Source organism: Nocardia sp. NPDC003693 (assembly GCF_053981095.1).
In genome coordinates this window covers 1-57,671 of sequence record NZ_JBSFNO010000027.1, presented here as the reverse complement: position 1 = coordinate 57,671, position 57,671 = coordinate 1, and the positions used below count along the sequence as shown (strand labels likewise).

At 68.9% G+C, this 57,671-nt stretch carries 48 protein-coding genes and 3 tRNA genes; 23 read left to right on the top strand and 28 right to left on the bottom strand.

Annotated features, from left to right (window positions below; all coding sequences use genetic code 11):
* Positions 1-146 precede the first annotated feature (146 nt).
* Positions 147-944, bottom strand: a complete 798-nt coding sequence (locus tag ACWDOP_RS26320; RefSeq protein ID WP_456347173.1) for an RDD family protein — start codon at positions 942-944, stop codon at positions 147-149.
* 123 nt (positions 945-1,067) lie between these two features.
* On the opposite strand from ACWDOP_RS26320, the gene ACWDOP_RS26315 reads away from it, so the two are divergent.
* Positions 1,068-2,168 carry a stage II sporulation protein M gene (locus tag ACWDOP_RS26315; RefSeq protein WP_456347172.1) on the top strand — a complete coding sequence of 367 codons (1,101 nt, stop codon included), beginning with the start codon at positions 1,068-1,070 and terminating at the stop codon, positions 2,166-2,168.
* 788 nt (positions 2,169-2,956) lie between these two features.
* Here ACWDOP_RS26315 and ACWDOP_RS26310 read toward each other — a convergent pair.
* Positions 2,957-3,042 (bottom strand) — tRNA-Leu (locus ACWDOP_RS26310).
* A 282-nt stretch (positions 3,043-3,324) separates the two neighbouring features.
* Here ACWDOP_RS26310 and ACWDOP_RS26305 point away from each other — a divergent pair.
* The 7 genes from ACWDOP_RS26305 (at position 3,325) to pknB (ending at position 13,336) form a co-directional block, all read left to right on the top strand.
* Positions 3,325-4,728 (top strand): FhaA domain-containing protein, encoded by a 1,404-nt coding sequence (locus ACWDOP_RS26305; protein ID WP_456347171.1) that lies wholly within the window; start codon positions 3,325-3,327, stop codon positions 4,726-4,728.
* A gap of 220 nt (positions 4,729-4,948) precedes the next feature.
* A complete protein-coding gene (locus tag ACWDOP_RS26300) occupies positions 4,949-5,416 on the top strand; it encodes an FHA domain-containing protein FhaB/FipA (RefSeq protein WP_354988195.1) in 468 nt (155 codons plus the stop codon).
* Positions 5,413-6,888 (top strand): PP2C family protein-serine/threonine phosphatase, encoded by a 1,476-nt coding sequence (locus tag ACWDOP_RS26295; RefSeq protein WP_454200786.1) that lies wholly within the window; start codon positions 5,413-5,415, stop codon positions 6,886-6,888. The genes ACWDOP_RS26300 and ACWDOP_RS26295 overlap by 4 nt, the downstream gene beginning before the upstream one ends.
* Positions 6,888-8,360 (top strand): FtsW/RodA/SpoVE family cell cycle protein, encoded by a 1,473-nt coding sequence (locus tag ACWDOP_RS26290; RefSeq protein WP_454200787.1) that lies wholly within the window; start codon positions 6,888-6,890, stop codon positions 8,358-8,360. Before ACWDOP_RS26295 ends, ACWDOP_RS26290 begins: the two co-directional genes overlap by 1 nt.
* On the top strand, positions 8,357-9,826 hold the full coding sequence (locus tag ACWDOP_RS26285; RefSeq protein ID WP_454200788.1) for a peptidoglycan D,D-transpeptidase FtsI family protein: 1,470 nt from the start codon (positions 8,357-8,359) through the stop codon (positions 9,824-9,826). Before ACWDOP_RS26290 ends, ACWDOP_RS26285 begins: the two co-directional genes overlap by 4 nt.
* 34 nt (positions 9,827-9,860) lie before the next feature.
* Entirely contained in the window at positions 9,861-11,432 is a 1,572-nt protein-coding gene (locus tag ACWDOP_RS26280; RefSeq protein ID WP_456347170.1) for a serine/threonine-protein kinase, read from the top strand.
* Entirely contained in the window at positions 11,429-13,336 is a 1,908-nt protein-coding gene (gene pknB / locus ACWDOP_RS26275) for a Stk1 family PASTA domain-containing Ser/Thr kinase (protein ID WP_454200790.1), read from the top strand. Before ACWDOP_RS26280 ends, pknB begins: the two co-directional genes overlap by 4 nt.
* Before the next feature lie 106 nt (positions 13,337-13,442).
* Here pknB and ACWDOP_RS26270 read toward each other — a convergent pair whose 3' ends face one another.
* Genes ACWDOP_RS26270 through ACWDOP_RS26260 form a run of 3 tightly spaced genes read right to left on the bottom strand, consistent with a single transcriptional unit; the run spans position 13,443 to position 15,242 of the window.
* Entirely contained in the window at positions 13,443-13,919 is a 477-nt protein-coding gene (locus tag ACWDOP_RS26270; protein ID WP_454200791.1) for a deaminase, read from the bottom strand.
* A complete protein-coding gene (locus ACWDOP_RS26265) occupies positions 13,894-14,607 on the bottom strand; it encodes a RibD family protein (RefSeq protein ID WP_456347169.1) in 714 nt (237 codons plus the stop codon). The genes ACWDOP_RS26270 and ACWDOP_RS26265 overlap by 26 nt, the downstream gene beginning before the upstream one ends.
* Positions 14,604-15,242 carry an aminodeoxychorismate/anthranilate synthase component II gene (locus ACWDOP_RS26260; protein ID WP_454200793.1) on the bottom strand — a complete coding sequence of 213 codons (639 nt, stop codon included), beginning with the start codon at positions 15,240-15,242 and terminating at the stop codon, positions 14,604-14,606. The genes ACWDOP_RS26265 and ACWDOP_RS26260 overlap by 4 nt, the downstream gene beginning before the upstream one ends.
* Before the next feature lie 276 nt (positions 15,243-15,518).
* Here ACWDOP_RS26260 and crgA point away from each other — a divergent pair, with 276 nt between their 5' ends.
* Entirely contained in the window at positions 15,519-15,785 is a 267-nt protein-coding gene (gene crgA / locus ACWDOP_RS26255) for a cell division protein CrgA (RefSeq protein ID WP_454200794.1), read from the top strand.
* A gap of 73 nt (positions 15,786-15,858) precedes the next feature.
* Positions 15,859-16,299: a PH domain-containing protein gene (locus ACWDOP_RS26250; RefSeq protein WP_456347168.1), complete on the top strand. Its 441-nt coding sequence runs from the start codon at positions 15,859-15,861 to the stop codon at positions 16,297-16,299.
* 15 nt (positions 16,300-16,314) lie between these two features.
* Here ACWDOP_RS26250 and ACWDOP_RS26245 read toward each other — a convergent pair whose 3' ends face one another.
* Positions 16,315-17,196, bottom strand: coding sequence for a rhomboid family intramembrane serine protease (locus ACWDOP_RS26245; RefSeq protein WP_456347167.1), 882 nt, complete (start codon positions 17,194-17,196; stop codon positions 16,315-16,317).
* A gap of 28 nt (positions 17,197-17,224) precedes the next feature.
* Entirely contained in the window at positions 17,225-17,752 is a 528-nt protein-coding gene (locus ACWDOP_RS26240) for a peptidylprolyl isomerase (protein ID WP_456347166.1), read from the bottom strand.
* Positions 17,753-17,927: 175 nt separating this feature from the next.
* Here ACWDOP_RS26240 and ACWDOP_RS26235 point away from each other — a divergent pair, with 175 nt between their 5' ends.
* The 3 genes from ACWDOP_RS26235 (at position 17,928) to ACWDOP_RS26225 (ending at position 20,341) form a co-directional block, all read left to right on the top strand.
* Positions 17,928-18,197: a hypothetical protein gene (locus tag ACWDOP_RS26235; RefSeq protein WP_454200798.1), complete on the top strand. Its 270-nt coding sequence runs from the start codon at positions 17,928-17,930 to the stop codon at positions 18,195-18,197.
* Between the two features lie 17 nt (positions 18,198-18,214).
* Positions 18,215-20,053, top strand: coding sequence for a glutamine--fructose-6-phosphate transaminase (isomerizing) (gene glmS / locus ACWDOP_RS26230; RefSeq protein ID WP_454200799.1), 1,839 nt, complete (start codon positions 18,215-18,217; stop codon positions 20,051-20,053).
* 105 nt (positions 20,054-20,158) lie between these two features.
* A complete protein-coding gene (locus ACWDOP_RS26225) occupies positions 20,159-20,341 on the top strand; it encodes a hypothetical protein (RefSeq protein ID WP_354991561.1) in 183 nt (60 codons plus the stop codon).
* 6 nt (positions 20,342-20,347) lie between these two features.
* Here ACWDOP_RS26225 and ACWDOP_RS26220 read toward each other — a convergent pair whose 3' ends face one another.
* The 13 genes from ACWDOP_RS26220 to dnaA all read right to left on the bottom strand — a co-directional run bounded on the left by ACWDOP_RS26220 (position 20,348) and on the right by dnaA (position 36,824).
* Positions 20,348-21,190 carry an ABC transporter permease gene (locus ACWDOP_RS26220; protein ID WP_456347165.1) on the bottom strand — a complete coding sequence of 281 codons (843 nt, stop codon included), beginning with the start codon at positions 21,188-21,190 and terminating at the stop codon, positions 20,348-20,350.
* Entirely contained in the window at positions 21,190-22,176 is a 987-nt protein-coding gene (locus ACWDOP_RS26215) for an ATP-binding cassette domain-containing protein (protein ID WP_456347164.1), read from the bottom strand. The genes ACWDOP_RS26220 and ACWDOP_RS26215 overlap by 1 nt, the downstream gene beginning before the upstream one ends.
* Positions 22,177-22,546: 370 nt before the next feature.
* A complete protein-coding gene (locus ACWDOP_RS26210) occupies positions 22,547-23,572 on the bottom strand; it encodes an adenylate/guanylate cyclase domain-containing protein (protein ID WP_454200802.1) in 1,026 nt (341 codons plus the stop codon).
* Positions 23,573-23,767: 195 nt separating this feature from the next.
* Positions 23,768-23,840, bottom strand: a tRNA-Ala gene (locus ACWDOP_RS26205).
* A 29-nt stretch (positions 23,841-23,869) separates the two neighbouring features.
* Positions 23,870-23,977 (bottom strand): DLW-39 family protein, encoded by a 108-nt coding sequence (locus ACWDOP_RS26200; RefSeq protein ID WP_454200803.1) that lies wholly within the window; start codon positions 23,975-23,977, stop codon positions 23,870-23,872.
* A 29-nt stretch (positions 23,978-24,006) separates the two neighbouring features.
* A tRNA-Ile gene (locus ACWDOP_RS26195) sits at positions 24,007-24,080 on the bottom strand.
* Positions 24,081-24,213: 133 nt separating this feature from the next.
* Entirely contained in the window at positions 24,214-25,104 is an 891-nt protein-coding gene (locus ACWDOP_RS26190; protein ID WP_454200804.1) for a DUF3566 domain-containing protein, read from the bottom strand.
* 157 nt (positions 25,105-25,261) lie between these two features.
* Positions 25,262-27,775 (bottom strand): DNA gyrase subunit A, encoded by a 2,514-nt coding sequence (gyrA, locus tag ACWDOP_RS26185; protein ID WP_456347163.1) that lies wholly within the window; start codon positions 27,773-27,775, stop codon positions 25,262-25,264.
* An 83-nt stretch (positions 27,776-27,858) separates the two neighbouring features.
* Positions 27,859-29,898 (bottom strand): DNA topoisomerase (ATP-hydrolyzing) subunit B, encoded by a 2,040-nt coding sequence (gene gyrB / locus ACWDOP_RS26180; protein ID WP_454200806.1) that lies wholly within the window; start codon positions 29,896-29,898, stop codon positions 27,859-27,861.
* A gap of 515 nt (positions 29,899-30,413) precedes the next feature.
* A complete protein-coding gene (locus ACWDOP_RS26175) occupies positions 30,414-31,004 on the bottom strand; it encodes a DUF721 family protein (protein WP_454200807.1) in 591 nt (196 codons plus the stop codon).
* A gap of 454 nt (positions 31,005-31,458) precedes the next feature.
* Positions 31,459-32,631 carry a DNA replication/repair protein RecF gene (recF, locus tag ACWDOP_RS26170; RefSeq protein WP_456347162.1) on the bottom strand — a complete coding sequence of 391 codons (1,173 nt, stop codon included), beginning with the start codon at positions 32,629-32,631 and terminating at the stop codon, positions 31,459-31,461.
* Positions 32,632-32,887: 256 nt separating this feature from the next.
* Positions 32,888-34,057: a DNA polymerase III subunit beta gene (dnaN, locus tag ACWDOP_RS26165; protein WP_454200809.1), complete on the bottom strand. Its 1,170-nt coding sequence runs from the start codon at positions 34,055-34,057 to the stop codon at positions 32,888-32,890.
* A gap of 922 nt (positions 34,058-34,979) precedes the next feature.
* The gene (gene dnaA, locus ACWDOP_RS26160) at positions 34,980-36,824 is read right to left on the bottom strand and encodes a chromosomal replication initiator protein DnaA (RefSeq protein WP_456347161.1); all 1,845 of its coding nucleotides are present in this window, start codon (positions 36,822-36,824) and stop codon (positions 34,980-34,982) included.
* Positions 36,825-37,409: 585 nt separating this feature from the next.
* On the opposite strand from dnaA, the gene rpmH reads away from it, so the two are divergent.
* The 10 genes from rpmH (at position 37,410) to ACWDOP_RS26110 (ending at position 45,093) form a co-directional block, all read left to right on the top strand.
* Positions 37,410-37,553, top strand: coding sequence for a 50S ribosomal protein L34 (gene rpmH / locus ACWDOP_RS26155; RefSeq protein WP_454200811.1), 144 nt, complete (start codon positions 37,410-37,412; stop codon positions 37,551-37,553).
* Between the two features lie 109 nt (positions 37,554-37,662).
* Complete coding sequence (gene rnpA, locus ACWDOP_RS26150; protein ID WP_454200812.1) at positions 37,663-38,076, top strand: ribonuclease P protein component; 414 nt, start codon at positions 37,663-37,665, stop codon at positions 38,074-38,076.
* Entirely contained in the window at positions 38,073-38,417 is a 345-nt protein-coding gene (gene yidD / locus ACWDOP_RS26145; protein ID WP_454200813.1) for a membrane protein insertion efficiency factor YidD, read from the top strand. Before rnpA ends, yidD begins: the two co-directional genes overlap by 4 nt.
* A 4-nt stretch (positions 38,418-38,421) precedes the next feature.
* Positions 38,422-39,492 carry a membrane protein insertase YidC gene (gene yidC, locus ACWDOP_RS26140; protein ID WP_454200814.1) on the top strand — a complete coding sequence of 357 codons (1,071 nt, stop codon included), beginning with the start codon at positions 38,422-38,424 and terminating at the stop codon, positions 39,490-39,492.
* A gap of 58 nt (positions 39,493-39,550) precedes the next feature.
* The gene (locus ACWDOP_RS26135) at positions 39,551-40,111 is read left to right on the top strand and encodes a Jag family protein (RefSeq protein WP_454200815.1); all 561 of its coding nucleotides are present in this window, start codon (positions 39,551-39,553) and stop codon (positions 40,109-40,111) included.
* Positions 40,112-40,205: 94 nt separating this feature from the next.
* The gene (rsmG, locus tag ACWDOP_RS26130) at positions 40,206-40,907 is read left to right on the top strand and encodes a 16S rRNA (guanine(527)-N(7))-methyltransferase RsmG (protein WP_456347160.1); all 702 of its coding nucleotides are present in this window, start codon (positions 40,206-40,208) and stop codon (positions 40,905-40,907) included.
* A 227-nt stretch (positions 40,908-41,134) separates the two neighbouring features.
* Entirely contained in the window at positions 41,135-41,560 is a 426-nt protein-coding gene (locus ACWDOP_RS26125; protein ID WP_454200817.1) for an Ig-like domain-containing protein, read from the top strand.
* A 528-nt stretch (positions 41,561-42,088) separates the two neighbouring features.
* On the top strand, positions 42,089-43,054 hold the full coding sequence (locus tag ACWDOP_RS26120; protein ID WP_454201018.1) for a ParA family protein: 966 nt from the start codon (positions 42,089-42,091) through the stop codon (positions 43,052-43,054).
* A 49-nt stretch (positions 43,055-43,103) separates the two neighbouring features.
* Positions 43,104-44,138 (top strand): ParB/RepB/Spo0J family partition protein, encoded by a 1,035-nt coding sequence (locus tag ACWDOP_RS26115; RefSeq protein ID WP_454200819.1) that lies wholly within the window; start codon positions 43,104-43,106, stop codon positions 44,136-44,138.
* A gap of 226 nt (positions 44,139-44,364) precedes the next feature.
* Positions 44,365-45,093, top strand: coding sequence for a GNAT family N-acetyltransferase (locus tag ACWDOP_RS26110; protein ID WP_454200820.1), 729 nt, complete (start codon positions 44,365-44,367; stop codon positions 45,091-45,093).
* Between the two features lie 77 nt (positions 45,094-45,170).
* On the opposite strand, the gene ACWDOP_RS26105 is transcribed toward ACWDOP_RS26110, so the two are convergent.
* The 8 genes from ACWDOP_RS26105 to ACWDOP_RS26070 form a co-directional block, all read right to left on the bottom strand.
* Positions 45,171-46,367, bottom strand: a complete 1,197-nt coding sequence (locus ACWDOP_RS26105; protein WP_456347159.1) for an N-acetylmuramoyl-L-alanine amidase — start codon at positions 46,365-46,367, stop codon at positions 45,171-45,173.
* A 229-nt stretch (positions 46,368-46,596) separates the two neighbouring features.
* Positions 46,597-46,935, bottom strand: a complete 339-nt coding sequence (gene trxA / locus ACWDOP_RS26100; RefSeq protein WP_454200822.1) for a thioredoxin — start codon at positions 46,933-46,935, stop codon at positions 46,597-46,599.
* A gap of 10 nt (positions 46,936-46,945) precedes the next feature.
* A complete protein-coding gene (gene trxB, locus ACWDOP_RS26095) occupies positions 46,946-47,929 on the bottom strand; it encodes a thioredoxin-disulfide reductase (protein WP_456347158.1) in 984 nt (327 codons plus the stop codon).
* 153 nt (positions 47,930-48,082) lie between these two features.
* A complete protein-coding gene (locus ACWDOP_RS26090; protein ID WP_456347157.1) occupies positions 48,083-49,018 on the bottom strand; it encodes a hypothetical protein in 936 nt (311 codons plus the stop codon).
* 42 nt (positions 49,019-49,060) lie between these two features.
* On the bottom strand, positions 49,061-49,603 hold the full coding sequence (gene sigM / locus ACWDOP_RS26085) for an RNA polymerase sigma factor SigM (RefSeq protein WP_456347156.1): 543 nt from the start codon (positions 49,601-49,603) through the stop codon (positions 49,061-49,063).
* Positions 49,604-49,944: 341 nt separating this feature from the next.
* A complete protein-coding gene (murJ, locus tag ACWDOP_RS26080) occupies positions 49,945-53,805 on the bottom strand; it encodes a murein biosynthesis integral membrane protein MurJ (protein WP_456347206.1) in 3,861 nt (1,286 codons plus the stop codon).
* 565 nt (positions 53,806-54,370) lie between these two features.
* Complete coding sequence (locus ACWDOP_RS26075; RefSeq protein ID WP_456347155.1) at positions 54,371-56,911, bottom strand: DUF6049 family protein; 2,541 nt, start codon at positions 56,909-56,911, stop codon at positions 54,371-54,373.
* Entirely contained in the window at positions 56,908-57,444 is a 537-nt protein-coding gene (locus tag ACWDOP_RS26070) for an NUDIX hydrolase (protein ID WP_354988339.1), read from the bottom strand. Before ACWDOP_RS26070 ends, ACWDOP_RS26075 begins: the two co-directional genes overlap by 4 nt.
* Positions 57,445-57,671: the final 227 nt, after the last annotated feature.

Genomic DNA, 57,671 nt, shown 5'->3' with positions numbered 1-57,671 from the left:
ATCACCGCGCCGTCCGGGCCACGGCGGCGACGATGTGCCCCGCACCGGCATCGGCGGCGGTCGTCAGCGGCACTCCTGTTCTCCCGACCCTGTTTTCAGCAGGCGTTGCCCGGCGGAGTGCCGGCTGCTCACCGAATCCGCCGGAGCTAGCCCGCCATGGGCAGGGGCCGGGCGGCGTGCCCCGCGGGGATGGGCGGCTGGATCGCCATGATGGCGCGGCGCTGGCGTTCGGCCAGGACCGCGCCCAGAATCTGCAGGGGCGGATAGCCGTTGGGCGGGGGCACCGAGAGCTGGGTGCACACCGCGAGCACCAGGGTGCGGCCCAGCTGCTCCTGCGCCATCGGGGTGAGGGTGCGCGAGCGGGTCAGGTAGGTGCGGACCGCGAGCGCCAGTTCATAGGTGAGACCGGACAGATCCAGCGGCCGGGACCATGCCAGCAGCCACGGCGGCGGCGCGGCCAGGGCGGCGAAGGGCAGCGGGCTGCGGTCGTGCACCACCACGGTGCCCGCCAGCGCGTCACCGATCCGGCGGCCGTCGGCCGAGCACAGCGAACTCACCACCGCCACCAGTCCGGTGCCGAGCAACCAGAAGTCGACCGTGCCGGCCAGCCCGCGGGTGACCGCGTGCCGGAAGTCCACCGGGCCGCCGTCCGCGCGCACCACGCGCAGTCCCAGCGCCAGCTTGCCGATCGAGCGCCCGCGCGTGAACGTCTCGCTCAGCGTCGGGTAGCCGATGAGCACCCCGACGATGACGACGATCATGGCGGCGTCGTGCCACGCGGGGTCCGCGCCCCATTCGGCGAGGGTGAGCTGGGTGATGAGCACGAGCACCAGGCCGAGGAACAGCTGCAGCATCAGATCGAGCAGAAACGCCGCCGCCCGCGTGGGGATGCGCGCGATCGGCAGTTCGACCGCGACGGCCTCGCCCGTCGTGAACAGAGCCATGTTGTCCGCCTCCCCTCCGCGATCGACCAGAGCCATGTCGGCGTTCACCGCGGTTCGGGTGCGACCGATCGGGTGGACGCGCTGGATAGCATTCTGTCGAGTGGTAGCACAGGAAGGCAACCGATGGATCTGGACGCGTACACCTTCGTGCACAGGCGCTCGTGGGACCGGCTGGACCAGCTGGCGTCGCGGCGGGGGCGGCTCACCGGGGCGGAGGCGGACGAGCTGGTGCGGCTGTACCGGATCGGCTCACAGCAGCTGGCCCGGTTGCAGACGCGTTCCGCGGATCCCGAACTCGTCGCAGGGCTCTCGGCGGTCCTGACCCGGGCGCGCGGCCGCGCGCTCGGCGCGCGCGTGGACACGATGCGCGAGATCGGTCTCTTCTTCACCCGGCGCTTCCCGGCGGCGGCGTACCGCGCGTGGCCGTGGTGGGTGTCGGTGGCCGCGCTGTTCCTGGCGGTGTCCACGGCGCTGGGGGCGTGGGTGGCCGAATCCGATTCGGCGCGCACGCATCTGGGCCTGGAGTCGGACACCAGCGAGCTGACGAAGCCGGGCGGGGCCTTCGAGACCTACTACTCCGAGCATTCGCACGACGCCTTCGCCGCGAAGGTGTGGACCAACAACGCCTCGGTGGCCGCGGCCGCGCTGTTCACCGGCGTGCTGATCCTGCCCGCGGTCTACGTGATGTTCATGAACGCGCTGAATCTGGGCATCAGCGCCGGTCTCATGGCCGAGGCGGGCCGGCTGGAATCGTTCTTCGGGTTCATCCTCCCGCACGGAATGCTGGAGCTGACGGCCATTTTCGTGGCGGGCGGCGCGGGCCTGAAACTGGGCTGGACGCTGATCGACCCGGGGCACGAGACGCGGGCGCGGGCCCTGGCCCGGCAGGGCCGCGCGACCGCGGTGATCGCGCTGGGCCTGGTCGTGGTGCTGTTCGTGTCCGGACTGCTGGAGGGCTTCGTCACCCCGAGCGGCTGGCCCACCGCGGTGCGGGTCGGGATCGGCGCGCTCGCCGAAATCGGTTTCCTGCTCTACGTCTTCGGGCTGGGGCGGCGCGCCGTGCTGGACGAGGAGGCGGCGGCGGAAGCGGCCGCACACACCGTCGGTGATCCGGCGCACACCTTCGGCAATCGAACGGCGACACCCGCTGTTCATGTGGGCGAAGGCCCGGAATTCCCTGCGGCACCGGCTACTCGGACGCCAGCGACAACGACCAGGAATTGATTTGCACTGGCCGCAGCGAGTCCGGCTCAGCTGCGGCCAGCGTTGCCGATGACTCTACACAATCGTTATGGCTACGCAACCTCCGACTCGCTGAGTGGACGCACGACGCGACCAGGCGAAATATGGTTGCCCCGAACACAACCCGAGGCAATCGCTAATTCCTGGCTTCCCCTTTGCGGGGTGGCTGCCGAGCCGTCCGAAACCGGGCATTCGGCGCCTTTTTCCGGACCCTTCCGGTCCCGCCGCGGGCACCCGATGGACGCGCCCCGGCGGTGTTTGCCGATCGGTCCGGCCAATACCGATCTCCGGCGGTTCAACCCGCGTTAAGCTGGTGTTTCGCACCGAATCGGCCGCATTGCCCGGTGGTCACCGAAAGTGAAACAGACCCCAAGTCTGTTTAACCTCATTTTGGCCAACCTGGCATCCGGCAATGGCGGAAGAAAATCGGGCGCATACCCGATTCGAAACCTTCCGGCAATCGATTTCCACCCCCGCGCGGACCGTCGGAGGCCCTCCGGCAACGCCCCGGCCGAGGAGTTCACGCGCGTGTCTGCGATCTTCGTCACACCCCGTTTGACCTGGTCGTTCCGGGGCATGGAAACCGGACTTCCGGCAACGGCGCGCAAGACCCGAGAAACGGGGTATCGCCAAGGAGTGCGACCCGGCACACGATGGCAGTCGAGCCGGCGGGAGCGGCGACCCGCCGAGCTGGGCCCGCACGGGCACGGCCACCGGAACGGACCACGAAACGCAGTAGGCCCCATCCGGATTCGGATGGGGCCTACTGGTGGTGGGCGAAGGGGGACTTGAACCCCCACGTCCTTACGGACACTGGCACCTGAAGCCAGCGCGTCTGCCATTCCGCCACTCGCCCGAGCGACGGGAAGAAACGTATCACGGAGTATGCGCCAAAACGAAATCCGCTGGTTATCGGCCATGCGGATGGGTGGTGGCACGCTGGGAACCCAGGGGTGCCGCCAAGAGTTACAGGTGTGGGTGATCGCGGATATCATGCAAGCACCGTGTCCCCACAGCGACACGCCATGCTCGCGTGCCGCTGTATCGGACGAACGCGCAGGTCAACGGCATCACACCGGCAGACCCGACACGACGAACGCTTCACTCGAGGGAGCGTCCTGACCCGAGAGGAGGGGCGATGGGAATTGTTTCGCGATTCGAACGTCGCCTCCAGGGGGCAGTAGGTGACGCCTTCGCGCGTGCGTTCGGCGGCAGCGTTGTCCCGCAGGAGGTGGAGGCCGCGCTGCAGCGCGAGGCCTCGGACAACGTGCAGGACATCGGCGGCGGACACCGGCTCGCACCGAACAGCTACGTCATCACCGTCAACGAGTCGGACCTGGGGCAGCTCGTCCAGGGCGAAGGACAGGCCGATCACGACCTCACCGTGCGCGCATTCGCCAAACATCTGCAGGACTACATCCGCGAACAAGGGTGGCAGACCTACGGCGAAGTACACGTCGAGTTCGAGGCATCCCCTACGCTGCACACCGGACAGTTCAGGACACGCGGCCGAGTGGACCCGGACGCTGTCGGCGGCAGCGTCGACCGCCGGGCCGGCCCGGCGGCGGGACCTGAACGCAGACCACGACCCAACCCGCAACCAGGAGCTGGCCCCATGACGCAGAACTCAGGCTACGACCCCAGCCGTGAGCCCGCGGAGTCCGATCCACGCCGTGGATACGGCGCTCCGCCTGCGGGCCGCCCCGCACCGCAGGGAGGCTATGGCGACCAGGCCGGCTACGGCCAGCAGGGTGGCTACGGCGCCGAGCAGGGCTACGGCGAGTACCAGAACGGGTACGACTACCAGCAGGGCCAGCCGGGCCAGCAGGGCTACGGCGGCCAGCAGGGCGGCTACGGCGACCAGGGTTACGGCCAGCAGGGCGGTTACGACCAGCAGGCGTACGGACAGCAGCCCGCGTACCCGGCGGACCAGGCGTACGGCCAGCAGGGCTACGACCAGGGTTACGACCAGGGCTACGGGCAGCAGGGCGGCCAGCAGGGCTACGCCGACCAGGGCGGCTACGGCGATCAGGGCCAGGGCGGCTACGGACAGCAGGGCGGCTACGGACAGCAGCCCGCGTACCCGGCCGATCAGGCGTACGGCCAGCAGGGCTACGACCAGGGTTACGACCAGGGCTACGGGCAGCAGGGCTACGCCGACCAGGGCCAGGCCGGCTACGGCGGCGACCAGGGGTACGGCCAGCAGGGCGGCTACGGCCAGCAGGGCGGCGGCTACGCGCCCGCGGCGGCGTCCGGCTACTCGGCGACCCTGCAGCTCGACGACGGCAGCGGCCGCACGTACCAGTTGCGTGAGGGCAGCAACATCATCGGCCGCGGGCAGGACGCGCACTTCCGTCTGCCCGACACCGGGGTCTCCCGGCGGCACATCGAGGTGCGCTGGGACGGCCAGACGGCCATGCTCTCGGACCTCGGTTCGACCAATGGAACGCTGGTCAACGGGTCTCCGGTGCAGGATTGGCAGCTCGCCGACGGTGATGTCATCCGCGCCGGGCATTCCGAGATCCTGATCCGGATCGTCTGATCCCGTAAGCTCGCGGTGCAGGTCACGATATGACCCGAGAATCCTCGGTCGTATCGTGATCGCAACCGGTCTACGGCCCTATGATGCTGCCAGCACGCGTGGCGTCTGCTACCACTTGTCGAGAGACGGACATGCGTAGCGATAGGGCCGATTCGACCAGCACACCGGTTGGGGGTCGAAAGCCGTACCTACGACACGGTCGAACAGGAGGTGGAGCACCGTGCAGGGATTGATCCTGCAATTGACCCGTGCGGGGTTCCTGCTGTTGTTGTGGCTGTTCGTATGGGCGGTGCTCCGGACCTTGCGCAGCGATATCTACGCGGCCTCCGGCATCCGGGTCGCACCACGGGCCCCAGGTGGTTCAGCGGTGCTCCCATCCTTGCGCCGAGGCCAGAAGGGCGCCAAATATCTCGTGGTGACTCAGGGTTCACTCGCCGGCACTCGAATCTCGCTCGGCGCGCAGCCGGTGCTGATCGGGCGCGCGGACGATTCCACACTGGTCCTCACCGACGACTACGCCTCCACCCGGCATGCGCGACTCTCGCCGCGCGGGGAGGACTGGTACGTCGAGGATCTCGGTTCCACCAATGGGACCTACCTCGACCGGTCGAAGGTCACCACCCCGGTGCGAGTTCCACTCGGCACCCCTGTCCGTGTCGGTAAGACAGTGATCGAGCTGCGATCGTGACTCTTGTTCTCCGCTACGCCGCACGTAGCGACCGCGGTCTCGTCCGAGCCAACAACGAGGACTCCGTCTACGCCGGCGCGCGACTGCTCGCGCTCGCGGACGGCATGGGCGGCCACGCCGCCGGTGAAGTCGCCTCGCAGTTGATGATCGCCGCGCTGGCGCATCTCGACGACGACGAGCCCGGCGACGATCTCCTCGGCAAGCTCGATCGCGCTGTGCGCGAGGGCAATGCCGCCATCGCCGATCAGGTCGAGGAGGAACCGGAACTCGATGGCATGGGCACCACGCTCACCACCATCCTGTTCGCGGGCCGCAAACTCGGCCTGGCCCACATCGGCGACTCCCGCGCCTACATGCTCCGCAACGGCGAGCTCACCCAGATCACCCGCGACGACACCTTCGTGCAGTCGCTCGTGGACGAGGGCCGCATCACCCCGGAGCAGGCACACACCCATCCCCAGCGTTCGCTCATCATGCGGGCGCTCACCGGCAACGAGATCGAGCCCACCCTGGTGGTGCGCGAGGCGCGGGCCGGTGATCGCTACCTACTGTGCTCCGACGGCCTGTCGGACGTGGTCAGTGACGAGACCATCGCCAACACCCTGCGCGAGGGCAGCACCGACGAGTCGGCGGATCGGCTCATCGAATTGGCCCTGCGCAGTGGCGGTCCCGACAACGTGACCGTCGTGGTCGCCGATGTCATCGACCTGGACTACGGGCAGAGCCACCCCATCGTCGCGGGCGCGGCGTCGGGGCAGGACGAGGACACTCCCCCACCCAACACCGCCGCCGGCCGAGCCGCCGCCATGAGACCACCGCGCGCCGCACCCCGGCGCGCGGTCGCGCAGCCGGAGCCGGATCCGCCCAAGAAGAGTCACAAACTGCGCTGGGTGGCACTGTCACTCGCGCTGCTGGTGGCCGTCGGGGCGGGTCTGACGGTGGGCTACAACATGATTCGCGGCAACTACTACGTGGGCGCCGACGGTGACCGCGTGGTGATTCACCGCGGTCTGCCCGGTTCGGTTCTCGGGTACTCCATTCGCGATGTGGATCAGCGCGGTTGCGTCACCCGCGGCGGCGATCTGCAACTGGTCGCGCCCGACGCGGAATTCCCCGCCGGCTGCCGCGAACTCAAACTCATCGATCTCAAGCCCACCGGCCGTGATTCGGTCGACAAGGGGCTGCCTCCCGGCTCGCACGACGACGCCGTCAAGCAGATGCAGGCGCTCGCCGAGCGTGAACTGCTGCCCCCGTGCGAGAAGCCGGCCGCCTCGACGCCGCCCCCCACGACCACCACGCCGCCCAGCGACAGCAACGCGCCCGCGAGCACGACGGTCGTCCCGACCACCACCCCCGGCGCGCAGCCCGGTGGCGAGAACCGGCCGCTGGAGCCGCGCAAGACCGACCAGCCGTCGGTCACCACCACGACAGCGCCGCAGCAGCCTGGGCAGAACTGCAGGGTGGCGGACTGATGTCCGCACCGGCACCACCGTCCGCTGGGGCATTTCCCAGTCCGCCGGGCGGATTCGCTCCCGCGCCTCCGCCGTCCACCCGGCGGAATGTGGAACTGTTGCTCCTCGGACTTGCGGCGGTCATCACGACGGTGTCGCTGGTGCTGGTCGAGGCCAGTCAGGAACAGTCCATCTCCTGGGACATCGCCAAACTGGGCGCGGCCTACATGGCCCTGTTCGGGGTGGCGCACCTGGCGGTGCGGCGTTTCGCGGCCTTCGCGGACCCCCTGCTACTACCGATCGTCGCCCTGTTGAACGGGCTCGGGCTGGTGTTGATCCACCGCCTGGACCTGGCGGAGAAGCAGGACGCGATCTTCGCCTCCAAGTCCATCCCCTCCCCCGATGCCAATCAGCAGGTGCTGTGGACGGGGCTGGGGATGGTGGTTTTCATGGGGGTCATCATCGTGCTGCGCGACTACCGCACGCTGGCCCGCTACGCGTACACCCTCGGGCTCGTCGGCCTGGTCGCGCTCGCCATCCCGGCGCTGCTGCCCAGCAAGTACTCCGAGGTGAACGGCGCGAAGATCTGGATCCGGTTGCCGGGCTTCAGCATGCAGCCCGGTGAGTTCGCGAAGATCCTGCTGATCATCTTCTTCGCGGGGGTGCTGGTCGCCAAGCGCGATCTGTTCACCGCCGCGGGCAAGCACGTGTTCGGCATGGAACTGCCGCGCGCCCGCGACATGGGCCCGATCCTGGTGGTGTGGCTGGTCTGCATCGGCGTGCTGGTGCGCGAGAAGGACCTGGGCACCTCGCTGCTCATCTTCTGCACCGTGCTGGTGATGCTGTACATCGCCACCGAGCGGGTGGGCTGGGTGGTCATCGGCCTCGGGCTGCTCGGCGTCGGATTCTTCTTCGCCTACAAGATGTTCGGGCACGTGCAGGTGCGCGTGGAGACCTGGCTGCACCCGTTCGACGACTACAGCAACACCGGGTATCAGATCTCGCAGTCGCTGTTCGGCCTGGCCACCGGCGGGCTGGCGGGGACCGGTCTCGGCAGCGGCAGGCCCTCGCAGGTGCCGTTCGCCAAGACCGACTTCATCATCACGTCCATCGGTGAGGAACTCGGCCTCATCGGCCTGACCGCCGTGCTGATGCTGTTCTGCGTCTTCGTCATTCGCGGTCTGCGGACCGCGCTGGCGGTGCGCGACAGCTTCGGCAAGCTGCTGGCCGCGGGCCTGTCGTTCACCATCGCGATCCAGTTGTTCGTGGTGGTCGGCGGCGTCACCAAGCTGATCCCGCTGACCGGTCTCACCACCCCGTTCGTGTCCTACGGCGGCTCGTCGCTGCTGGCCAACTACGCGCTGCTGGCGCTGCTGATCAAGGTGTCCGACGCGGCGCGCGCGCCCGCGCCGGTGCGCAAGAAGGCGCCGGAGCCGATCGCGGAGGCGCCCACCCAGATGGTGCGCCGGCCGCCGAAGGGGGGCCTCGCGTGAACACGCCGCTGCGCCGGGTCGCGATGGCCGTCATGGTCATGGTGCTGGCCCTGCTCGCCAACGCGACCTACGTCCAGGTCTTCAAGGCCGACAGCCTGCGCAACGATCCGCGCAACGTCCGGGTGCTACTGGACGAGTACGCCCGCCAGCGCGGGCAGATCTCCGCCCAGGGCACCGTGCTGGCGAGTTCGGTGTCCACCGACGACCGCTACCGGTACCTGCGCACCTACCCGACCGATCCGCTGGGCTACGCGCCGGTCACCGGCTTCTACTCCATGCAGTACGGCAGCACCGGGCTCGAGCACGCCGAGGACTCGGTGCTCAACGGCTCGGACAACCAGCTGTTCGGGCGGCGGCTCATCGACATGGTGTCCGGCCGGGATCCGCGCGGCGGCAACGTGATCACCACGATCAACCCGGTGATGCAGCAGGTGGCGTACGAGCAGCTCACCGCGAAGGGCTACACCGGGTCGGTGGTGGCCATCGAGCCGAGCACCGGCCGCATCCTGACCATGGTGTCGACCCCGTCCTACGACCCGAACCTGCTGTCCGGGCACGACGGCGCCGCCTCGGCGCAGGCGTGGCAGACTCTGCGCACCGATCCGCGCCAGCCGATGCTCAATCGCGCCGTCTCGCAGACCTATCCGCCGGGCTCCACGTTCAAGGTGATCACCACCGCGGCCGCGCTGGCCAACGGCGTCGCCAAGCCGGACGATCAGCTCACCGCCGCGCCCCGCATCACGCTGCCGGACACCACCACCACGCTGGAGAACTACAACGGGAGCCATTGCGGCCCCGGCGATTCCGACACCGCGTCGCTCGCCGAGGCGTTCAAGCGCTCGTGTAACACGGCTTTCGTGGAACTCGGTATCAAGGTGGGGGCCGCGCGGCTCAAGGACGAGGCCGCCGCCTTCGGTATCGGGCAGCACCCCAACATTCCGATTCCGTGGGCGGACAGCACCGTCGGGACCATCCCGGACGGCGCGGCCCTGGGCCAGAGCAGCATCGGTCAGCGCGATGTGGCGCTCACCCCGCTGGACAACGCCGTCATCGCGGCCACCGTGGCCAACGGCGGCGTCCGCATGCAGCCGCATCTGGTGGATCAGCTGCAGGCGCCCGACCTGACCATGCTCGAGACCATCAAGCCGATGTCGGTCGGGCAGGCGATCAGCGCCCCGGTGGCCACCCAGCTGACCAACATGATGATCGAATCGGAGAAGAACACCCAGGGCGGCGGCCAGCGGGCCTACCAGATCGCCTCGAAGACGGGCACCGCCGAACACGGTAGCGACCCGCGCAACACCCCGCCCCACGCCTGGTACATCGCGTTCGCGCCGGCGCAGAAACCGCAGATCGCGATCGCGGTGATCGTCGAGAACGGCGGCGACCGCTCGCTGGCCGCCACCGGCGGCTCGGTCGCGGCCCCGGTCGCCCGCGCGGTGCTCGATGCCGGACTGGGGGGCTGAACGACATGAAGGCGCAAGGTAGACAGGGTCTGGAATGCTGAACAACGGTGCGATGATCGCGGACCGCTACCGGCTGCAGCGGCTCATCGCCACCGGCGGGATGGGCCAGGTCTGGGAAGCGCTCGACACCCGCCTCGACCGCCGCGTCGCGGTCAAGGTGCTCAAGGCGGAGTTCTCCGCCGACCCCACGTTCCGGCACCGGTTCCGGACCGAGGCCAGGACGACGGCACAGCTGAACCATCCGGGTATCGCGGGCATCTACGACTACGGCGAGACGCTCGATCCGTCGGGTGGCGAAATGGCCTACCTGGTCATGGAACTGGTGCAGGGCGAACCGCTCAACGCGGTGCTGTCCCGGCTCGGGCGGCTCTCGGTCCAGCAGGGCCTGGACATGCTCGAGCAGACCGGGCGCGCGCTGCAGGTGGCGCACTCGGCGGGCGTGGTGCACCGGGACGTCAAACCCGGCAACATCCTCGTCACCCCCACGGGCCAGGTGAAGATCACCGACTTCGGCATCGCCAAGGTCGTGGACGCCTCGCCGGTGACCAAGACCGGCATGGTCATGGGCACCGCGCAGTACATCGCGCCCGAGCAGGCCACCGGCGAGGACGCCACCTCGGCCTCGGACGTGTACGCGCTCGGCGTGGTCGGCTACGAGGCGCTGGCGGGGGAACGGCCCTTCACCGGCGACGGCGCGCTCACCGTCGCGATGAAGCACGTGCGCGAGACCCCGCCGCCGCTGCCCGCCGATCTGCCGCCGAACGTGCGCGAGCTGATCGAGATCACCATGGCCAAGGATCCGCAGCAGCGCTTCGCCACCGGCGGCGAGTTCGCCGACGCGGTGGCCGCGGTGCGCGCGGGCCGCCGCACGCCCACCCCCGGCGGCGGCATCGCCCCGACCGGCGCCACCCGGGTGCTGCCGCCCGGGCCGACGGTGATCATCCCCAACGCGCCGCGTCCCGACTCGGCCACCACCCGGTACCCGACGCCGCCGCAGCCGATGCGCCAGCCCCCGCCCGCGCCGCCGACCGGCGCGACGGTCATGATGTCCGGGTCGCAGACCCCGGTGGGCCACACCGCTTTCGGTGCGCCCCCGGCCGGTGAGCCGGAGCCGCAGGGCCGGTTCACCAACAGTCAGAAGGCCCTGGCCGGACTCGGTGTCGGCGCGCTGATCCTGGGCGCCGCGGCGGGTTTCGTGCTGCTCAGCGGGACGCCGGACGATCCGGCCCCGACCACCCGGACCAGCGCCGTCATCGCGCCGACCGCGCCGCCGAGTACGACCACGACCACCGTTCCGCCCACTACGACGAAGGAGAAGCCGGTTCCGCCACCGGTGACCACCTACGAGCCGCCGCCCACCACCGAGGAACCGCCGACCACGACGGTGCCGCCGACGACGACGCCGCCGGTGACCACCACGGTTCCCAAGACCACGACCACGGTCCCGCCGACCACGACCGCGCCGCCGACCACCACGGCGGGCGCGACCACGACCACCACGGCGGGCCGTCCGGGCATCGGCATACCATCATTCCCAATTCCCGGTGCTCGAGGAGTCGAGGGCGCAACCGACAGTGATCCAGCCATCCCCCAAGGACAGCGATGACGACCCCGAAGAACCTCTCGTCCCGCTATGAGCTGGGCGAGATCATCGGTTTCGGCGGCATGTCCGAGGTGCACAAGGCGCGCGACATGCGCCTGGCCCGGGATGTGGCGATCAAGGTCCTGCGCGCCGACCTGGCCCGGGACCCCACGTTCTACCTGCGCTTCAAGCGCGAGGCCCAGAACGCGGCGGCGCTGAACCATCCGGCCATCGTCGCGGTCTACGACACCGGCGAGGCCGAGGTGGACGGCGGCCCGCTGCCGTACATCGTCATGGAGTACGTCGACGGCGACACCCTGCGCGACATCGTGCGCGGCAAGGGCCCGATGCCGCCCCGGCGCGCCATGGAGATCATCGCCGATGTGTGTGCGGCGCTGGACTTCTCGCATCGAAACGGCATCGTGCACCGCGACATGAAGCCCGCCAACATCATGATCAACCGTGCGGGCGCGGTGAAGGTCATGGACTTCGGCATCGCGCGCGCCCTCGCCGACAGCTCCAACCCCATGACCCAGACCGCCGCGGTCATCGGCACCGCGCAGTACCTGTCGCCGGAACAGGCGCGCGGCGAACAGGTCGACGCGCGCTCGGACGTGTACTCGGTCGGCTGCGTGCTGTACGAAATCCTCACCGGCGAACCGCCTTTCACCGGCGACTCACCGGTAGCGGTGGCGTACCAGCACGTCCGGGAGGACCCCCGGCTGCCCTCGCACGTACTGCCCAGCGTCCCACGCGAACTCGACTCGGTCGTGCTCAAGGCCATGAGCAAGAACCCGGCCAACCGGTACCAGACCGCCGCGGAGATGCGCGCCGACCTGATCCGCGTGCTGGGCGGGCAGAAGCCCACCGCGCCCATGGTCATGAGCGACGAGGACCGCAACAGCTTCCTCGACGACGACCTGCCGCCCCCGCGCAGCTACCGCACGGTCGAGCGCCGCGACGACACCACCGAACAGGAGATCGTCGACAACGACGGCAACCCGCGGCGCACCGCGCTCATCGTGGCCGGCGTGCTCGGCACCCTCGCCGTCGCCTTCGGCCTGTTCTGGGCGCTGCTCGGGCCCGGAAGCAACGCCGAGCAGATCACCGTGCCGGACATGGCGAACAAGAACGGCGAACTGGCGCAACGCGATCTGGAGCGGCTCGGCTTCACCGTCGTCAAGGCCAGCAAGGCCGACGGCAAGATCGCCGAGGGCAACGTGATCTCCAGCCAGCCGCTGGGCGGCTCGCGCATCGACAAGGGCAGCACCGTCACCCTGCAGATCTCGTCGGGGCCCTCGCAGGTCCCGGTGCCGCGCCTGGCCGGGCTCACCCAGCAGCAGGCCGAACAGCAACTGAACGCGGTGGGCCTGCGGCTCAATCCGGAAACCCAGCGCGAGGCCTCCGCCGCCGAGGAGAAGGACAAGGTCACCAGCCAGGTCCCGGGCGAAGCCCAGAAGATCGACGCCGGCGGACTGGTCACCATCACCCTCGGCTCGGGTCCGGAGAAGGTCCGCGTCCCCGACGTCATCGGCCAGAACATCGATGTGGCCCAGCCGAACCTGACCGAGAGCGCGGGCTTCAAGGTCACCGTGCAGGAGGTGCCGAACTCCCAGCCCAAGGGCACCGTCATCGGCACCACCCCGGGCGCGGGCACCATGGCGGACAAGGGTTCCGCGATCACCGTGCAGGTCTCGAGCGGCGATCAGATCCCCATGCCCAGCCTCATCGGGCTGTCCCCGGCGCAGGCCGTGGACATCCTGCGCCAGCGTGGCTGGAACGGTCAGATCAGCCAGACCACGCAGAGCACGCTGGACGCCTCCGCCGTGGGCCGGGTGCTCGCACAGCAGCCGACGGCCGGATCGTCCATCTCCAAGAGCCAGACGGTGACCATCACGACAGGGGTCTTGTCCCTGGGACCGCCGTGAGACCCGGCCGATAGACCACGAAAGCCGCACCCGTGGGTGCGGCTTTCGTCGTTCCGGGGCGAGACATCCCGCCCGGCAGCCCGATTCGGCCCGGCGGGCGCGAAAGTCAGAGCGACAGATGCCGGTTCATCGACATGGCCTCGTCGGCCAGATCCCCCAGCTCCACGACCTCGACGCCGTGCTCTCGCAGTTTCTCCACACCCTGGCAGTTGTCCACGAAGGTCCCCGGCTCGCGCCAGGCGATGACCACGCGGCGGATGCCCGCGGCCAGTATCCGGTCGGCACAGGGCTTGCGATCCTGGCTCGCGCGCTGCGAACAGGGCTCGAGGGTGCTGTAGAGGGTGGCGTGCGGCAGCCGGGAATCGCCGGGTTCGAGCTTGTTCAGGGCCGATTCCTCGGCGTGCACCTTCTCATCCGTCTCACGGGACCAGCCGTGGATGATCTCCACGCCGTCCGCGCCGACGATGACCGCGCCCACCGAGAACGCGGTCGAACTGGGCGGGCTCAGGCGGGCGAGGCCGATCGCGTGCCGCATCCAGCCGCGATCGGTGCGTGCCTCATCGTTCTTGTGCGGCATGGACATCCGGACCCTCCTTGGGCAGATAGCGCAGCACGGCCACATCTCCGACGCGGCCGACCTCGGCCAGCCGCATGCGATACGCGGGACCGCCCGGGAATTCGGCGGGCCCGAGAAAACGCGGGGCGGCGGGATCGCCCACCACCAGGGGCGCGACGGCCATGCTGAGCTCGTCGGCCAGACCCGCGGACAGGAAGGCGGTGTGTATCGAGCCGCCGCCCTCGACCATCAGCCGGCCGACACCCCGCCGTCCTAGATCGTCCAGCAGTGCGGCGAAGTCGATCGCGTGGCCCAGGGACACGACATCGGCGCAGGCATCGAGCCGCCCGCCCAGCGCGATTCGCCCGGAATCGGTGGTGTAGAGCACCCGGTCGCCGCCGGCGTGCCACAGCCGCGCCGCCGGGCTCACCGCGCCGGACGCCGAGACGACCACGCGCAGCGGGTATTCGGGCTTGCCCGCGGCCAGCCGCCGCGACCGGCGGTCGGCGCTGTCGACCAGCAGTCGCGGATCATCACCGCGCAGGGTGCCCGCGCCGATGAGGATCGCGTCCGACTCCGCCCGCAGCTCGTCCACCCGGTCGAAGTCGGCGGCGTTGGACAGCAGCAGGCGGTCCGGGGACGCGTCGTCGATGTACCCGTCGACGCTCACGGCGACCGACAGCAGCACGTACGGCCGCGCACCGGGCGCACTCATACGAGGGCCGCGACCTCCGCCTCGAGCCTGGACACCAGGGCCTCGTCCGGGCGTTCGCCGCACACGCCCAGCCAGTTCGCGAGCATGCGATGCCCGCCCTGGGTGAGCACGGACTCGGGATGGAACTGCACGCCGTGGATGGGCAGGGTGCGGTGCCGCATGGCCATGACGATGCCGGACTCGGTGCGGCCCAGCACCTCCAGCTCCGGCGGCATGGTCTCCTCGACCACGGTCAGCGAGTGGTAGCGGGTGGCGATGAACGGATCCGGCAGCCCGGCCAGCACGCCCGCGCCGATGTGGAAGACCTCGCTGGTCTTGCCGTGCAGCAGTTCCGGGGCGCGGGTGACGGTCGCGCCGAACGCCGCGCCGATGGCCTGATGGCCGAGGCAGACCCCGAGCAGCGGGCGCTCGTTCCGGGCCGCGGCCCGGACCAGGTCCATGCTGGCGCCACCGCGCTCGGGCGTACCCGGCCCGGGCGAGATCAGCACACCGTCGAAGTCCCGCACCACGGCGTCCACGTCGGCCAGCCGTGCGTCGTCGTTGCGCCAGACGGTCGCCTCGGCACCCAGTTGGCCCAGGTACTGCACCAGGTTGAACACGAAGCTGTCGTAGTTGTCGACGACCAGAACACGCATGAGTCGAGAGTAGTTGGCCTGCGCCTGCGCGTCGCACGCAATACCGGGTTGGCCCGCGCGTCCACAGTGATCCACAACCCCGTACACAACGATCACGGATCGTTCCTTCCCCAGCCGGTGAACTTTGGGGCACGCTTGCCACAGAGACCCGGGCAGACCGCCCGGTCCCGGAGTTCGGGGGCCGATCCCTCGACACTCCTCACGGGGCTTGGGGAAGCAGTCCCCGAGTGACCTGGGATAATCTCATCGAGACTGCACGCCGAAATTGAGGACGTCATGCCCAAGTCGAAGGTCCGGAAGAAGACCGACTACACGATCAACCCGGCCAGCCGTACGCCCGTGAAGGTGAAATCGGCCGGGCCGTCGCCGGTCTGGTACGTGTCCATCATGCTGGGCTTCATGCTCGCGGGCCTGGTCTGGCTGCTGGTCTACTACCTGGCCGCCGAGCAGATCTCCTGGATGAACGACCTCGGGCCGTGGAACTTCCTGATCGGTTTCGGCCTGATGGTCGTCGGCCTGATCATGACCATGCGCTGGCGATGATCGCCTTACACGATTGTTATTCATACACACCTGTGGATAACCGTGTGGACAACTCGAGGAGAGACTGGGGACAGTGACCGAGCCCACCCCTCGACTCGACTGGGCCACCCCCCTGCCCGCGGTGATCGCCTGCGGAATCGGCGGCCTCGGGCTGCTCGTGGCGAGCGCGCTCGCCACCGACGCGGCGGGCAGGCTGCTCATCGGGGTGGCCGCGCTCGGCCTGATCTTCCTGTCCGTCCTCGGGTTCCGGCAGCGCCCGCGCCTGGCCGTGGAACCCGGTGATCCGCCGCGAATCGTGGTGCGCGGCCTGACCGGGGCCCAGCGCTACACCCCGGACCGCATCGTGCGCACCCGCGTGATCAGCTACCGCCGGCTCGGCCGGCGCATGCCCATGCTGGAGATGGACATCGCCGAACCCGACGGCGACGAGCGGCTGCTCATCTTCGGCCGCTGGGATCTGGGCACCCATCCCGAGGACGTCATGGACGTCCTGCGGGCCTACCTTCCGCGCTGATCGTCCCGCGGCGCGCTAGTTCAGCAGATCGGTGAAGTCCGGCGCGCCCACCGCGATGGCCGCGATCGTGATGACGGCCAGCGCCGCCACCGACGCCCAGCCGATGGCCATGGCCGCCTGCGGGGTCTTCGCCTTCAGCCAGCGCGGCAGGTACAGGATCCCGCCCGCGGCCAGTGTGCCCACGAACAGCCCGCCCAGGTGCCCGAGCATCGAGATGCCCGGGACCGCGAAGGTGATGATCAGGTTGAGCACCAGCAGCATCAGGATCTGCGTGAGGTTCTGCCGGGTGCGCAGCATGATCACCGCGACCGCGCCGAACAGGCCGAAGATCGCGCCGGAGGCGCCGACCGTGGCCACCCCCGGATTTCCGAGCACCGTCACCGCCGCCGAACCGCCCAGCAGCGACACCAGATACACCGAGACGTAGCGCGCCCGGCCCAGCGCGGCCTCGCAGTAGGGGCCGAGCACGTACAGCGCGAACATGTTCGCCAGCAGATGCAGCGGGCCGTAGTGCAGGAACCCGGAACCGATGACCCGCCACCACTCGCCCTCACCGACCAGGGCGGGAATGAGGCGCCAATCCCGGAACAGCTGCGAATCGGTGTTCTGGACCGGGTTCTTCGCCTGGAACGCGGTGAGCGCGAAGACCAGGACGTTCAGCCCGATGAGCGTCCAGGTGACGTACGGCTTGCCGACCGCCGACTGCACCGCGCCGGTCATCGTGCGGACCGGCCGCACATCGCGGCGGCCCTGCTGCACGCATTCCACGCAGTGCTGCCCGACCGCGGCCGGGGTGAGGCACTCCGGGCAGGCCGGGCGCCCGCACCGGGTGCACCCCAGACCGGTGGGCCGGTCGGGGTGCCGGAAACAGGTCGGTGCGGGCTGGTGCGGGTTCATGTCGAATTCTCTTCTGGATCGGGTGAACTCAGGAGATGGTGATGCTGGAGATCGCGATCTCGTCCTTGGGACGGTCGTTGCGATCGGTCGCCGCGGTGGCGATGGTGTCGACCACCTTGCGCGAATCCGGGTCGAGCACCTCGCCGAAGATGGTGTGCTTGCGGTTGAGGTGCGACTGCGGGCCCACGGTGATGAAGAACTGCGAACCGTTGGTGCCCGGGCCGGCGTTGGCCATGGCCAGCAGGTAGCCGCGGTCGAAACGCAGTTCCGGGTGGAACTCGTCCTTGAACTCGTACCCCGGGCCGCCGCGGCCGGTGCCGGTCGGGTCGCCGCCCTGGATCATGAAGCCGTCGATGATCCGGTGGAACACGGCGCCGTCGTAGAACGGGCCGGAATTGGTGCCCGAGGCGTTCGGGGTGGTGTACGGCGCGGAACCGTCGGCGAGCCCGAGGAAGTTGCGGACGGTCGCGGGGGCGTGGTTACCGAAGAGCGCGATCTTGATATCGCCGAGGTTGGTGTGCAGCGTCGCCACGGCGGTCTGATTCGGTGAGGTCACGGAGCCAAGGGTAGTTGGTTGCGCGTCCAGGGTTTCCCGACACTCGGGACCGGCGCGACCCGAGCCGGGGCCGTCCCCACCGCAAACACCGCCGGTCACGAGATTCACCGCACTTCCTGCCCGAATCCGGGCAGATAAGTTGCGGAGTAGGGGTGATCATGGCAGGTTCGGTGCGGTGAATGACGGGGTTCCGGCCGATCTGGTGCGCCACGTGGCGGCGTCCACCGGGCTACCCGCAGCGGTCGCGGCCCGAGTGGTCGCCGATGTCGCCGGATACTTCGACGAGACCGCCGAACAGTTCGTGCGACGCAGACACGCCGAACTGCAGCGCCGGCAGGTGCGCAACGCCGAGATCTGGCGGCAGCTCGCCGCCGAACTCGCCGGGCGGCCGGTCGCCGCCCCGGAATTCACCGAACGGCAACTGCGCCGCATCGTCTACGGATAGAGGAGAGCCTCGCCGCAATGTGTGGAATCGTCGGATACATCGGGCACCGCGACGCCGTGCCGGTCCTGCTCGAGGGCCTGCATCGGCTCGAATACCGCGGGTACGACTCCGCCGGACTCGCCATCCCGCACCGGGGCCGGTTGCGGATCACCAAAACCCAAGGGCGGGTGCAGGATCTGCGTAACCGGGTGGACGCCGAGGGCGCCCGCCTGCGCGGCAACGTCGGCATCGCGCACACCCGCTGGGCCACGCACGGCGAGCCCAGCGACGCCAACGCGCACCCGCACACCGACGGTGCCGGCCGAATCGCCGTGGTGCACAACGGGATCGTGGAGAACGCCGAGGAACTGCGCGCCGAATTGACCGCCGCGGGTGTGGAATTCGTCTCCGACACCGACACCGAGGCCATCGCCCACCTGGTGGCGGCCGCCCTGACCGACGCAGATTCCCTGGAAGACGCGGTCCGCACCGCGCTGCACCGCGTCGAGGGCACCTACGGGCTGCTCGTGCTCGACCCGCGCCGCCCCGACGAGCTCGTGGTCGCCCGCAACGGCAGCCCCATCGTGCTCGGCGTCGGCGACGGCGAGATGTTCGTCGCCTCGGACGTCGCCGCGCTGGTGCACCACACCCAGCGCGTGGTCTTCCTCGACGACGGCGAGCTGGCCACCGTGCGCGCGGGCGAATTCCGCACCAGCACACTCGGATTGGACGCGCGCCGCACCGACAAGACCCCGACCACCATCGCCATGGCGGCCGAGGACTACGCGCTGGGCGGCTACGACGACTTCATGCGCAAGGAGATGGCGGAGCAGCCCGACGCCGTCCGCCGCGCCCTGCGCGGCCGGCTCGACGAACGCTTCGCCACCGCCATCCTGGGCGGGCTGAACATGGACGCGCGCGAACTGCGCGGCATTCGCAAGGTGGTGTTCCTGGGCTGCGGCTCGGCCTACTACGCCGGACAGCTCGGCGCGCAACTGGTCGAGGAGCTGGCGCGCATTCCGGCGACCGCCGAACCCGCCTCCGAGTTCCGCTACCGCAACCCGGTGGTGGATCCGGACGCGCTGTACGTGGCCATCAGCCAGTCCGGGGAGACCCTGGACACCCTGGCCGCGGTCCAGGAGCTGCAGCGCAAGGGCGGGCGCGTGATCGGCGCGGTGAACGTGGTCGGCAGCGCGATCGCCCGCGAATGCGGCGCCGGGGTGTTCCTGCACGCCGGCCCCGAGGTCTCGGTGGCCTCCACCAAGGCGCTCACCAACATGACCGTGTCCTTCGCCATGCTGGCGCTGCTGCTCGGCCGGGTGCGCGACCTGTCCGCCGCGGGCGGCGAGCGCATCGTCGGCGGTCTGCGGGCACTGCCGGACGCCATCGAAGCGGTGCTCGCCCAGGACGCCGAGATCGCCGAGATCGCGGCCAACTACGCCAAGGCCCGCAGCATGTTCTTCGTCGGGCGGGTCCGCGGCTGGCCGGTGGCCCGCGAAGGGGCGCAGAAGCTCAAGGAGATCTCCTACATTCACGCCGAGGCGTACCAGGGCTCCGAGCTCAAGCACGGTCCACTGGCCCTGATCGACCCCGACATGCCCAGCGTGGTGCTGATCCCGGGTGACGAGCTGCTGGCCAAGAACATCACCACCATCGAGCAGATCAAGGCGCGCGGCGGGCCCGTCATCGCGGTCACCAACACCGAACTGCCCGAGGGACTGGCCGACGCGGTCATCCGGGTACCCGCGGTGGCGCCCGAACTCGACCCGATCGTTCTCACCATCCCGCTGCAGCTGCTGGCGTATCACACCGCCATCGCGCTGGACCGGGATGTGGACAAGCCCCGGAACCTGGCCAAGAGCGTCACGGTCGAATAGCGGACCGGCGACAAACGAGCGGGGCCCGGGGGTGTTCACCCCCGGGCCCCGCTCGGTCACGAATCGATTGGTGCGCGATGTCGCGTGCCGTGACACAGTGGTCGGATGGGACGCTCTCGCAAATCGATCATCTTGGCGGCACTGCTGGCAGCGGCCGGTGGGGCCGCCGCGTTCGTCCTGAGCCGGCGGCCGCAGCCGCCCGTCCCGGCGGCCGAGCCGCCGCGGCTGGGCTACTCCCGCAACGGCTCCGCGCCCGCCCCGCTGGCGGACGCGGAGACCAACCGCTGACCGCGGCTAGCGGCTCACCGAACGCTTGTACTGCCGCACCGCCAGCGGCACGAACACCACCAGGATCACCACCACCCAGATGAGGGTGGTCGCTACCGGATGCCGCATGGACCAGGCATCCGGCGGCGGGAACGCCGCACTGGTGTTGCCGAACAGCACGCGGGTGGCCTCGGTCAGCGCCGACACCGGATTCCACTCGGCGAAGACCTTGAGCGGGCCAGGCAGATCGTTGAGCGGCACGAAGGTGTTGGCCAGGAAGGTGAGTGGGAAGATCACCATGAACACCGCGTTGTTGAACACCTCGGGCGCGCGCACCATCAGGCCGATGACGGCCATGATCCACGAGATCGCGTAGGCGAACAGCAACAGCAGCACGTAGGCCAGCACCGCGTCCAGGAACGAGCCGCGAATGCGCCAGCCGACGACCAGACCAGCCAGCGACATGACGATCAGGCTCACCACGTTGATGACCACGTCGGCCAGGGTGCGGCCGATGAGCACCGCGGCCGGTTCCATGGGTAGCGAGCGGAAGCGGTCGATGATGCCCTTCTGAATGTCCTCGGCCAGGCTCAGACCCGTGAACGTGCCGCCGAAGACGACCGTCTGGGCGAAGATGCCGGCGATGAGGAATTCGCGGTAGCCACCCTCGAGACCCGGAATCTTGATGGCCGTGCCGAAGACGAACGCGAACAGCAGCACGAACATGATCGGCGACAGCGTCGAGAAGATCAGCACGTCCGGGACGCGGCGAATCTTGATGACGTTGCGCTTGGTGATGGTGAGGCTGTCGCTGACCAGCATCGAAGCGCGTTCGGCCAGCGACGGTTTCGCGGCGGTGACGACACTCATCAGTTCTGTCCTTCCGTCGTCGCGGCCTTGGCGCCGTTGACCAGATCCTCGGCCTCGTGACCGGTGAGGGTCAGGAACACGTCGTCGAGCGAGGGGCGGCGCAGTGCCACGTCGCGAATCACGACCTCGTGCTTGGCCAGCTGCCCGATCGCGTCGACCAGCGCCTGCGAGCCGTCGCTGACCGGGACGATGATGCGGCGCAGACCCGGCTCCAGCCGAATCTCCCCCTGTGCCAGGTTGATCAGCGCCTCGTGCGCGACGCCGAGACTGTCGACGTGGTCGACGGTCAACTCGATGCGGTCGCCGCCGACCAGGGCCTTGAGCTCATCGCTGGTGCCTTCGGCGATGACCTTGCCGTGGTCGATGACGGCGATGGAATCGGCCAAGCGATCGGCCTCCTCCAGATACTGGGTGGTGAGCAGGAGCGTGGTGCCGCCGGCGACCAGTTCCTCGATGACGTCCCAGAGATCAAGGCGCGCACGGGGATCCAGGCCGGTGGTCGGCTCGTCCAGGAACAGCACGGGCGGATTGGCGACCAGGGCGCCCGCCAGGTCGAGCCGGCGGCGCATACCGCCGGAGTAGCCCTTGACCGGGCGATCGGCGGCGTCGGAGAGCCGGAAGCGCTCCAGCAGTTCGCGGGCGCGCTCCTTACTGCGCTTGGTACCCATGTGATAGAGCCTGCCCACCATCTCGAGGTTCTCGAAACCGGTGAGATATTCGTCGACCGCGGCGTACTGCCCGGAGGTGCCGATCCGAGATCGCAAGAGCTGCGGCTCTTTCAGCACATCCACACCGGAGACCGTGGCCCGGCCGGAGTCGGGGATGAGCAGGGTAGTGAGTACGCGCACCGTGGTCGTCTTACCCGCGCCGTTGGGGCCGAGCAGTGCGGTGACTGTGCCCTCCGGCACGGATAGATCGAGTCCGTCGAGTGCGACCGTCCGGCCGTACTTCTTGACCAGACCCTCGGCGACTACTGCGTCGGGCATGATTCTCCTGATGTCGTGTGGTGAGGCGCTCGCAGGGGGTCTGAACTGCGCGAACGCCACGGAACGAGATCGGACATATGGGGCAAGTATCGTCCGAATCGCCGCGAAATGTCACCTGAATAACACCGCGGTTCCGGTACGAACACATGTTCGCACAGGGGTACGACAGGTTTCGGTGCAAAAAATCTTCCGAACGCGATGCCCCGATGGCCACGCGATCTGCCGGTGTCGCGTAGGATCGTTTTCGTCGGCCCCTCCCCCCCGGGCCGACCCTACGCGGGCCTCGGCTAACTCCCCCCCTTCGCCGAGGCCCGCCCCCATGTCCGGGGTAGGTTCGCCCGCCGGGGCGACGAGGGATCAATCAGACGAATCAGACCAACGGCCGGATCTCGTTGCGGCGCAACACATGACCGTGCAGGCGGTTGATGCCGCGGACGCGGACCGTGCGCAGGTGCCGCAGATCGAACTGCGGATCGGAGCTGATCTCCTGTGCCGCACCGTCATCGATGAGCACCGTGCCCGGCCGGGCCACACCCGTGAGGCGCGCGGCCACGTTCACCACCGACCCGTAGAGGTCCCCGAAGCGTTGCAGGACTTCGCCGTACGCCAGACCCACCCGCAACTCCTGGGTGACGCCGTGCGAGGCCGTGGCGGCCTCCTGGATGGCCAGCGCGATGCGCGCGCCCTGCTCGGCGCTGTAGGACGCGAACATGACCTCGTCGCCCACGTTCTTGATCACCCAGCCGCCGTTGGCGGTGATGGCGTTGCTGGTGGCCGCCTCGAACGCCTCCAGCAGCGCCGCCAGCTCTTCCACCTCCAGGTGCCGGGTCAGGCGGGTGTACCCCACCATGTCCGCGAAGCCGACCGCCAGCATGCGCTGGGTGTCCCCCGCGTACGTGCCCTCGTCCAGCGAACGGGCCAGGGCCGCGTCCAGGTGCCGGCGCCACGCGTAGGAGTGCAGCGCCTCGAAATCGGACACCACCTCCTCGGTGGCCGCGCGCGCCACCTCGGCCCGATCCGCGCCCGGATCCTCCGCCAGCCGGTTGGCGATCCGCGCCTGGATCTCCTCGGTCACCAGATCGACCTGCCACTCCGCGAGCCGCGCCATCGACCGGCCCAGGGTGCGCGCGGTGGTGGTCTGCCGGTGAATGTCCGCTTCCGCGAGCACATTCAGGCGCGCGAAGGTCCGCGCGGCCTGAATATCGGCGTCGGTGTACTCGACGGCGTCGTCGTCGGGATCGGCCGGGAAACCCAGCGCGACCCACAGCCTGCGGGTCAGCGAGGACGGCACCCCGGTGCGCCGGGCGACTTCGCGGCGGTTGTACTTGCGGGGACCGTTGAGCAGGTACGGCTCGACCACGGATTGGACGAGTTTGGAGATTTCCGTGGCAGCCATGCAGTCACCTTACGGGGCGATCAGGCGCCGGTTCAGCGCACTGTCTCGTGTCACAACCGAGCACCGTTCGTGTCATGAGGAACAGCGGCGGCGGATTCCCCGGCACCGGGCCCGGGACGGTCGGCGGGTTCGTGGACACCGCGGACGCGCGACACGGCCAAGATCACTGATGTGGGCTTGACCTGCGAGAGATTGTGGAGCCTAGGGGAATCGAACCCCTAACCCCTGCCTTGCAAAGGCAGTGCTCTGCCAATTGAGCTAAGGCCCCGAACGGGACGAGTCCCGAAGAGGATCACATCAGCGAGTGGTTACCTCGTGCCAGAGATCCGCGTCGCTGCGCTGACGGAGCTTGCTGATTCCGAAGATCACCGCGACGACTACACCGACCGTGAGGAGAAATTTCATGAATCCCACCCTACTGTGATGTTCGAGAGTGGGCCTAGGAGGACTTGAACCTCCGACCTCTTCGTTATCAGCGAAGCGCTCTAACCGCCTGAGCTATAGGCCCTCATCCGGTTCAGAGTGTGTCACCCTGACCGAGGCAGAAGATTACCGGATGACCGTGCGGATAAGCAAAACGGCCGGTCACCGGCCTGAAATTACAGGCGGGACCGGCCGTTTCGGCACGGGATCAGCGACCGTTAATCGGGGTCCGCCAGGGTCACCTGGATACCGCCGACGAGATCGCAGCACTGGTTGTAGACGAACACGCCCACCGTGGAGAGCGCGGTGAGCAAAACCACATTGATGAGGCCGATGACGCCGGCGTAGCCGAAGACCGAGCCCGCGTCGATGATTCCCGAGGACGAACTGTCCGACACCATGTCGGTGAAGGTGCTGTTGAGCCGCTCCCACACGCCCATGCCCTCGAGCACGAGGTACAGCATGCCGACCGCCAGCATCCACACGAAGAACATGGCCACGCTGATCACCAGCGAAACCTTCAGCGTGGACCAGGGATCGATGTGGCGCACCTGCACGGTGGCGCGCAGCGGCTCACCGGTGGCCGCGGCCTGCGCCACCGCCGCCGGAGCGGACGGCGACACCGGACCGGCCGGCGGAATCGGTTCCGGCATGGGCAGCGGATGCCGGATCTCCGACAGGTCCGGCAGATCCTTCACCAGCTCCGGACGGGCGATGCTGCGGGTCGGTCCGTCGATGCCGACGGACTTCACCATGGCGGCCTCCTTGCGGGCCGCCTTGGCCGCGAGGTCCGCGGTCGTGCGGGCGTTGGAGGCGCCGGCGTTCAGGCCGCCGCCGCCGAGCCCGCCACCGCCGCCGAGCCCACCGCCGCCCAGACCGCCGCCGCCCGCCGGGCGACCGGTGGTGGGCGACTGGCCCGGCCGGTACAGGTTGGACTGCGGCTCGCGCTGCGGCAGCTGCGACCAACCCCCGTCCTGATACGGCGAATTCCCAGCCTGACCCTCCACCGCCTCGGGAGCGGCCGCCTCGGACTGGTCCGTCGTGCGCGCCCCGGGTGCCTCCGGCGCGAAATCGCCGGAGGCGTCCGGCGTTTCGTGCGGTTGCGGCACACCGCCCTCGTTCCCGGATCCCGGACGCGGGCGCGGCGGAATCGGGGACGGTGCGATTCTCTCGGTCACACCGTTGGCGTGACCGCGCTGGTCATTCGGCTGATTCGTGGTCAATGGTGAATCCTTCGATCCGTTGTGCCGCCGCTGTGTGGTGAAACTACTGCTTCGCCGAATCGCCGGTGTCGTCATCGGCGACCTGGTCGGGCTCGTCCGCGTTCCGCGCGATCGCAAGCAACGTATCGCCCTCGCCGAGGTTCATCAATCGCACACCCTTGGTCTGGCGTCCGGCTTTACGAACCTGATTGGCCGCAGTGCGAATAACTCCGCCGCCCGAAGTGATGGCATACAGCTCGTCGTCATCGTTGACGATGAGCGCCCCGACCAGACTGCCACGTTTCGGGTCGTACTGAATGGTCAATACACCCTTTCCGCCACGGCCCTGAGCGGTGTACTCGTCGATCGCGGTGCGCTTGGAGTACCCACCCGCGGTCGCGACAAGCAGGTAGATTCCGTCGCCGTCGCGAACCACGTTGAGCGAGAGCAGTTCATCGTCCGCGTTGAACCGCATGCCCTGCACGCCGGAGGTCGCGCGGCCCATCGGGCGCAGCACCTCGTCGTTGGCGGAGAAGCGGATCGACTGGCCGTGCGCGGACACCAGGAGCAGATCGTCCTCGGCCGAACACAGTGCGGCGCCGACCAATTCGTCGTTGTCGCGCAGGTTCACGGCCACGATGCCGCCGGTCCGGTTGGAGTCGAAGTCGGTCAGGCGCGACTTCTTGACCAGGCCGTTGCGGGTGGCGAGCACCAGGTGCGGGGCGTCCTCGTAGGTCTTGAGCTGAATGACCTGCGCGATCTTCTCGTCCGGCTGGAAGGCCAGCAGGTTCGCCACGTGCTGACCGCGCGCGGTGCGCAGCGCCTCGGGCAGCTCGTACGCCTTGGCCCGGTACACCCGGCCCTTGTTGGTGAAGAACAGCAGCCAGTCGTGCGTGGAGGTGATGAAGAAGTGCCGGACGATGTCGTCCTGCTTGAGACCCGCGCCCTGCACGCCCTTGCCGCCGCGCTTCTGCGACCGGTAGAGGTCGGTCTTGGTGCGCTTGGCGTACCCGGTCTCGGTGATGGTGACCACCACGTCCTCGCGGGCGATCAGATCCTCGTCCGCGACATCGCCGTCGGCGGCGATGATCCGGGTGCGGCGATCGTCGCCGTGCTTGTCGACGATCTCGGCCAATTCGTCACGGACGATCGAGCGCTGGCGCTCGGGCCGCTCCAGGATGTCCTTGAGATCGGCGATCTCGAGCTCGATCTTGGCCAGCTCGTCGATCAGCTTCTGGCGCTCGAGAGCGGACAGGCGGCGCAGCTGCATGTCCAGGATCGCGGTCGCCTGGACCTCGTCGATCTCGAGCAGCTGCATCAGGCCCGTGCGGGCGGTGTCGGTGTCGGCCGAGCGGCGGATCAGGGCGATGACCGCGTCCAGCTGATCGAGCGCCTTCACCAGGCCGCGCAGGATGTGGGCCCGCTCCTCGGCCTTGCGCAGCAGGTACTTGGTGCGCCGGACGATCACTTCCAACTGGTGCGTCACGTACAGCCGGATCATCTGATCCAGGCGCAGCGTGCGCGGCACCCCGTCCACGATCGAGAGCATGTTCGCGCCGAACGAGGTCTGCAGCTGGGTGTGCTTGTAGAGGTTGTTCAGCACCACCTTGGCGATGGCGTCGCGCTTGACCGTGACCACGATGCGCATGCCGACGCGGTCCGAGGACTCGTCGTGGATGTCCGAGACGCCCGCGATCTTGCCGTCCTTGACCTGCTCGGCGATCGCGTTGATGAAGTTGTCGGTGTTGACCTGGTACGGCAGCTCGGTGATGACGATCGTGGTGCGACCGCGCGAGTCCTCCTCGATCTCCACCACGCCGCGCATGCGGATCGAGCCGCGGCCGGTCCGGTACGCGTCGTTGATGCCCTGGGTGCCCACGATCAGGCCCGCGGTCGGGAAATCCGGGCCCTTCACGCGCTCCATGCACGCCTCGAGGGTGGCTTCCTCGTCGGCGAGGTGGTTGTCCAGCGCCCAGAAGATCGCCTCGGCCAGCTCGGTGAGGTTGTGCGGCGGGATGTTGGTGGCCATACCGACGGCGATGCCGTTGGAGCCGTTCATCAGCAGCGCGGGCACGCGTGCCGGGAGCACGACCGGCTCCTGCGTCTTGCCGTCGTAGTTCGGCGTGAAATCGACCGTCTCGTGGTCGATCTCGCGCAGCATCTCCATCGCGAGCGGGGTCAGGCGGCACTCGGTGTAGCGCATGGCGGCCGCGCCGTCGTTGCCGCGCGAACCGAAGTTGCCCTGCCCGTCGACCAGCGGATAGCGCAGCGACCAGGGCTGGGCCATGCGGACGAGGGTGTCGTAGATCGCCGTGTCACCGTGCGGGTGGTAGTTGCCCATGGTGTCGGCGACCGGGCGCGCGGACTTCACGTAGCTGCGGTCCGGGCGGTAGCCGTTGTCGTACATCGCGTACAGGATCCGGCGGTGCACCGGCTTCATGCCGTCGCGCACCTCGGGCAGCGCGCGCCCGACGATGACGCTCATGGCGTAGTCGATGTAGGAGTTCTGCATCTCCTGCTGGATGTCGACCGGTTCGATGCGGTCGCCGCCCGACGGGGGAAGCTCGGTCTCAGTCATGAATTGGTCTCCGTAGGAAGTCTTTTGGATGGTTCCGGACGCAGGAGGGGCCTAGGGGAATCGAACCCCCGGGCCCTGCCTCGCTAGACGTCGAGGAACCGAACGTCCTTGGCGTTGCGTGTGATGAAGCTGCGGCGCGCCTCCACGTCCTCACCCATGAGGATCGAGAAGAGCTCGTCGGCCGCGGCCGCGTCGTCGAGCGTCACCAGACGCAGGACGCGGACCGTCGGATCCATGGTGGTCTCCCACAGCTCCTTCGGGTTCATCTCGCCCAGACCCTTGTAGCGCTGGATGCCGTCGTCCTTGTTGATCTTCTTGCCGGCGGCCAGACCGGCCTCCAGCAGCCCGTCGCGCTCGCGGTCGGAGTACGCGAACTCCGGCTCGCTGCGCTGCCACTTGAGCTTGTACAGCGGCGGCTGCGCGAGGTAGACGTGACCGTGCTCGACCAGCGGGCGCATGAAGCGGAACAGCAGGGTCAGCAGCAGCGTCGAGATGTGCTGGCCGTCCACGTCGGCGTCGGCCATCAGCACGATCTTGTGATAGCGCAGCTTGGCGATATCGAACTCGTCGTGGATGCCGGTGCCGAAGGCGGTGATGATCGCCTGGACCTCGTTGTTCTTGAGCACCTTGTCGATACGCGACTTCTCGACGTTGATGATCTTGCCGCGCAGCGGCAGGATCGCCTGGTACATCGAGTCGCGGCCGGACTTGGCCGAACCACCGGCGGAGTCGCCCTCCACGATGTAGATCTCGGACTTCACCGGATCCTTGGAGCGGCAGTCCGCCAGCTTGCCCGGCAGCCCGCCCAGGTCGGTCGCGGACTTGCGGCGCACCAGCTCGCGGGCCTTGCGCGCGGCCACGCGGGCCTGCGCGGACGAGACCGCCTTGGTGACAATGGTCTTCGCGTCCGCCGGGTTCGCCTCGAACCAGTGCGCGAGATGCTCGTTGCAGGTGCGCTGCACGAACGACTTGACCTCGGTGTTGCCCAGCTTGGTCTTGGTCTGGCCCTCGAACTGCGGGTCCGAGATCTTCACCGAGACGATGGCGGCCAGGCCCTCACGGATGTCGTCGCCGGTGAGGTTGCCGTCCTTCTCCTTGAGGAGCTTCTTGTCCTTCGCGTACTTGTTCACCACCGTGGTGAGCGCCGCGCGGAAGCCCTCCTCGTGGGTGCCGCCCTCGTGGGTGTTGATGGTGTTGGCGAAGGTGTGCACGGACTCGGAGTAGCCCGAGTTCCACTGCATGGCGACCTCGAGCTCGTGCCCGGTGCCCTTGCCGGTGAAGCCCACGATCGAATTGTGGATCGGGGTCTTGGTCCGGTTGATGTGCTTGACGTAGTCCTCGAGGCCGCCCGGGTAGTGGTAGGTCCGGGTCTTGACCTTCGGCTCGGCGGCCGGGGTGTTCTCGTCGACGTGCTTGGGCGCCTCGGCGGTATCGCTGACCACCTCGTCGGTGATCTCGTTCTCGGCGACCCGCTGATCGGTCAGGGTGATGGTGAGGCCCTTGTTCAGGAACGCCATCTCCTGCAGCCGGCGCGCGACCGTCTCGAAGTTGTAGGTGGTGGTCTCGAAGATGTTCGGATCGGCCCAGAACCGGATCGTCGTGCCGGTGCGCCGGGTCGCGTCGCCCTTGGCGAGCGGGCCCGGCTTGGAATCCTTGTACTCCTGGGTCCAGTGGAAGCCGTCGGTGTCGACCTCGGCCTCGAGGCGGGTGGACAGCGCGTTCACCACCGAGATGCCGACGCCGTGCAGACCACCGGACACCGCGTAGGCGTCGGAGTCGAACTTGCCGCCCGCGTGCAGCTGGGTCATGACGACCTCGATGGTCGGTACGCCCTGCGCGTGCATGCCGACCGGGATACCGCGGCCGTCGTCGACGACCTCGACGCCGCCGTCCGCCAGCAGCGTGACATCGACGCGGCTGGCGTAGCCCGCCATCGCCTCGTCGACGGAGTTGTCGACGACCTCCCAGATCAGGTGGTGGAGGCCGCGCTCGCCGGTCGAACCGATGTACATACCGGGACGCTTGCGGACCGCCTCGAGGCCCTCGAGAACAGTAATGGAGTCGGCACCGTAGCCCGGGTTGCCTGACTTGGGCTTGGTCGAGCCGTCTGCGTTGGAGTCCATGGCAGCCACTGGTCGGTAGCTCTCCTTACTTGCTGATCCTCCCGGCGCCGGACGAGCGCACACGTGGGGCCCGAAAGCATGTCTGCTCGAGAGTTACGGGTCCACGCGCGAGCTGTCGCTGAACGCGCCGGGAGGTATCGCCGCTAGTTACTCCCCCATCCTACTGGTACGACCGACAAGGAATGCACCTATGACACCCCTGAGTGGGCCGTGAGTGCGAGAAATCGACCAGCAATATGTCCGGTCATGGGTGAACGGCGTGGAAAGAGCCTCAGCGGGCGGACGAGCGCGCGGCGGACGAGTTTGCGATGCGGTTCGCGGTGATCGTGATCGCGGGCCCGCGAATTCCGGGGCGACGCCCGGGCGCCGCGCGTGAGAACAGGTTCAGCCTAGTGCGGGGCACCGACACGACACGGCCCGCCGTTTCACGTGGAACGAAGCGGCGGGCCGGTCGGGATGGGGACGAGCGGGGCCGGTTCCGCCACAGGCGATTCCGGCTCGGGTCGGCCGCGGATCTACCCGTAGGTGTCGCGCGGCCCCCGGCCCTTGATGTGCCGCTCCCCCTTGCGCCAGCTCGGCGCGATGGGCCCGTTGATGCGCACCTGTTTGACCACGCCGTGGCCGACCGCGGCCGCGATCTTGGCCAGAATCTGCGACTGGAACATGCGCAGCTGCGTGGCCCAGGCGGTCGACTCGGCCTGGATGCTCAGCACGCTGTTCTCCAGCGAGATCGGCTGCGCGTGCGCCGCGATGTCCTCCCCCACCACCTTGGCCCACTGCCCGAAGACCATGCCCTCGGCCACCTTGCCGGACCAGCCGCGCCCCTTGGCCAGCTGACTGGTCAGCGCGCCGAACAACTGTGGATCGCGATCGTCCGGGCCCGCGCCGGACCAGCCGCGGCGGCGGCCGCGCAGCGCGCGCACCCCGCCCGTGCGCGGCGAGGACCGGCCCTGGCCGACCGACTTGCCGGCCGCGCGGGCCGCCGCGCGCGCCTCCTCCAATGCCCGGCGCGCGAGATCGACCCCGCGCAACTCCGGTTCCGAACCCGCCGCACCGCTCGCGGCGGCGGGACGATCGAGGTCACGGGGTTCGGACTGCTCGGCCACTCCACCTGTCCCTTCTCATCGTTGTCCCGTCGCTCGCCGGCGCTGTGTGAACACCGTGCGCGCCCGCCGCCCCGCGCGCACGGATCCCGTTCGCGGGCCGCACACCGGTCGGTGGTCCTGCAGGATTCTGCCGCATGCCGCCGACGAACACGGCCGCGCCGGGCGGTGATGTCGCACTCGCGCCACCGCGCCGGGTGCGAAACCCGGGGATGGTGTGCGCCGAGCCTGGGGACAAAGCTGGGGAATTGGGGACAGCTGGGGACAACTCCGTAGCAGGCGCGGAACACGCACGGGCGGCGACAGTTCGGCCCGCGCCGCGGCAGGGCGACCGGCCCCGATGCGCGCCGGGACGTTCAACGCGCGTGCGGGTGCCGGTGAGTACTACCGGGCGGAAAGGTGTGTGTACGAGCGCGATCCGGAGTCGCGAATCGGCGGGCGGAGGCGCGACGGTCCCTCAGCGCGCGATCCGCGAGGCGCGGCGGTCCGCCTCGCCCGTGGTCTCCACCGGCATCGGCGCGGCCTCCAATTCCGGCGGGACGTCCTCGGGCACCGCCGCGGTGATGAACACCTGCTCGGCCCCGGCGGCGACGGCGGCCAGCGCCGTCCGGCGGCGGCGATCCAGCTCGGCGAACACGTCGTCCAGGATCAGGACCGGGTCGGTGCCCGCGGTCCGCAGCAGCTCGAACGCGCCCAGCCGCAAAGCCAGTGCGAAGGACCAGGATTCACCGTGACTGGCGAAACCCTTGGCGGGCGCGGAACCCAGCATCAGATCCAGATCGTCACGGTGCGGACCGACCAGGCACACCCCGCGCTCGAGTTCCTTCGACCGGGCCGCGGCCAGCTCGCGCAGCAGAATCGCCTCCAGCTCGCCGTCGTCACCATCCTGTGGAGAACGCGCCGGATCGAGCAGTTCCGGTGGGAGATAACCGCTTCGGTAACCGATCGACGCCGGTCTCGACTCCGGGGCGATCGAGCCGTAGGCCTGTGCGAGGTGTGGATAAAGCTCGTGCACCAGGCGCAGGCGCTGGGCCAGCAGCACCGCGCCGTGCGCGGCCAGATGCCCGTCCCACACGTCCAGCGTGCTCAGCTCGTTCCCGCGCGCACCCGAACGCGCGTGCCGCCCCGCGGTTTTCAACAGCGCCGAGCGCTGCCGCAGCACCCTGTCGTAATCCGCGCGCACCCCCGCCAGCCGCGGCAGGCGCGCGGTGGCCAGCTCGTCCAGGAACCGCCGGCGCTCGGAGGGATCCCCGCGCACCAGCGACAGGTCCTCCGGTGCGAACAGCACCGTCTGCAGAATCCCCAGGATCTCGCGCGGGCGCCGCACCGGCGACCGGTTGATCTGCGCCTTGTTCGCGACGCCCTGGTTGAGCTCCACGTCCACGCGCAGCTCGCGACCGGTGTTCACCACCGTCGCACCGATGCGGGCGCGTTGGGCGCCGATCCGGATCAGCGGGGCATCGGTGGACACGCGGTGTGAACCGAGTGTGGACAGATAACCGACGGCCTCGATCAGATTGGTCTTGCCGTTGCCGTTGGAGCCCAGGAAAACCGTTCGGCCCGGCGGCAATTCGAGCTCGGCGGCTTCCCACGACCGGAAATCGCGCAGCGACAGGGTGCGCACGTACATCCGGTCAGTCCACCGTGCCCTTCGCATCGGCCGCACGCGCCGCGCGACCGCGACCCGGCGACACCGTCCTGTGGAGCGGCGATACCCACCTGGGGAGAAACGGCCCGGTGCCGGCGAGCGCGCGCGGACGCGGCGGGGCAGCAGCCGTGGCGCGCGGCGGAATCGTCACACGCACCGAAAAAAACCCGGCGGGCAGAGGAATCGAATCCTCTACGCGCGCCGAGTTTTTCACAGGGTTGTCAACACTGTGCACAGATCAGCCCGGGAGCCGCACCGGCATCAGCAGATAGATGTAGCTGCTGGCCAGCGCCGCGAACGCGCCCGAATCCAGCTGTGCCGGATCCTCTTCCGGCGCGGGCACGAAGACGGCCGGACGGCTGGGCGTCGTGAAACCGAAGGTCACCTTGTCGGTGTGCAGCGCGGACAGGCCGTCGACGAGGTAGCCGGGGTTGAAGGCGATGGTCAGCGGCTCACCGCGGAAATCGGCGTCCAGCCACTCCTCGGCGCGGCCCGCGTCGTCACCGCCGGCGGAGAGCAGCACGCCCTCCTCGGAGAACTCCAGCCGCACCTGCGCGCCGCGCTCGGCCACCAGGGCCACACGCTTGATGGCCTCGGTCAGCGCCGCCACGGTGAGCGTCGCGATGGAGGTGTGCTCCTTGGGGAGCAACTGGCGGAACTTGGGGAATTCCGCGTCGAGCAGGCGCGTGGTGGTGCGGCGGCCGCCGTTGACGATGCCGAGCAGACCGTCGCTGCCGGTACCGAACGCCAGCTGCACCGGCTGATCCGAGGCGCCGAGGGTCTTGGCCGACTCGGACAGGGTGCGGGCCGGGACCAGCACCGAGGTCTCCACGTCCGCGCGGCCCGGGTTCCACTCCAGTTCGCGCACGGCGAGCCGGAAACGGTCGGTGGCGGCCAGGACGACCTTGGGGCCCTCGATCTCCACCCGGATGCCGGTGAGCATCGGCAGGGTGTCGTCGCGGCCCGCGGCCACGGCCACCTGCGCGACGGCGGCGGAGAACACGTCCACACCGAGTTCACCGGTCTGGGGAGGAAGTTCGGGAAGCTGGGGATAATCCTCGACCGGCATGGTCGGCAGCGAGAACTTCGCACTGCCGCAGGCGATCAGCACGCGGGTGCCGTCCACCGACACGTCCACCGGCTTGTTCGAGAGCGCCTTGGTGATGTCGGCCAGCAGGCGGCCCGAGACGAGCACCTGTCCGGGGCCGGCCACCTCGGCGGCCACCCGCATCTGCGCGGAGACCTCGTAGTCGAATCCCGAAACGGTCAGACCGCTTTCGTCCGCCACGAGGAGCACACCGCCGAGCACAGGGACCGGAGGCCGCGACGGCAGGCTGCGGGCCACCCAGGCTACGGATTCGGCGAAGTCCTCGCGAGCAACCCGAAACTTCATGCTTGCAAGCTCCATCGCCCGGCTGTCCTCTCCCAGTCTCGATAGATCGTGGTCTGCGAATTTCTCAGGGGGGCTAGAGCCCTCTCCCCCGGAAGCCGCCTACGCAGTCTCGCACAGGGGCACGACAAGGAACCGTACCCGCGCGAAGTTCGCCGGTGCGCGCCGACCCTCCCACCGGCTCGGCGCGCACCCGCCGGCTCGTCGCCCGTGGTCATGGACCCGGGGACCGGCGCACGGACGGAGTCCGCGATGAAACGGCCCGCCGGTCGCGAACGAACCACTCGGTGTGTGCTCCGGTCGATGCTCCGGGTGTGTGTGGGGCAACCCGTCCCCCGTCCTTCTCCATGCCTCGTTCGAGTGGGGAGCGGCTACCCGTCGAACCGTTCACTCCCAGACCGACTTTCCACACACCTGTTTTAAAAGAGAAATCTAATTAGAGAGAACTGAAGTAGTAGTAGGCGGTGTGGAATCTGTGGACTTCCCCGGTTTCCGCAGGTCCGAGGGTGTGGCGGCGTGTGGATGTCTCGAGGGTGTCTCGAGGATGAACGTGGAGTGGCTGTGGAAGCACGGCCGGTTTCCACATTCATCCTCGAGTCATCCTCGAGTTGCTCCCCGGTTTCGGGCCCACCTACCCACATGGGAGTGAATCGGGGGACAACCCGGTGTTTACTCGAGGACTCCTCGAGGAGTCCTCGAGGAATCCACAGGGCACAACTCCCATCGGCCCAGGTCAGACCTCGAGGATGAACGAACCTGTGTGAACTGTGGACAACCGGTTGTGCACCCCTGTGGATCGAGCCCTGTGGGTAAACCGGTGCACAACTCGAGGATTCCTCGAGGATTCCACAGGCTTTCCTCGAGGACTCCTCGAGGAATCCCCAACCCCGGAAACTACAAACCCCCACGTCAACCGACGTGGGGGCCTGTTAGTTGTGGATCAGCGCGAACGTTGCTTGATTCGGGCTGTGAGTTCTTGAACCTGGTCGTACACCCGGCGCCGCTCGGTCATCTCCTTGCGCACCTTCTTCTCGGCGTACATGACCGTGGTGTGGTCCCGGCCGAACGCCTGGCCGATCTTCGGCAGGGATAGGTCGGTGAGCTCGCGCGACAGGTACATGGCGATCTGCCGGGCCTGGGCCAGCGGCCGGGCCTTACCCGGACCGGTCAGCTCCTCCAGCGTCGTATTGAAGTACTCCGCGGTCACGGCCATGATCGTGGCCGCGGTGATCTCCATGGTCGCGGTGTCCGGCATGAGATCACGCAGCACCATCTCGGCCAGGCCCAGGTCGAGGGGCTGACCGTTGAGCGAGGCGAAGGCCGTCACCCGGATGAGCGCGCCCTCCAGCTCGCGGATGTTGCGCTCCACCCGGCTCGCGATCAGCTCGAGCACGTCGTGCGGCGCGTCCAGCCGGTCCATCCGCGCCTTCTTGCGCAGGATGGCGATGCGGGTCTCCAGCTCGGGCGGCTGCACATCGGTGATCAGGCCCCACTCGAAGCGGGTCCGCAGGCGTTCCTCCAGCGTGGCCAGCTGTTTCGGCGGCCGGTCGGAGGAGACCACGATCTGCTTGTTGGCATTGTGCAGGGTGTTGAAGGTGTGGAAGAACTCCTCCTGGATGCCCTCCTTGCCCTCGATGAACTGGATGTCGTCCACCAGCAGGATGTCGGTCTCGCGGTAGCGGCGCTTGAAGGCCACCTTGCGGTCGTCACGCAGCGAGTTGATGAAGTCGTTGGTGAATTCCTCGGTGGACACGTACTTCACCCGCATGCCCGGGAACAGCCGCTGGGCGTAGTGCCCGGCCGCGTGCAGCAGGTGCGTTTTGCCCAAACCCGAAGCGCCCCAGACGAACAGCGGGTTGTACGCGCGCGCCGGAGCCTCCGCGATGGCGACCGCCGCGGCGTGTGCGAAGCGGTTGGACGCGCCGATGACGAAGGTCTCGAAGGTGTACTTGGCGTTCAGGCTGTTCGCCGAGGGCGGCTGCGGGGTCTCGCGCTCGGGCGACTTGCTGGGGAAATAGGACGGCCACGAGTTGCGGGCGTTGACCACCGGCTCCTCGTCGTCGTGGTGATCCTCGTCCACGGGCCGGCGCGCGGGCGGCGGCAGCGGTGCGGGCTCCGGGTCGGGATCGGGCGAGAACAACGACTCCTGGCCCGGCGGCATGGCCGGGGCCCGATGAGGTTCCCGGCGGCGCGGCGGGGCCTGCGGCTCGGGTGCGGGCGGCGGTGGCAACTCTTCGGCCATCGGCGCCGGGGGGAATTCCACAGGTGGATAGGTCTTGCGTTCGCCGTACTCGGTGGGGTAGTCCTGTGGAGCGTTGTAGCGGGCCGCCGGGTACTCCGGTTGTGCCTGGTAGTGCGGTACGGGCCGGTCCGCGGGGACCGGTGCGGGCGGCGCCGGCTGGTAGCCGCCGGGAGCGTGATCGGTCTCACGCGGGCGTTCCGGGCGCGAGGTCATCCGCGCGTGCCGCGGCGTACTGGGCGCCCGGTCCACCGGCGAGTTCTGCTGTGCCCGAATACGAACGCCCAGTCCCTCGACCTGGAGGCCGCGCCGCGCCAGCGACCGCAGAATGGGCTCGCGAAGATCTCTTTCCACGACCTCCTGCGCCATCGTTCCGGGCACCGAGAGCAGGGCGAATCCCTGTGCGAAGGTGATGGGTTCGATAATGCCGAGCCATGCCTTGTGAGCCTTGCTGACCGGCTGGATCTCCCCATCGGCGGAGCCGCTCGCAAGCTCGGCGATCACCTCTGGCCAGACAGCGGTCAGCACATTCTGCTCGTCGTCCACGAACGTAGTCCTCCCCGGAGCAAGGTCGATTGGAGCAAACGGGCAGGCACTACTCGGTTTCCCCATAACCGAGCGTGGGCGGGCGCCGTCGGCTCTACGAATATGCCACTTCAGGGGTCTTTCCACACAATTATCCACAGATGTGGACAACCTGGGGATGCGTGTCGCATCCCGGTGGATTGTCATAATTCAGCGTGGACCTGCGGTTCTTCAGCTAATCGTTAGCAACTTAGCTCGCGGTCTCCGACGCAGATAAGGACCGTACATGACCGAGGCGCGTGCGCACCAACCCGCAGGATGCGCCGCGTGGCGAACCCCGGACACCGGGCGTGGCGGGCCCGGGCGTACGGTCCCGACGAGCCGGAAGACGCGGGGCGATCCCACGCTTAACCCCGAGTTTGACCCTCGTCCAGCAGATCAGTACCCTTCTACAGTCACCCTATGGTGCGGTGGCGGCTGTCTGCTGCCCGTGCCGAACTAAAGGGTATGCACCGAGGGATCTCACCGATCCGCCGTGGTGCACACTGATTTACCGACAAAGCTTCGGGCGTCACCGGACGTCCACCACCTAGAGGAGTGTTGACCGTGGCCAAGGGCAAGCGGACGTTCCAGCCGAACAACCGTCGTCGGGCGCGCGTCCACGGCTTCCGTCTCCGGATGCGTACCCGTGCGGGTCGCGCCATCGTTTCGGCGCGCCGTAACAAGGGTCGCAAGACTCTCACGGCCTGATTCGACAACACCGAGATGCGGCGACGTATGCACGGCTCGCCGTGGAGCCGGACCTTCGGCTCGTCGTCTCTCGGGTCGCTCCCCCGCCCGCACTGCGTCGGCGGCCCAGGTGTTGCCTGAGCCGTACCGGCTGCACCGGCGTACCGACTTCTCCCGGACGGTACGCCAGGGCCGGCGGATCGGGAGGCGGGATCTCGTTGTGCACGTACTGCTACACGACGCTCAGCCGAGCGGACCGATGCCATCCATCCGGGTGGGCGGTCCGCGTTTCGGCTTGATCGTCAGCAAGGCGGTGGGTCCAGCGGTGGTACGCCACCGTGTGGCCCGCCGCCTGCGTCATATCTGCGCGAGTATCGCGGCCGAACTGCCCGACAACACGGACATCGTGCTGCGCGCCCTGCCGGGCGCCGCCGATGCATCCTCCGCCGATCTCGAACGGCAAGTCAGAGGCGGGCTGCGCAAACTCGGCATCACAGGTGACGCGGGCGCCGATTCCGGCGCCGGCGCCGGCACCCGATCATGAGCGCGCCGAGCCGAGCTCGCGCCCTGCCGCGCGCCGCTGCCCGCTTCCCGGCCCGAGCTCTGATATTCCTCATCGAGCTGTATCGGACCTACGTCTCCCCCACCCGCATGCCGGTGTGCCGGTTCACGCCCACCTGTAGCGAGTACGCCGTCACCGCCCTGCGCACCCGAGGTCTGTTCGTCGGGCTCGGACTGGCGGCCGTGCGACTGGCCAAATGTGCGCCCTGGCACCCTGGTGGGTGGGACCCCGTACCGGAACGTTCGCGTCGCCGGCACGCGGCATCAGCCAATGAAGGGTCGCCGTCCGCGGTGACCGGCGATACGAACGACGGGAGTACATAACGCCGTGCTCGATTTCATCTACTACCCGGTGTCGGCCATTCTGTGGTTCTGGCACCGCGTCTTCGGGTGGGCCCTCGGCGACGACAACGGTTTCGCCTGGGCGCTGTCCGTGGTCTTCCTCGTCTTCACGCTCCGGCTGGTGCTGTACAAGCCTTTCGTGAAGCAGGTCCGGACCACGCGGCAGATGCAGGAGTTGCAGCCGCAGATCAAGGAACTGCAGAAGAAGTACAAGAACGATCGTCAGCAGATGACGCTCGAGATGCAGAAGCTGCAGAAGGACCACGGCTTCAACCCGCTCATGGGCTGCCTGCCCGTGCTGCTGCAGGTGCCGGTCTTCCTCGGTCTGTTCCACGTGCTGCGCTCGTTCAACCGCACCGGCACCGGCTGGGGTCAGCTGGGCATGTCGCCGTACGACAACGCGCACACCGCGAACTACGTCTTCAGCGCGGGCGACGTCCAATCCTTCCTGACCGCACGGCTTTTCGGTGCGCCCCTGTCGGCCTTCATCACCGAGCCGACCGCCGTGCTGGAGTCCTTCGCCGAGTACGGCGGCGTTCCGAGCAAGGTCGCCATCATCGCGGTGTCGGTGCCGCTCATGGTGATCGCCGGTCTGGCCACCCACTTCAACGCGCGCGCGTCGGTGGATCGCCAGAGCCCGGAGGCCGCGGCCAACCCGCAGGCCGCCATGATGAACAAGCTCGCGCTGTGGGTCTTCCCGCTCGGCGTGCTCGTCGGTGGTCCCTTCCTGCCGATCGCCATCCTCATCTACTGGGTCGCGAACAACATCTGGACCTACGCGCAGCAGCATCTGGTCTTCGGCCGCATGGAACGTGAAGAGCAGGCGAAGAAGGAGCAGGCGCTGGAGCGGCGTGCGCAGAACGCGCCGAAGCCGGGCGCCAAGCCGGTCGATGTGCGCAAGAAGCAGGACGCCGTGGACACGGTGACCGCGGAGGGGTCCGAGACCGCCGCCAAGAACGGCGCCGCGCCCAAGGCCAACCAGAACGGTGCCAAGTCGACCGCGAACAAGAAGCGTTCCGGCAACCGCGGGCGGGCCAACCAGAAGCGCCGGCGCTGAGTCGCTCTTGCCCTATTGAGGCGCACCGCGCCGACAACTCCAGATGAAGGAACCAACCATGACTGTTGAAACCGACGGAGGGGACCCCACTGTGACGGCTGCGACGGCGGCACCGGAGGCGACATCGGAGACCACGGCCGAGCCCGTGGTGGATGCCGAGGAAGCCCTCATCGAAGAAGGTGAGATCGCGGGCGACTACCTGGAGCAGTTGCTCGACGTCCTCGACTTCGACGGTGACATCGACCTCGACGTCGAAGGCGACCGGGCCATCGTGAGCATCGACGGCGGCAAGGATCTGGCCAAGCTGGTCGGCCGGCGCGGCGAGGTGCTGGACGCGCTACAGGAACTCACCCGCCTCGCGGTGCAACAGGCGACCGGTGTACGCAGCCGGCTGATGCTGGACGTGGCCGGCTGGCGCGCGAAGCGCCGCTCGGAGTTGAGCGAGATCGGCACCGAGGCGGCCAAGCGCGTGCAGGCGTCCGGCGAGCGTGAGGCTCTCGCTCCCATGACCCCGTTCGAGCGCAAGATCGTGCACGACGCGGTCGCCGCCCAGGACGGCGTGATCAGTGAGAGCGAAGGCGTCGAGCCCAACCGCCGGGTCGTGGTTCTGCCCGCGTGACACGCACCCCCGCACAGCCAGGGCCCCCGCGTCGAGTCGACCGGGGGCCCTACGCTTTGTCTGGAACCCCCGTTCACCGCTCCCCCACAGAAGGATGTTTCACGTGGAACCTGACACCGAAGTGACCGCTTCGGCTCTCGTCGAACCGCCCGCCGCCGCGGCCGTCGTCTTCGGCGACCGGCTGGATCTGGCCCGGCGGTACTACGCCGCGCTCGCGGGCGCCGGCGTCGAACGGGGACTGATCGGGCCGCGTGAGGTGCCGCGGCTGTGGGATCGCCACATTCTCAATTGCGCGGTGATCGGTGAGCTCATTCCGCAGGGCTCGACCGTCGTGGACATCGGCAGCGGCGCGGGCCTGCCCGGTATCCCGCTCGCCATCGCGCGACCGGATCTGCGCATCACCCTCGTCGAACCGCTGTTGCGCCGCACGGTTTTCCTGGCCGAGTTCATCGAGTCCGCCGGACTGGATGTGACCGTGGTGCGCGGGCGCGCCGAACAGCCCGGCGTGAAGAAGGAAGCCGGCGGGGCGGACGTGGTCACCTCGCGCGCGGTCGCTCCCCTGGCCAAGCTGGCGGGCTGGTCCATGCCGCTGGTTCGGGACCACGGGCGGATGCTGGCGCTCAAGGGCATCAGCGCGATCGAGGAATTGGAACGCGATCGGGACGAGCTCACGAAGGCGGGCGCGGGTCGCGCGGAAGTGATCGAGGTCGGAGTCGGCGTGCTGGAGACGCCCACGATGGTGATCAGCGCCGAGCGGCTTCCCCGCGCCGAGCGTCGCCGTCGTTCCGGTAAGTGATCGCCGCGCGGTCGTATCGTCACGTGGCGTGAGCGGGTTCGCCCGCCCCCGGTGCCGGGCATTCGTTGCGTGGTGAGTGGGCGTCGCTATCGTCTTTTCCCGCCTTTTTTCGCGGGGCCGATTATTTTGAAAGATTGGTCCTTCAAAATAGCTGTGCTCCGCCGCGCGCGTCGGTACTGTCCCGATGACCCACACGGCAGTGGGTTTCGGAGCACAGGAGCACACACATGAAGACTGCACGGCGAACTGGACTCGGCGCTGGACTCCTCGGCGCGCTGGCGACCGCGGCGCTGGTGGCAGCACCCCAGGCGAACGCCCTCGTTCAGGGGATCAGCGTGTCGGACACGACCCTGTACGTCGGCACCGCGTACACCATCACCGCGGACGTCACCGCCACCTCGTTCCTGTTCCCGGTGACCTTCAGCGACAACGGCACCGAGATCGGCAAGGCGTCGGTCAAGGACGGCATGGCCACCATTTCGTGGACCCCGTCCACCGCGGGCACCCATGAGCTGAAGGCGGTCCAGGAGATCATCAGCAGCAAGACCGTCAGCGTCACTGTGACGAACAAGCCCACCACCCCGGGTGGGGGCACCGGCTCCTCCGGCAGCAACCCGCTGGCCGGATTGCTGAGCAGCCTCTCCGCCAAGTAGGCGGTTCATCCGGCACGGCAATCGATTCCACCCGATGCGGGCGCGGAGGCACGAGCCTCCGCGCCCGCATCGTGCGTTCGGGGTCGGTGTCGCCGGGCGCCCGGCAGTCGCGATGTTTCACGGGAAACCATGACGCGCACTCGAGAATCGGGCGCGTTGTGCGTGTCGGGTGCGCATAGTTGCCGTTCAACTTCCGTATTGTGTCCGGTACTGGCAAGCTAGTCCTCGTCGAGCGTGAGCGCAGACTGCGATGCCCGGCAGCGGCTCGAAATCGGCTGCGGCGTCAGCTGGGAACGGCTTCGGGATGGGTATCGATCGTCGCGCACCTCGCACCTTCTCGGTGACAACGCAACGTCGCGTCATGCCCACTGGCCTTCGTAGTCGGTCTGTCGTCGAGGTTGCCAGGTGCGGCGGTAGTGATGGAATGCGCCAGCTCGGCCACGTGTCTTTGAGTTCTCGGGGTTAGGAGCCTGTATGTCCAACGGTCCGGCGAATGTTTCACGGGAAACAACGTCCCGAGTGCCCGGCATGCTCGATACCGGATCCTTCGATGTAGAAGAGTTCAGTCGCACGCCCTTCGGCAACATCTCCCCCATCGAAACCCCCATCGCCGCGGAAGCCTCCCGCGCCAGCCAGGTGCTGCACCCCAACGGCGCCGGCGCGATACCGCGTCCCCGGGAACAGCGGGTCATCACCATCGCCAATCAGAAAGGCGGCGTGGGCAAGACGACCACGACCGTCAACCTGGCCGCCGCGCTCGCCATGCAGGGCATGCGCGTGCTGGTGGTCGATCTCGATCCGCAGGGCAACGCGAGCACCGCGCTCGGCATCCCCCACCACTCCGGCATTCCGTCGAGCTACGAACTACTCATCGGCGAATGCTCGGTGAAGGACGCCATCCAGCAGAGCCCGCACAGCGAACGGCTGCTGTGCATTCCGGCCACCATCGATCTGGCCGGCGCCGAGATCGAACTCGTCTCCATGGTCGCCCGCGAGAACCGCCTGAAGTCTGCCATTCAGGAGGCGAACCTCGCCGGCTACGACATCGACTACGTCATGATCGACTGCCCGCCCTCGCTCGGCCTGCTCACGGTCAACGCCATGGTCGCCGCCAAAGAGGTGCTGATCCCCATCCAGTGCGAGTACTACGCGCTCGAAGGCGTGGGCCAGCTGCTGCGCAACATCGGGCTGGTGCAGGCTCATCTCAACCCCGAATTGCATGTCTCCACGGTCGTTCTCACCATGTACGACGGCCGCACCAAGCTCGCCGATCAGGTGGCGGAAGAGGTGCGCGGCCACTTCGGTGACGCGGTGCTGCGCTCGGTCATCCCGCGCAGCGTCAAGGTCTCCGAAGCACCGGGCTACGGCATGACGGTGCTGGATTACGATCCCGGTTCCCGCGGCGCCATGAGCTACCTCGACGCGGGTCGCGAGATGGCTTCCCGCGCGGCGCAGCCCGCCGGATCGGCCGCCGTGCCCGATGCTGGTGTGTAGTAGATGAGTTCGATCCGGTGGGTGATGAAGGAAAGGGGTCAGTAGACCGATGAGTCAGGCGAAGAAAGGTGGACTGGGACGCGGTCTCGCCGCGCTGATCCCGACCGGGCCGACGGCGACACCGGGCGGTCTGGGCAGCGCCGCCGCCAACGTGGTCATCGGCCTGGATCCGATCGGCCCGCAGCCGGCTTCGGCCTTCCTGCACCGGGTTCCGGATCCGGCCGATGTGGTCGAGGACGCGGTGGATCTCGCGGGCGCGGACGCCGGTGCGACCTATCGGGAGATCCCGCCCGAGCAGATCGTCCCGAACCCGAAGCAGCCGCGTCAGGTGTTCGAGGACGAGGCGCTCGCCGAACTGGTGCACTCCATCAAGGAATTCGGCCTCATGCAGCCCATCGTGGTGCGGCAGGTCGAATCCGGGGCGACGCCGAAGTATCAGCTCATCATGGGCGAGCGGCGGTGGCGCGCCAGCCAGGAAGCGGGGCTGGGGGCCATCCCGGCGATCGTGCGTGAGACCGCGGACGAGTCGCTGCTGCGGGACGCGTTGCTGGAGAACATCCATCGGGTGCAGTTGAATCCCCTCGAAGAGGCGGCGGCCTATCAGCAGCTGCTCGAGGAGTTCGGCGTCACCCATGATGAACTGGCTTCGCGAATCGGCCGCTCCCGACCGGTCGTGACGAATATGATTCGCCTGCTGAAACTTCCGATTCCGGTGCAGCGCCGGGTCGCGGCCGGCGTGTTGTCCGCCGGGCACGCCCGCGCACTGCTGGCGCTGGAGGGTGGAGCCGACGCGCAGGAGGCACTGGCCGCGCGGATCGTCGCCGAGGGTATGTCGGTGCGGGCGACCGAGGAGGCCGTCACCCTGGCCAACCGGGAACCCGATTCCGCCGCCACTCCCCCGAGTGCCAAGCGGAAGCCGATCCAGATGCCGGGCCTGCAGGATGTAGCGGAGCGATTGTCGGAATCCTTCGACACTCGGGTCACCGTGATTCTCGGAAAGCGCAAGGGCAAGATCACTGTCGAGTTCGGTTCCGTGGACGACCTCGAACGCATCGTCAGCCTGATGGAGCAAGCGAAGAGCTGAACGGTCTCAGGGGCTCCGCCCCCGGGCTCCGAAAGTGTGGAAAATCGGAGGTTCGGGCCCCCACCCACCGGGTCGGGGAGGAAACGTCACTGTGACAGAGGCGTTCAGCACCCCTGAACAGAGGCCCGGAGAGGCGTGTTGCTTTGATCGCTTATTCTTGCTGGCGAGCGGATATTGATGCGGCGTGAGTGTGGATGAATCGGACAGCTGGAGGCTGAGCAGAGCGGTGTCGACCAGCGTTACCGCACTAACCCTCGGCGGACTCGACAAACTTCCGGCACATGCCCGGCGGTGTGTGTTCTGGGAGATCGATCCGGCGGTGGCCGCGGATTCCCGGGAATTCAGTGACCCGGTCTTCGAGAAGGAGGCCTGGCTCTCCTCCGTGCTGCTGGAGTGGGGTTCCTGCGGGCAGGTCGCACTGGTCGACGACAAGCCCGCCGGGTGCGCGATCTACTCGCCGCCGAATCGGGTGCCGCGCGCCGGCCTGTTCCCCACCTCCCCCGTGAGCCCGGACGCGGTCCTGCTGACCACGCTGCGGGCCGAAAACCCCTACCACCACAACGGGGTAGCCCAGCAGCTCATTCAGGCCGTGGTGAGCGATCTGGTGCGTCGTGGCGTCCGGGCCATCGAGGCGTTCGGCCTGCGCTGGGACCCGCCGGCCACCGCGATGGCGGATCGCTTCGGTTCCATGACCCTGCTCGAACGGATCGCGCCGACGCCGTCGCGGGCGGCCAATCCGCCGGCCGCGGCCGGGTGCGCGCCGGAGACGTGCATGATCGACGCCGATTTCCTGGAGGAGGTCGGCTTCAAAGTGGTTGCCGCGCACCATCGTTTCCCGCGACTGCGGCTGGAGCTGGACAGTGACCACCTGTGGAAGGAGGACGTGGAGCGCGCGCTGGATCAGTTGCTCGCGGCCGCGGCCATGACCATGCCGAACCGGCTCGTCACCCTGTAAGAGGTTGCCCCGCACGGCGAAACCCCGCTCTCCCGAGTGATCCGGAGGCGGGGTTTCTCGTTGCCGGGGGTGTGCGCTCAGAGGCGGTCGGCGGCGGCCAGTTCCTCGGCGAGCAGTTCGGCGAAGGTGTAGGTGCCGGTGGGCTGATCGTCCTGCCCGAGCAGATAGAGCCGCTTCACCGAGATCAGGATGGCTTCGGCGATGACGTCGCGCATGCGCGGATTCGTCAGCACGGACGAGTCGTAATCGTTTGTGAGGTAACCGATGTCGACCTGGACGGTCGGCATCTTGGTGAGCCGCAGCAGATCCCAGGTGCGGGCGTGGGTTCGGCAGTCCTGCAACGAGGTTCGCGCCACGATCTCCCGCTGGATGAAGCCGGCCAGCACCTGGCCGATCATCGAGGTGGAGCCGTGCGAATTGCCGAAGTGGAAGCTGGCGACCCCGCTCGCGGAGGTGCTCGGGTTGCCCGCGCAGCGCAGCGAGATCATCAGATCGGCGTCGAAGGTGTTGGAGGTCTCGGCGCGGTCGGCGTCGGTGGGATTGGCGCCCCACGGCCGGGACAGGAAGGTCTCCATGCCGGTGGCGGCCATGCGGCCCTCGAGCCGGCTCGCCAGATCCCAGAGGATCTCCGACTCGTAGACGTCACCGAATTCGGTGGGCACGGCCGAGCCCTTGTCCGGCCCGCCCAGGCCCGGATCGATCACGATGCGCTTGCCGGTGAGCTGCGGCCCGGCCCGGTGTACGACCTCTTCCTCGGCGATGCGATGCGGATTGCCGCCGGTGACGCGGGCGCCGAGCAGATCGAGCGAGCGCAGGGTGTCCGGACCGCAGATGCCGTCCGAGGCCAGGCCGATCTCGCGCTGGAAGGAGGTGAGGCCCTCGTGCGTGTGCGGGCCGAAGAAGCCGTCCACCCGGCCGACGTAGAAGCCCAGATCCTGCAGGCGGCGCTGCAGGGTGGCCACGTCGTCGCCGTACAGCGGCGCGGAGAGCTGATAGATGAGGGTGCGGGCGCCGAGCCGGTAGGAGGCCTCTTTCAGCGCCCGGTAGGTGGCGGGGCCGACGACGCCGTCCACGAGCAGACCGCGATGCTGCTGGAACGCGCGGACCGCGGAGTCCAGATCGTGGTCGAAGCTGGCGTCCGAGTCCTTCCAGTACTCACCGTTGCGGGCGCCGGGGTCGCTGTTGGGGTGTGCGTGCAGGAACCCGAGGCTTGCGAGGGTGCTCCGAACCTCAGCTACGGCTGGTCCAGTATCGCCGTGACGAAGTCGGTGCATGCGTAAGAGCCCTTTCCTTCCGCCAACCCGGGTACCCACTCGTGCAGAGGTTTACACCACGCACGACCGGAGCGTCGGTCGATTGTCTCAGACCCGGACCAGATTTCGGCAACTGTCGAGTGCAGGCATCCTACCGTGGCGCCCGCGAACGGGACCTCGAGCCGGAGCCCGGGGTCCCGCGCGGACGCCGCGGCGACGAAATCCTACAGAGTGCGCCCGAACTCGGGTGTCAGATGACGCCTTCGAGTTCACGCAGCAGCGCGGCCTTGCCCTTCGCGCCGACGATCCGCTTGACTTCCTTGCCGCCCTGGAAGAGCACCATGGTGGGCAGCGACAGGATGCCGTAGTCCTTCGCGGACTCCGGGTTGTTGTCCGCGTCCACCTTGGCGATGGTCAGCGCGTCGGCGTGGGTGGCGGCGATCTCCTCCAGCACCGGGGCGACCATCTTGCACGGACCGCACCAGGTCGCCCAGAAGTCGACCAGTACCGGCTTCTCGCTGGCCAGCACGTCCTGGGCGAAGGTGGCGTCGGTGACGGTCTTCGTGGCGGTGGTCTTGGCGTCGGACATGGATCGCTCCTTAGTTGGTGACTTCCACCGGCTGGCCGGCGTGCTCGAGAGTGTTGCTGGTGATGTCGCCCTGCTCGGCGAGCCAGCGTTCGGCGTCGATGGCCGCGCGGCAGCCGGTGCCCGCGGCGGTGATGGCCTGGCGGTAGGTGTGATCGACCAGGTCGCCCGCGGCGAAGACGCCGGGCAGCGAGGTGTAGGTCGACTGGCCCTGCACCTGCACGTAGCCTTCGCTGTCCAGATCGACCTGGCCGACGACGAGCTCGCTGCGCGGGTCGTGACCGATGGCGACGAACAGGCCGGTGGCGGCCAGTTCGGAGGTCTCGCCGGTGCGGGTGTCGCGGATGGTCAGGCTGGTGACGGCCGAATCACCGTGCACCTGCGCCACTTCCGAGTTCAGCAGGAAACGGATCTTCTCGTTGGACTTGGCCCGCTCCAGCATGATGCGCGAGGCGCGGAACTCTTCGCGGCGGTGGATGACGGTGACGCTGGCGGCGAACTTGGTGAGGAAGGTCGCCTCTTCCATGGCGGAATCGCCGCCGCCGACCACGACGATGTCCTGGCCCTTGAAGAAGAAGCCGTCGCAGGTGGCGCAGGCGCTGACGCCGCGGCCCAGGAGCTTCTGCTCACCGGGGACGTTCAGGTAGCGGGCGGCCGAACCCATGGCCAGGATGACCGCGTACGCCTCGTACACCTCGCCGCCGACGGTGACCTTCTTGATGCGGCCGGACAGGTCGAGCTCGTCCACGTCCTCGGTGCGGATGTCGGCGCCGAACCGCTTGGCCTGCTCGCGCATCTCCTCCATGAGGTCGGGGCCCATGATGCCCTCGCGGAAGCCGGGGAAGTTCTCGACCTCGGTGGTGGTCATGAGGGCGCCGCCGAACTGGGTGCCTTCGAAAAGCAGGGGCTGGAGTTCCGCGCGCGCGGCGTACACGGCTGCGGTGTATCCGGCCGGTCCGGAACCGACGATGATCAGGTCGCGAACAGCGGTACTCAAAGGATCCTCCGAGGCAATATTTCGGGTGTCAGGCGTGTCGGTCAACAACAGCGTAAACGCTGTTGTTCCCGTTGCTCGGGGGGTACGGGGCCGGGGACCGTCCGGGACCTTCCATAGGGGAATGATCGTGTCGGGCGCGCCCCCGGGCCGGGATCAGCCGATATCGGTGGTCGCGAGCACCCGCGGATCGTCGGCCGTGCAGCTCGCGGCGAGGACCGCGGCGGTGATCACGGGGGCCTTGGGTCCGGTCAGCAGCACGAGCACCGCCTGCTGTTCGCCGAACACCACGCTGCGCGCGCCCAGGACCGGGCGGTCGAGGCCGGCGGCCCGCAGGCAGTCGGTGAGGGCGTCGCCGGCCGCCAGCGGCCCGCTGATCTCACGCCTGCCCATGGCGCTGAGCATCGTGGTGTGGGGTAGGTCGGCCGCGAGCCGGGCTTCCGCGGCAGGGACGGCGGTACCGGTGGCGTCCCGCGTGCGCATGGCGTCGGCCGCCACCAGACCCCCGGCGACCAGTGCGGTGGCCGCGGCCGCGGTGGTGAGCCAGAGCCACCGCCGCGACGGGCGGCCGGTGCTGCGTCCGGCCTGGGGATCGAATTCCTCGTCGGTGTCGCGGGTGTCGCCGGCCCCGTGCTGTTCGTCGAGTTCGCGCGGGTCCAGCCGGCCGGTGTCGTAGATGCCGGCCCCGGCGAGCAGTGGGATGGGCGCGGTGGTCGGCGGGCCCGCGGGGGTGGTGCGCGCCCGCGCCGGGAGCCGGTGCACGGTGGCCGCCTGCCGGGGCGGCACGGCCGGGGCGGACAGGTCGTCGATCATGCGTTCCAGGCGGTCGCTCACGTCGCCGGGCATGGGGTGCAGCAGGTAGTCCTCGCGCCCGAGATCGCGCAGGCCGGCGTTCACCGCGTCCAGTGAGCGCAGATAGCGTGCGGCGTCCGGATCGCGGCGCACCGCGGGCCAGAGTTGGTCGGCCAGATGCTCGGGCAGGTTCCCGGCGTGCAGGTCGGCCAGGAGCTCGGTGGCGAAGGGCGGCCGGGGTATGGTTCCGGCCCCCGCCCCGATATGTCCCGCGCCGACGTGCTCGGCCTTGTCGTTCATCGCCCCTCCAGAAGGACCCGGGTGTGGGAATTCGGCGGAATGTCAGGTGTCGATCGAGTTCAGGTGTGCTTCGAGTCGCCGCCGGCCGCGCGCGCAGCGACTCTTGATCGTTCCGGGGGGAACGCCGAGGAGTGCGGCGGCGTCAGCGACCGAATAGCCCTCCAGCACCACGGCGACCAGGGCGGTGCGCTGATCGGCGGGCAGCAGGAAGAGTGCGGCGTCGACGACCAGCGCGGTCTCCAGATTCGCGAAATCGTCGCGGGCATAAAGGGGTTCGGCTAGCGACTCGTCGGACAACGGTACCGTGTGCCGCAGTTTGTTGCGACGTATCCGATCGAGGCACGCGTTGACGACTATGCGATGCAGCCAGCTGCGCACCTCGGACTCCCCGCGGAAGGCCCCCGCACCGCGGTGGGCGGACAGCAGGGCGTCCTGTAGCGAATCCGCGGCGTCCTCGCGCGTGTAGGAGGCGCGTAGCGCGGTCTGCCACAGATGGTCGCGATGGCGGCGGAACAGCTCGGCGAAGGCGTGCCGTTCACCGGTGGCGTGCGCGGTGAGCAGATCGTGGTCGGAGGCTTCGGTCACGCGGGGGCGGGACCGGACGGCCGTGCCGACGAAAGGGGCATGCGCCCCCGTGATTTCCCCGTATTGCTGCGCAGACGACAATGCAACCCCCAAGGGGGTGGCCACGGCCTCCACGGCCGGCCGTGTGCCACCTCGGTTGTCCGCATGCCTGCCGGATCCGAAGGGCCGGATGGCGTGCGCTCCCCTGCCGGTGAGTACGCAAGATCATATCGAGGATGCCGATCCCGGAGCACCGGTTCGGGCGGTAAAAGCGCAGTTCGCACCCCCTTTTCGGGCGAAAGGGACAGTCCGTGCCGACCGGCCCGATCGCCCCGCGCCCGGGGGCGCGGGGGAATCGATTCCTAGGGAGCCGCTTCGAAACGCAGTTCGGCGATGGAGGTCTGGTGCTGGCCGCCGTTGCTGCCCAGCGCGGTGATCCAGATCAGGACGTAGCGCGCGGGCTGATCCGCCTTGACCGGAATCTCGGTGAGACCGTCGCCGAGCGTCGCCGACCCGATCAACTGGGTCTGATCGAGCGTCGGCGACGCGGTCGGCGAGGTCCGGATCTCGACCTGCGTTCCGGCCGAGGGCGATTCGATGACGACCTTGGTCAGCTTGCTCGGGCTGCCCAGCGTCGCCAGCACCCCCAGCCCCTTCTTCAGGGCCGGGAACTGCTGGAAGTACGCGTCCGTGCGCCACAGGGTGGCGCCGTTGCTGTCCAGGACCGCGCCCACGCCGCCGGGATTGTCCGGGGTGCCCTCCGGGGAGAACACCATCGCGCCGGTGACCGGCACCGGCACGCCCTCCGCGGCCGTGGCCGGGGACGACGGCGCGCCCGGGGCCGCGGGCGCGGACTGCGAGGTGGTCAGGCCGATGTTGCGCTGTTCGTTGAGCGGCTCGGACGAGCTGCCCGGCGCGAACACGCTCAGCAGCCACCAGATGATGACGCCGACCACCAGCGCGGCGAGCACGCCGAGCCCGACCAGGATCCACATCATCCGCTGCGAGCGTTCCTTCTCGGCCGCCAGCAGTTCCGGATCGGCCAGCGACTCGTCCGGCGCGGACGGCGGCCGCTGGCCCAGGCGCAGCACCGGGATCAGATCGGTCTTCTGATCCACCACCGAGGCCTGTTCCAGCACGTGCTGGACGGTGGCCGCGGTGCGCACGCCCTTGTTGGATTCCAGCGAGCGCACCGCGACCGCGGAGATCTCGAAGGGCACCTCGGGCCGAATCTGCCTGGGCTCCACCGGGGTTCCGTCCGGCCCGAAATCGGCCAGCGGCAGCCCGCCCATGGTGGCCGCGGTGCCGGTGACGCCACCGGTGCGGATCGGCCAGTGCGCGGTGATCAGCGCGTAGAGCATCGCGCCGAGGCCGCGCACGTCGGACTGCGCGTCGGAATCGCCCAGCGTGCCGGGGAACGCGAGCACCGCGTCACCGGTGGCGCTGATGCGCACCCGGTCCGGGTGATCGATGGACAGCGAACCGCCGCCGCGATGGGCCATCTCGGCCGCCGCGGCGAGGGCGCGAATGGCGCGGGCGGCTCCTATCGGGGACGGCACGGTGTCGGCCATCTCCTTGAGCGAGCGGCCGGGCGTCCATTCGGCGACCACGATGCCGCCGGACGAACCGCGCACCACGTCCAGGACGCGGGCCAGGCCGGGCGAGTTGATCCGGCCCAGGCGCAGCGTGCGCGACAGGATCGCCTGCGGCCCATCGTGTCCGGAGTTCTCCGAGGCGGTCTGGTCGGCGTCGACGAAGGTGAGCGCGACCTCGCGGTCCAGCTTCACGTCCAGCGCCTGCCAGAACTTCAGCCCGCGCGCGCCGCCGTGCCCGGCCAGCAGCCGGTAGCGGCCACCGGCCACCGAGGCGCCGGGCATGAGCTTGGGACCGCGCTGGACCCGCTTGCCGGTCGTTTCGACCCGCATGGGCGGCATGAGCGGGGAGACCGCTTCGTAGACACCGGTTTCGGGGCCCGCGCCGGCCTGCTCGGGTAGGTCTTCCGGCTCGATCCGGGGGCCGCGTTCGCCGCCTCTGGATGCGGAACCGGCCTTGCCGCCCGGGGATCCACTCGTGTCGTCCGGGGTCGGAGGGACATCTGTGGAGAGCCCGCCGCCCGCTGAAGATTCAGCGGCCGGGGTACCGCCCGCCGCGTCGTCGCTCACCCTCGCTCCTCCTTCGCCCTGGTGTGTCGAAGCACGATATGTCGGGGCCGGAACCGGGCCACCGGCATCCGATGTCGTACGGGCACCGCCGTCCTGCGACATACGGACAGCATCGTCCCATGTCGTGCGGGCGTTGTCCGGCTTCCGGTTCGAGTCTGCCGGAACGCCGGATCCGGCGGTTGCGCTCGTCTGCCGAACAGGGTACGGGAACTCGTGCTTGACGGTGGGTTCAACTGCCTCGGGCCGGACGACGGGCAGCACCATGGTCTGCGCGTCGAGGTACGGATCGAAGCGGTAGTAGTACGGCGCGGCGCGCAGATCGGGCCGCGGGATCAGTGAGGTCTCGTGGATGTCCTCGAGCGGGGTGCCGTCGAGTTCGAGATCCGGTGCGGGCGGGGTGATCCCCAGGCGCCGCGAGACGGCCACGGTGATGGCCACGATCTCCGGGATGCCGGCCAGGCGCATGAGCGCGAAGGCGACGCCGAACATGATGACGGCGGTCAGCGCGACCCGGACCACCGAGCCGACGCCGCCGAAGGAGTCCGAGAGCCGGTGCAGGCCGATGACCTTGTCGGCGATCAGCATGACCGCGCCGCCGGCCGCAGAGGCCAGCACCACCCGGGTGATGGTGTGCCCGACATTGGCCATGCGCAGGTCGCCGAGACTGCGGTGCAGCAGCCAGCCGCCGATGATCGCGCCTGCCACGAAGCCCAGGCCGTTCGCCACGCCGAGGGCGATGACGACGTGCTCGTCGTCCACCACGAGCGGGGACAGCACCGAGAGCAGGACCTTCACCGCGACGATGCCGAGGATGATCCAGGTCGGGGTCCACGCCTGCTCGCGCGCGTAGAACACGCGCAGGTGAATCAGGACCAGCGCGTAGGGAATCAGCGTGAACGCGGACCAGGCCACGGCTTCGCCGAGGCGCTCGGCGTCCCCGGCGCCGAACTTGCCGTAGGACAGCAGCGCGCTGCCGATCTGCGGTCCGGCCAGCGTGAAGAACGTGACGATGGGGACCAGCGCGATCATGGTGAGCCGGGTGGCGGTGCCGAGATCGTCCACTACGGCGGGCGTGTCGTCGGCCGCGGCGTTGCGCGAGAGGCGCGGCATGATCGCGGTCAGCAGGGTCACGCCGATGACGCCGTACGGCAATTGCAGGAGCAGCCAGGCGAATTGGTAGATGGCGGGACCGGCCGCGTCGACCTGGGAGAGCACCCGGGTGGCGACCATCCAGCCCAGCTGGCTGATCAGGACGTACAGGATGATCGCGGCGCCCATGGCGGCGAACCGCTTGAGCCGCGGGTCCATCCCCCACAGTGGACGTAGGTCGATGCGCTCGCGCCGGATCGCCGGCAGCAGCACTACCACCTGCACGACCACACCGAGCGTCGCGCCGATGCCGAGCAGCAGCAGCTTCGGATCGCTCATCTTCGTGGGATTCAGGGTGATCTCGCCCGGCGTGAGCCAGTACAGCACCAGCACGGTGAGCACCACGACGTTGTTGAGTACCGGCGCCCACGCGCCGGGCCGGAACACCTGATGGGTGTTGAGGATCGCCATCAGCAGCGCGGACATGCCGTACAGCAGGATGGCGGGCAGTACGAGGTAGGTGAAGGCGGTGGTGAGCCCAGTGTCGACCTTGCCGTCGTGCGGGACGAGCAGCGGCGTGAACACTGGGGTCAGCAGCAGCGCCAGCAGCATTCCGGTGCCGAGCACGGTGAACGCGGTGGTGAAGAGCCTGCGGACGAAGGCCGCGCCGCCGTCCGGGTCCTCCTTCTCCGCCCGCACCAGCGTGGGCACCACGATCGCGGTGAGCACCGCGCCGAGCAGCAGCTCGGAGATCATGGCGGGCAGGGTGTTGGCGACGCCGAAGGCCGAGGCGATCGACGGGCCGAGCACGGTGAGCAGCATGAGCTGTTTACCGAATCCGGTGATCCGGCTCATCAGCGTCGCGATGGCGATGGATCCGGAGTCCCGGACCAGTTTCGCGTTGGAGTTGTCCCGTTTGTCGATGGCCGCGGGCTGGTCTCTGGTGACCGGTCCGCCACGCGTGGCGGGCATGCTGCGCGGGAGCGGTTGGCGCTGTTGCGGATTCGACAGCGGCGGCGTCGGGTAGCGCTGCGGGCCGGGTCCGCCGGCAGGCCGGTTCGGGTCGGCGTCGCGGTGTCCCCAGTGATAGCGGTCGTCGGGGTTGGGCGCGGGCCGCGCGGGGGCCCGGCCGGGTGCGGGTGGCCGGTCGCCGCGGGGCGGCTGGGTCGGCGGGTTCGATCGGCCGTGCGGCGGTTTCGGGGGCGCGGGCCGCTGCGGCATCGCGGGCCGCTGCATGAAGGGCCCGTCCTCGGCGGGCCGGGGGCCGCGCTCGCGTGGTGGACCGGACGGTTGACCCGGTTGCGGGCGACCGGGCGCCCCGGGGGGATTGCCCGGAATCCGGGGCGGTGGCGTGCCCCGGCCGCCGGGGCCGGACCCCGGCGGCGCGGGCCGGGGCGGTTCGCGCCGCGGCGGGGCTCCCCGTTCCCAGGGTGCGGAGGGCGTCCGGCGGGCGGGGGGCGGCCCGTCCTCGGGCCGGCCCGAGGAGCGCGGACCGTCGCCGTATTCGCTCACCGTGCCTCCTGTTTCCTGAGCGGGCTCACCGCGCCTCCTGCTTGTGTAACTCGCGCTTGCGCGCCCGCCGGAATCGGTTCACCCGGCGCCGGGTCTCCGCGTCGAAACCCTCGTCGGCCGGATCCGACTGCCCGCGGAAGCGGTGCCAGAGCCGGCGTCCGGCCAGCAGGAGCAGTAACGCGCCGGCGCTCGCGGTGACTATCGCCAACACCTGACCGTAGGCGTTGGAGCGCACCGAGACCTTGACCTCGTCGCCCAGCGGCACGCCGTCCGGCGTGGTGAGCGCGATCGGGATCTTCAGGCTCCGGCTCTCGGACACCTCGGTCGGTATCTGGAACGAGCGGGTGCCCTTGGCGGGCAGCTGCTGTTCGCCGATGTCGGAGATGGTGGTGTCGGCGGGCGCGTCGATCCGGAACTCGACGCGGATCGCGACGGGCAGATCGTTGCGGGCCACCAGCAGCAGGGGGCTCTGTTCCGAGGCCAGGGTGTAGACGCCGCCGGGCGGGAGCACGGTCACCGACAGGAACAGATCGTCCACGCAGCGGCTGGTCTGATCGATCCGGCGCTGGGCGTTGATATCGGCCTGGGCGCCCCCGGCTCGCCGGTCCGACAGCGTGAGCGCGCGGATCAGGTCGTCGCGCAGCGGGGTAAGGAAGGCGCGCGGGCTCAGTTCCTGCTGCGGCACGTCGACCAGGGCGCTCATCAGTTCGGTGAGCCGGTGCGCCTGCTGGCGTACCGGTTCGGCGAAGTGCGTGGGCACCGCTTCCTCGGCGGCCGCGGCGAGGTAGTCGAGTTCGAAGGGCTGCGGATCGGCGGGCTGGGCCAGCAGGTCGCGGAACGAGCGCGCGGTGGCGAGGTTGGCGCGCAGCAGTTCGTCCACCTGACCGAGCAGCGCGGTGGCCTCGTCGCGGTTGGGACCCCACTGCTGCGGCGGCATGAGCAGGGCCGAACGGGGTTGTCCCGGCTGCGGATTCAGCGCGGACCAGGAGATGGCGCCCAGCGCGTCCTGCAGGCGCGCCGCACGGGAGTCGTTGGTGACGTCGTAGCGCACCTGGTCCGGGGTGAACGGCGGGGTCGGCGGGTGCGAGCCGACCGCGGCCAGTGCGGTGGCGGCCCAGATGTCGAAGGTCGCGGCGCGCAGTTCCGGCGTGGCGGGCGGGGTGGTGCCGGTGGCGGGCAGCGGGACGCTCGCCAGCCGCACGATGTCGGGGTTCACCGGTTCGAGGGGGGCGTCGGGGCTCTTGACCGTGGTGATCTCCGGGCGCGCGGTGCCGTTGGTGACGGCGTTGTCGGCGAGCACCGCGGTGGTGAAGCCGTGCTGGGCGAACAGTCCGGCGGCCTCGGAGTCGATGCTGCCCGCGTCCGGCAGGGCGACCCCGCGTACCGATTGCACCGACAGGATCGAATCGACCAGGTCCGCGGGCGCGTTCAACGCGCGTTCGGAGAGCGTGGGGTCGCCGGTGGCGGCCAGCGCGGTGGGATCGACCTGCGCGAACGGCAGGGCGACCACGCACAGGCCGGGGGCGAGGGTGCGCAGCCGGTCCAGCCAGGACCTGGCCGCGCTCGCGCCGCCGCCGGCGCGGGTGGATCCGTCCGGATCCGAGGGGCTGGCCAGCACCCGGTAGCCGTCGGTCATGTCGGAGACGGTGAGCAGCAGATCCGGGTCGACGGCCAGGCACAGCGCGGTGCGCAGATTCTTGTCCCGGCCGCCGTCGGGTTTGAGCGCGGTCTCGAGCGCCGACAGGAGTTGATCGAGGCGGCCGCCGGAGGTCAGCGAGGCGGCCAGGTCGTCGTCGGTGAGCAGGGCCTCGCCCTCGGGCGAGCCGGGCCGCCCGGCCACCAGGCGCGGGCGGTCGGCCAGCGGCCAGACGAGGGTGGTGGCGACCGGCGGAGCGTCCACCGCGGGCGGGACGGCCGGGGCCGGGGCCTTGGGGTCGGTGGCCGCGGGCACGCCGAGGACCGGCAGCAGGAAGCGCGCGTCGTCGAGGCGGGCCTGACCGCCGTACGCGGGTTCGCCGTTGACGTTGAGCAGCAGCGGATAGACCCCGGGCGCGGTGATGTCGAGCGCGGAGATGCCGCCCGGCGTCTCGGCCCCGGCGCGCAGGGCGACGGTGAGGCTGAACTGTTTCCGCTGTCCGGGCGTCAATTGTTCTGCGACGTCCTGGAATTCACCGGCGACGTCGTAGTTGATCTGGTCCAGGCGCAGCGCGGTGCGCAGCCCGCTGGGGCTGTTCACGGGCGCGGCGCGCTGGACGCGCACGCTGACGTCGTCGACCGGGCGGTCGCCGATGTTGGTGACGGTGCCCGAGACGACGAAGTACGGATCGCTGGCCGCGGTGATCGCCGTCGGCGAGACCGAATCCAGGGACAGCTTCAGGAATTTCGGTCCGCTGGGCGCGCCGGAACCGTTGCCGGTCGGCTGTGCTGTCGCGAACGGCGGGCACGCCACCAGGACGGACAGCAGTACCGCGGCGAACGACAGAATCCAGCGGTGCAGCGTTCTCGGTCGAGTCGGGTGTGCCGCCGCGGTGTCTTGCTCAGGCCCCCCGGACCCCGCACACGTCATTGTCTGCCGTTCTCCATCCGGTCGATCAGCCGGTTCGCGACCTCGGCCAGGCGCCGCTCGTCGGCGTAGGCGAGGCGGGAGTCCAATTCGCTCAAGGGAACCCAGGCCACCTTGGTGACCTCCACGTCGGCGTCGGAGAGTTCGCCGCCGAGCGATCGCATCAGGTAATGGTGCACGGTCTTGTGTACCCGGCGGCCCTCGGTCACGAACCAGTAGTCGATGCTGCCCAGTTCGGCGACCACGCTGCCGTTGATGCCGGTTTCCTCGGCGACTTCGCGAATCGCTGTCTGTTCAGCGGTTTCGCCCTCTTCGATATGTCCCTTGGGCAGTGACCAGAGCAGCCGCCCGCGGCGGTCGGTGCGTCCGATCAGTGCGGCGCAACGCTTCTCGCTGGGGCCGTCGAGGCCGTCGACCACGAGTCCACCGGCCGAGGTCTCCCGCACGGTGCGCATGCGAGGTTTCGCCGCACTACCGGCCGAACCACGGCGCCGGGGCTGGCGGCGTCGACTGTTCGCGCGATCGGCCGGAGACACTGCGCCAGTCTAGCTGGGTTTAATTTGCCCTCCGCTTCGCTCCGGGCGGGTGCCGTGACTTTTCTGCCTCCGCTTCGCTCCGGCGGGTTCGCGGCCCCCGAAGTCTCGTTCTTCCCTCCTTCCGCTCCTCCGCTTCGCTCCCCCGCTCCACTCAGTCCAGAACGAGATGGAACCGGCGGACGCGGGCGCGTATCCGGCCGGCGTCTCCCCGCTCGGGGTGCACCAGT

Bases quoted from the DNA above. Each gene is read 5' to 3' on its own strand.
- ACWDOP_RS26320 (WP_456347173.1), bottom strand. From the start codon at position 944: ATGGCTCTGTTCACGACGGGCGAGGCCGTCGCGGTCGAACTGCCGATC.
- ACWDOP_RS26315 (WP_456347172.1), top strand. From the start codon at position 1,068: ATGGATCTGGACGCGTACACCTTCGTGCACAGGCGCTCGTGGGACCGG.
- ACWDOP_RS26305 (WP_456347171.1), top strand. From the start codon at position 3,325: ATGGGAATTGTTTCGCGATTCGAACGTCGCCTCCAGGGGGCAGTAGGT.
- ACWDOP_RS26290 (WP_454200787.1), top strand. From the start codon at position 6,888: ATGTCCGCACCGGCACCACCGTCCGCTGGGGCATTTCCCAGTCCGCCG.
- ACWDOP_RS26280 (WP_456347170.1), top strand. From the start codon at position 9,861: ATGCTGAACAACGGTGCGATGATCGCGGACCGCTACCGGCTGCAGCGG.
- pknB (WP_454200790.1), top strand. From the start codon at position 11,429: ATGACGACCCCGAAGAACCTCTCGTCCCGCTATGAGCTGGGCGAGATC.
- ACWDOP_RS26270 (WP_454200791.1), bottom strand. From the start codon at position 13,919: ATGTCCATGCCGCACAAGAACGATGAGGCACGCACCGATCGCGGCTGG.
- ACWDOP_RS26265 (WP_456347169.1), bottom strand. From the start codon at position 14,607: ATGAGTGCGCCCGGTGCGCGGCCGTACGTGCTGCTGTCGGTCGCCGTG.
- ACWDOP_RS26260 (WP_454200793.1), bottom strand. From the start codon at position 15,242: ATGCGTGTTCTGGTCGTCGACAACTACGACAGCTTCGTGTTCAACCTG.
- crgA (WP_454200794.1), top strand. From the start codon at position 15,519: ATGCCCAAGTCGAAGGTCCGGAAGAAGACCGACTACACGATCAACCCG.
- ACWDOP_RS26245 (WP_456347167.1), bottom strand. From the start codon at position 17,196: ATGAACCCGCACCAGCCCGCACCGACCTGTTTCCGGCACCCCGACCGG.
- glmS (WP_454200799.1), top strand. From the start codon at position 18,215: ATGTGTGGAATCGTCGGATACATCGGGCACCGCGACGCCGTGCCGGTC.
- ACWDOP_RS26225 (WP_354991561.1), top strand. From the start codon at position 20,159: ATGGGACGCTCTCGCAAATCGATCATCTTGGCGGCACTGCTGGCAGCG.
- ACWDOP_RS26220 (WP_456347165.1), bottom strand. From the start codon at position 21,190: ATGAGTGTCGTCACCGCCGCGAAACCGTCGCTGGCCGAACGCGCTTCG.
- ACWDOP_RS26215 (WP_456347164.1), bottom strand. From the start codon at position 22,176: ATGCCCGACGCAGTAGTCGCCGAGGGTCTGGTCAAGAAGTACGGCCGG.
- ACWDOP_RS26210 (WP_454200802.1), bottom strand. From the start codon at position 23,572: ATGGCTGCCACGGAAATCTCCAAACTCGTCCAATCCGTGGTCGAGCCG.
- ACWDOP_RS26200 (WP_454200803.1), bottom strand. From the start codon at position 23,977: ATGAAATTTCTCCTCACGGTCGGTGTAGTCGTCGCGGTGATCTTCGGA.
- gyrA (WP_456347163.1), bottom strand. From the start codon at position 27,775: ATGACTGAGACCGAGCTTCCCCCGTCGGGCGGCGACCGCATCGAACCG.
- gyrB (WP_454200806.1), bottom strand. From the start codon at position 29,898: ATGGACTCCAACGCAGACGGCTCGACCAAGCCCAAGTCAGGCAACCCG.
- recF (WP_456347162.1), bottom strand. From the start codon at position 32,631: ATGTACGTGCGCACCCTGTCGCTGCGCGATTTCCGGTCGTGGGAAGCC.
- dnaN (WP_454200809.1), bottom strand. From the start codon at position 34,057: ATGGAGCTTGCAAGCATGAAGTTTCGGGTTGCTCGCGAGGACTTCGCC.
- yidD (WP_454200813.1), top strand. From the start codon at position 38,073: ATGAGCGCGCCGAGCCGAGCTCGCGCCCTGCCGCGCGCCGCTGCCCGC.
- ACWDOP_RS26135 (WP_454200815.1), top strand. From the start codon at position 39,551: ATGACTGTTGAAACCGACGGAGGGGACCCCACTGTGACGGCTGCGACG.
- rsmG (WP_456347160.1), top strand. From the start codon at position 40,206: ATGTTTCACGTGGAACCTGACACCGAAGTGACCGCTTCGGCTCTCGTC.
- ACWDOP_RS26125 (WP_454200817.1), top strand. From the start codon at position 41,135: ATGAAGACTGCACGGCGAACTGGACTCGGCGCTGGACTCCTCGGCGCG.
- ACWDOP_RS26120 (WP_454201018.1), top strand. From the start codon at position 42,089: ATGCTCGATACCGGATCCTTCGATGTAGAAGAGTTCAGTCGCACGCCC.
- ACWDOP_RS26115 (WP_454200819.1), top strand. From the start codon at position 43,104: ATGAGTCAGGCGAAGAAAGGTGGACTGGGACGCGGTCTCGCCGCGCTG.
- ACWDOP_RS26105 (WP_456347159.1), bottom strand. From the start codon at position 46,367: ATGCACCGACTTCGTCACGGCGATACTGGACCAGCCGTAGCTGAGGTT.
- trxA (WP_454200822.1), bottom strand. From the start codon at position 46,935: ATGTCCGACGCCAAGACCACCGCCACGAAGACCGTCACCGACGCCACC.
- ACWDOP_RS26090 (WP_456347157.1), bottom strand. From the start codon at position 49,018: ATGAACGACAAGGCCGAGCACGTCGGCGCGGGACATATCGGGGCGGGG.
- murJ (WP_456347206.1), bottom strand. From the start codon at position 53,805: ATGCCCGCCACGCGTGGCGGACCGGTCACCAGAGACCAGCCCGCGGCC.
- ACWDOP_RS26075 (WP_456347155.1), bottom strand. From the start codon at position 56,911: ATGACGTGTGCGGGGTCCGGGGGGCCTGAGCAAGACACCGCGGCGGCA.